The organism is Allosphingosinicella sp., assembly GCF_046295735.1.
Taxonomy (GTDB): Bacteria; Pseudomonadota; Alphaproteobacteria; order Sphingomonadales; family Sphingomonadaceae; genus Allosphingosinicella.
Genome location: NZ_JBKBMQ010000017.1, coordinates 1 through 57,671, shown reverse-complemented (window position 1 = coordinate 57,671; position 57,671 = coordinate 1). Strand labels below are relative to the sequence as shown.

Genomic DNA, 57,671 nt, shown 5'->3' with positions numbered 1-57,671 from the left:
CGTCATAGAGGTTGAGATTGACCTCGACCGGTATGTCCGCGTCCTTCAGCGTCAGGTGGACCGGCTGGTCCTCCTCGTGATTGGTGTTGGACAGGAAGACGGAGGAGAGCCGGTCGAAGCTGATCACCCCGTCCGGCTTGGGATAGGCGATCGGCTGGACGAGGTCCTTGCGCCACATCTGCCGGTGGTCCGGGTGATGCTTCATCGTGAAGGGCAGGCCGATGCCGATCTGGCGCATCCACATGTCGGCGCCGGCGAGCAGCGTGCCGATCGTGCCGCCCCATTTGGCGACCAAAGGCTCGACGTTGCGGACCTTCTTGAGCTCGTCCGCCACCCAGCTCGAATGCAGCGCGTCGGCATAAGCCGACAGCTCGTCCCCCGCCCGGTCGGCGGCGACCGCCTCGAACGCGGCTTCGGCGGCCAGCATGCCGGATTTAATCGCGGTGTGGCTGCCCTTGATGCGCGGCACGTTCACGAAGCCGGCCGAACATCCGATCAGCACGCCGCCCGGGAAAGCGAGCTTCGGGATCGCCTGATAGCCGCCCTCGTTGATCGCCCGCGCGCCGTAGGAGACGCGGCGCCCGCCCTCCAGCACCTCGCGGATCGCCGGATGCTGCTTCCAGCGCTGGAACTCCTCGAACGGCGAGAGATAGGGGTTGCGGTAGTTCAGTGCGACGACGAAGCCGAGCGCCACCTGGTTGTTTTCCTGATGGTAGAGGAAGCCGCCGCCCCAGCTGTCCTCGTCCAGCGGCCAGCCCTGGGTATGGATCACCCGGCCCGGCACATGCTTGTCCGGATCCACGTCCCACAATTCCTTGAGGCCGATGCCGTAGACCTGCGGCTCGCTGTCGCGGTCGAGGTCGAAGATGCGCTTCAGCTCCTTGGTGAGGTGCCCGCGCGCGCCTTCGGCGATGAAGGTATATTTGGCGTGGAGCTCCATCCCGGGCTGGTAGTCCGGCTTGCGCGTGCCGTCGCGGGCGACGCCCAGGTCGCCGGTGGCGACCCCTTTCACCGAACCGTCCTCGTTGAACAGGATCTCAGCCGCCGCGAAGCCGGGGAAGATCTCGACGCCCAGCGCCTCCGCCTGCCCCGCCAGCCAGCGGCACAGATTGCCGAGGCTCAGCGTGTAGGTGCCCTTGTTGTTCATGAAGGGCGGCATCAGCAGGTGCGGGAATTCGAACTTCTTCGTCGCGGTCAGCACCCAGTGGCGGTTCTCCGTCACCGGCACGGTCAGCGGGCTGTCGAGGTCGCGCCAGTTGGGGATCAGTTCGTCGAGTCCGCGCGGATCGACCACCGCGCCCGACAGGATGTGCGCGCCGACTTCTGAGCCCTTTTCCAGGACGCAGACCGAAAGCTCGCGGCCCCGTTCCTCGGCGAGCTGCTTCAGGCGGATGGCGGCCGAAAGACCCGCGGGACCGGCTCCGACGATCACCACGTCATAAGCCATCGACTCGCGTTCCGCCATTCCCACCTCCGTTTCGGCGCTGTTCTGACTCATGTCGTCGCAAACAGCCAACATCTGGCAGATAGGCGGCAATTTCGCCATTGACCAGACCGCGCCGCAGGGACCTTAGTCCATATCAGAGTGGAGCGGGGCGATCAGATCATGTCCCCTGCGGCGGCCGCGAGCGCGCTGCAGTGGTGGGCCGATGCGGGCGTGGACATCCTCGTCGACGAGGAACCGCGCGACTGGCTGAACCCGAAGGCCAAAGCGCCGCCGCCGCCGCCGGAGCCCCAGCCCGCGCCGGAAGACGCGCTTCCGGACCAGCTCGACCTGTTCCAGGCCTGGCTCGCCGGCAGCGACCGGCTCGCCTTCGCCTCGCCCTCGGCGCCGCGCGTCTGCCCGTCGGGCGATCCGTCGGCGGGGCTGATGATCCTCACCGACATGCCGACGCTGGAGGATTGCGGCGCGGGCACGCTGCTGTCCGGCGACGTCGGCCGGCTGTTCGATCGCATGCTGGCCGCGATCGGCCGCGACCGCGCCTCCATCTATCTGGCCGCCTTGTCCTGCCTGCGCTCGCCCGACGGGCAGCTCGGCGGAGAGGCCGCGCAGGCTTGCGCCACGCTGGCGCGCCACCATGTCGGCCTCGCCGCGCCCAAATCGCTGCTCCTGCTCGGCGACGCCTGCGCCAAGGCGCTGCTCGGCCTGCCGGTCGCGCGGGCGCGCGGGCGCTGGCACAGGATCGCCACCCATGCCGGCGAAATTGACGCTTTGGTAACCATAGCCCCCCGACAATTGCTCGAGAATCCGACTCAGAAGCGCCACGCCTGGGCGGATCTCCAGATGTTGATGGAAGGACCGGGACGATGATCCAGCTCCGTTCGCTCCTGCTTGCCGCGGCGGCCGCGCTGCCGGCCGTTCCCGCCGCCGCGGCGGAGGCGGCCGATGCCGAGGAGTCCCGGATCGGGCGCCCGGCCCATAGCGGCGACGCGCGCGAGGCCCGCATCCCGGCCCAGCTCGACAGCAACGAGCGGCTTTTGTACGCGCAGGTCTTCGCCGCCATCCGCGCGCAGGATTGGGCGGGCGCCACCGCCCTTCTCGACAATAGCCGCACCGGCCCGCTCCACGACGTCGCCCGCGCCCTCGTCTATGTCGACCGCAATTCGCCGCGCACCGACGTGTCGCTGCTGCTGTCGGTGCTGGAACGCTCGCCCGATCTGCCGCAGGCGCCGCAGCTCGCCCGCATGGCGCAGACCCGCGGCGCGACCGAGCTTCCGAACCTGCCCGAAATCCAGCGTCTCGTCGGCCAGGCGGGGCAGCCCCGCCGCGCCCGCGCCCGCCCGGTCCGCTCCGAACCCGGCTATGCCGAGCTCGACGGCCTCATCCAGCCGCTGATCGTCGCCGACCGCCCCTATGAGGCCGAGGCGATCCTGGCGGAGCGCGAGTTCAGCCTCTCGACCGACGCCCGCACCGAATTCCAGCAGCGCGTCGCCTGGTCCTATTATCTGACCGGCAACGACCGCTCCGCCCGCGCGATGGCCGACAAAGCGCGCCAGGGCAGCGGCGACTGGGCGATCCATGCTGATTGGGTGGCCGGCCTCGCCGCCTGGCGGATGGGCGATTGCAACGGCGCGGCGGAAGCCTTCCACAATGTGGGCTCGCGCGCCTCCGATCCGGAATTGATGGCGGCCGGCCAATATTGGGCGGCGCGGTCCGACATGAAGTGCGGCCGGCCCGAACGGGTCCAGGCCCGGCTGCGCACCGCGTCCCGGCTGACCGAGACCTTCTACGGCCTGCTCGCCGGCTCGGCGCTCGGGCTGCGGCAGCCGGCGGTTCCGAACGGCGGCACCTTCACCCGCGCCGACTGGCGGCTGCTCGCCGGGCGGCCTAACGTGCGCGCCGCCATCGCGCTCACCGAATTGGGCGAGACCGGCCTCGCCGACGAATTGCTGAAGCATCAGGCGCGGATCGGGCCGGCGCGCGAGCATGAGGCGCTGCTGCACCTCACCGAGCGGCTGAACATGCCGGCGACGCAGATGTGGCTCGCCCACAACACGCCGCGCGGCGTCGATATCGATCCGCTCGCCCGCTATCCCTCGCCCAGCTGGCAGCCCGGCCGCGGCTGGCGGGTCGATCCGGCGCTCGCCTTCGCGCACGCGCTGCAGGAATCGGGTTTCCGGCCCGCCGCGGTCAGCCATGCCGGCGCGCGCGGCCTGATGCAGGTGATGCCGGGCACCGCCGCCCAGATGGCGCGCCGCAGCGGCGAGCCGGCGCCGGAGCCGAGCCGCCTCAACGACCCGGTCGTGAACATGGAATATGGCCAGTCCTACCTGGAATTCCTGCGCGACTTCCACGGCACGCAGGGGCTGCTGCCCAAGGTGATCGCCGCCTACAATGCCGGCCCCGCGCCGATCGCGGAGTGGAACACGCGCGGCCGCGACCAGGGCGATCCCCTGCTCTACATCGAATCAATCCCCTATTGGGAAACGCGCGGCTACGTGCCGATCGTGCTGCGCAACTACTGGATCTACGAGCAGCGCGCCGGCCGCCAGTCCGCCAGCCGCTCCGCCCTCGCCCAGGGCATGTGGCCGCGCTTCCCCGGCGCCCAGGGCCCGTCCGCGGTCCGCATCGAACCCCAGCCCCGCGCGACAGCGATGGGATCGCAATAACGTTTCTCCCCTCCCCGCAAGGGAGGGGCGCGTGGGTCCGCGCCGCCAGGCGCGGCAACGTTCTTGATCTGTTCCGCCGCTTGGGCTAACCTCCCCTTATGCCCCGCCCCGACGCCCGTCATGGCCGCGGCGCGCCCGAGAACCGGACGCCGACCCGCTTCGGCCTCGCCATCCGCGAAGCGGACGGCGACTGGCTCGACGCGCGCACCGATCTGGACGGCGAGGCGGCGCCGCTCCGCACCACGGTGACGGTGGAGAAGCCGAAGACGATCATCGCCCGCAACAGTTCGCCCGACATCGGCTTCGACCGCTCGATCAACCCGTATCGGGGCTGCGAGCATGGCTGCATCTATTGCTTCGCCCGCCCCACCCACGCCTTTCACGATCTGTCGCCCGGCCTCGACTTCGAATCGCGGCTGTTCGCCAAGCCGGACGCGGCCGATCTGCTGCGCAAGGAACTGGCGCGGCCGGGCTATGACGTGCGGCCGATGGCGCTCGGCACCAACACCGATCCCTATCAGCCGATCGAGGGACGCTGGCGCATCACCCGCTCCATCCTCGAAGTTCTGGCCGAGACCCGCCACCCCGTCACCATCACCACCAAATCCGACCGGGTAACCCGCGACATCGACATCCTGGCTCCGATGGCGGCCGAGGGGCTCGCCAACGTCGCGCTGTCGGTCACCTCGCTTACCTCGGCGATCTCGCGCACGCTGGAGCCGCGCGCGCCCTCCGCCCGCAAGCGGCTCGCCGCCGTCAAGGCGCTGGCCGAGGCCGGCATTCCGACCATCGTCGCGATCGCGCCGGTCGTGCCCGGCATCACCGACCACGAGCTCGACCATATCGTGGAGGCGGCGGCGGAAGCGGGCGCGTGCGGCGCCTTCTTCCTTCCTGTCCGCCTGCCGCACGAAGTGGCGCCGCTGTTCCGCGCCTGGCTGGACGAGCATTTCCCCGACCGCGCCGACAAGGTTATGAACACCATCCGCGCGATGCGCGGCGGCAAGGACAACGATCCCAACTGGTTCACCCGCATGCGCGGCTTAGGCCCCTGGGCCGAACTGCTGCGCGTCCGCTTCGAGGTGGCCGCCCGCAAACACGGCCTCGACCGCAAACGCCGCCCCCTCCGCACCGACCTGTTCCAGCCCCCACAGGGCCCGCAACTGCGCCTGCTCTAAAGACGCGCGCGCTAAAGGCGCGGCCCCCGTCATTCCAGCGAAAGCTGGAATCTCCCTTCCCCGCTCCGGAAGAAGAAGTGAGATCCCGGCTTTCGCCGGGATGACGAACCCTTGGCCAAGGTCGGCGGCGCAAAGCCTCTCTCCCCTTGCGGGAGAGAGGTTGGAGAGAGAGGTGCGCCCGGCGCGGCTCGATGCCGCGGCGGGCGCCCGGAGCCTCCGCCGTCATTCCAGCGACAGCTGGAATCTCCGTTCTAAGGCGCGGAAGGAAAAAACGAGATCCTGGCTCGTCGGGATGACGTGAGCGCCTAAGCCGCCGTCTTCAGCCGGTAATCCTTATATTCCTCCCGGAGCGCCGTCTTGAGGAGCTTGCCGGTGGCGGTGTGCGGCAGGCTGTCGACGAACAAGATCTCGTCCGGCAGCCACCATTTGGCGACATGGTTCGTAAGATGATCCAGGATCTGGTCCGGCGTCACGTCCGACCCCTCCTTGCGCACCACCAGCAGCAGCGGCCGCTCGTCCCACTTGGGATGATAGACGCCCACCGCCGCCGCCTCGGCGACGCCGGGGCAGCCCATCGCGGCATTTTCGAGTTCGATCGAGCTGATCCATTCTCCGCCCGATTTGATCACGTCCTTGGCGCGGTCGGTGATCTGCATCGTGCCGTCGGGGTGGATGACGGCGACGTCGCCGGTGTCGAACCAGTTCTCGGCGTCGACCGCCGGCCGCTCCTCCTTGAAATATTGCTGGATCACCCAGGGGCCGCGCACCTGCAGCCGGCCCGAACTCTGCCCGTCGCGCGGCTGGATCGCGCCCTCGTCGGTCACGATCCGCATCTCGACTCCGAACGGCACCCGGCCCTGTTTGGCGATGAGGTCGATCTTCTCCTCGAAGCTCAGATCGTCCCAGTCGTGCGGGCGGCCGCCGGTGGTTCCGATCGGCGACATCTCGGTCATGCCCCAGGCATGGCCGACCTCGACTCCGCGGCTCTGGAAGAATTCGATCATCGCCCGCGGCGCCGCCGAGCCGCCGATGGTGACGAGCTTGAGCTGGCCGAGGTCGCTGCCGGTCTGATCGACATATTGCATGAGGCCGAGCCAAACGGTCGGCACCGCCGCCGTATGGGTAACGCCTTCCTCGTGCAGCACGTCGCACACGGTCTTCGGCGTGTAATCGGCGGTGAACACGATCTTGCAGCCGGCGATCGGCGCCGCGAAGGGCAGCCCCCAGGCGGCGGCGTGGAACATCGGCACGATCGGCAGCGCCACCGCGCGGCGCGACAGATCGAACACGTCGGGCTGCACTTCGGCCATGGCGTGGATCACGGTCGAGCGGTGTTCGTAGAGCACGCCCTTGGGATTGCCCGTCGTCCCCGAGGTGTAGCAGAGCATGCACGGCTCGCGCTCATCGCCTTCCACCCAGCGATAGTCGCCGCTTTCGCCGGCGATCAGGCTTTCGAACGAGTCTCCTTCGGGCGGGTCGAAGCAGACATAATGTTCCACCGTCTTCAGATGCGGCTTCAGCGCATCGACCAGCGGCGTCATCGCATGGTCGTAGAAGAGGACTTTGTCCTCGGCATGGTTGAAGATGTAGATGAGCTGTTCCGGGAACAGCCGCGGATTGACGGTGTGGAGCACCCCGCCCATGCCGATCGTGCCGTACCAGGAGACGAGGTGACGGCTGTGGTTCATCGCCAAAGTCGCCACCCGGTCGCCCTTGCGCACGCCCAGCCGTTCCAGCGCCTGCGCGAGCTTGCGGCTGTCGCGCGCGACGCCGGCATAATCGGTGCGGGTGGTCGATCCGTCGGCCCAGCGCGAGACGATCTCGCGGTGCCCATGCTCGCGCTCGGCATGGTCGATGAGCCGCATGACTCTGAGCGGCCAGTCCTGCATTCCTCCAAGCATGAATCCCTCCGGTACTTTCTCTTATGTAAGCACCTTAAGGGCGCTCAGGATACGAGCGCAAGCCGGGGCGGTTCGGCGACGGAGAGGCGCACCGAGCGGATGCCGTCCAGCCGTTCCACCCGCGCCGCCATGTCCGCGTCCAGCCGGAAGTCGCGGCCGAGCACCAGCTCCGCCTCCCCGCCGTCGATCGCGACGGTGAGGCGCAGCTGGCCGTTGCCGCCGCGCTCGCCCGCCACCGCGCCGGCGAGGCGGCGGATCGCGTCCCCGTCCTCCACCTCCACCTCGAGCTGCAGCCGGGCGCGGCGGGACAGGTTCTCGAACGACTGGACCGACTTGATGGTGACGCGCGGCGCCTCCTCGCCCGGCCGCCGGTCGAGCTCGACGTTGAACAGCGCGCAGCCGCCTTCCCGCGCCGCCTCCTCGACCTGGCCGGCGGCCATGTCGTCGAACACGGTCGCGGCATATTGGCCGGAGCTGTCCGACACCGTCGCCATCAGATAGCGCCGGCCGCGCGCCGAGGTGCGCCAGCGCGCCTCCTCGACCAGCCCAGCCATCACCGCCGGCGATCGGCCGCCGTCTGCCGGCGCGGGCAGCGAGGACAGCTCGGCGAAATTCTTCGCGCCGTGCGCGATGGCGAGGTGGCGGTAGCGGTCGACCGGATGAGCGGAGAAATAGAAGCCGAAGCTTTCCTTCTCCTGCGCCATGCGCTCCGCCAGCGACCAGGCGGCGCCCGCCGGCATGCGGATCGGAACGACATTGGCCGCGCCCTCGCCGAACAGGCCGCCCTGCCCGCTCGTCCGCTGGTCGGCGGCGCTGGAGGCTACGGCGAGGATGGTCTCGGCCGCCGCGAACACCGCCGCCCGGTCGGGGGCGATGTCGTCGAACGCCCCGGCGCCCGCCAGGCTTTCGAGCTGGCGGCGGTTGAGGAGCTTGGGATCGACCCGGGCGGCGAAATCGTCGAGGTCGCGGAACCGCCCGTTGGCCGCGCGCTCCGCGACGAGCTGCTCCATCGCCTTCTCGCCGACCCCCTTCAGCGCGCCCAGCGCATAGCGTACGACGAATTCCTCCCCCAGCTCCTCCACCGCGAACTCCGCCTCGCTGGCGTTGACCGACGGCGGCAGGCATTCGAGGCCCATCCGCCGCATGTCCTCGACGAAGATGGCGAGCTTGTCGGTCTGGTGCATGTCGAAGCACATCGACGCGGCGTAGAATTCCACCGGATGATGCGCCTTCACCCAGGCGGTCTGATAGGCGACCAGAGCATAAGCCGCCGCGTGGCTCTTGTTGAAGCCGTAGCCGGCGAACTTGTCGATCAAGTCGAACAGCTCGTTCGCCTTGGCCCGATCGATCGCGTTGGCGGCGCAGCCGGTGACGAAGCGCTCGCGCTGCGCGTCCATCTCCGCCTGGATCTTCTTGCCCATGGCGCGGCGCAGCAGGTCGGCCTCGCCGAGGCTGTAGCCGGCGAGCACCTGCGCCGCCTGCATCACCTGCTCCTGATAGACGAAGATGCCGTAGGTCTCCTTCAGCACCTCCTCCAGCATCGGGTGCGGATAGGCGATCTCCTCGCGCCCGTTCTTGCGGGCGCCGAAGGTCGGGATATTGTCCATCGGGCCGGGCCGGTAGAGCGACACGAGCGCGATGATGTCCTCGAAATTGGTCGGCTTCACCGCCGCCAGCGTGCGCCGCATGCCTTCGGATTCGAGCTGGAACACGCCCACCGTGTCGCCGCGCTTCAACAGCTCGTAGACCTTGGGATCGTCCCAGGCGAGCCGGTCGAGATCGACGGCGATGCCGCGCTTCGCTAGCATCTGCACCGCCTTCTGCAGCACCGACAGCGTCTTGAGACCCAGGAAGTCGAACTTCACCAGCCCCGCGCCTTCGACGAACTTCATGTCGAACTGCGTCACCGGCATGTCGGAGCGCGGGTCGCGGTAGAGCGGGACGAGCTGGTCGAGCGGCCGGTCGCCGATCACCACGCCAGCCGCGTGGGTGGAGCTGTGGCGCGGCAGGCCTTCGAGCTTCATCGCGAGGTCGAACAGCCGCCGCACGTCGGCGTCGTTCTTATATTCGGCGGCGAGCTCCGGCACGCCGTTCAGCGCCCGCTCCAGCGTCCAGGGGTCGGCGGGCAAGTTGGGCACCAGCTTGGCGAGCCGGTCGACCTGGCCGTAGGGCATCTGCAGCACGCGGCCGGTGTCCTTCAGCACGGCCCGCGCCTTCAGCTTTCCGAAGGTGATGATCTGCGCAACCTTGTCCGCGCCGTAGCGCTGCTGGACGTAGCGGATTACCTCGCCGCGCCGCGTTTCGCAGAAGTCGATGTCGAAGTCCGGCATCGACACGCGTTCCGGGTTGAGGAAGCGCTCGAACAGCAGGTTGAGCCGCAACGGGTCGAGATCGGTGATGGTGAGCGCCCAGGCGACTACCGAGCCCGCGCCCGATCCGCGGCCCGGCCCGACCGGGATGTCGTTCTCCTTCGCCCATTTGATGAAATCGGCGACGATCAGGAAATAGCCCGGGAAACCCATCCGGATGATGACGTCGAGCTCGAAGTCCAGCCGCTCGAAATAGGGCTTCCACCCCTCCGGCATCTCCTCGCCATCGCTCGGCACGGTCCCATCGGAGAGGCCCTTGTCCCCAACACCGTTCGGCCTGAGCTTGTCGAAGGCCGCCCCTTCTTCATCATCCCCGGAGTGGGGTGCGGAGGCTCGCAGGCGCTGGATCAAACCCGCCCGCGCGTCGCGCCGCAACTGCTCCGCCTCCGCATCCGTGTCGCCGGCGATGCTGGGGAGGATGGGCTTGCGCTGGGGCGCGCCATAGGCGCAGCGCCGCGCCACCACGGACGTGTTGTCGATCGCCTCGGGCAGGTCGGCGAACAGCCGCCGCATGTCCTCGGCCGGCTTGATCCAGGCCTCAGGCGAGGATTTGCGCCGGTCGTCGCGGTCCACCTGGCTCGACTGGGCGATGCACAGCATCGCGTCGTGCGCGGTGTGGAAATGGGCGTCGGCGAAGCAGGCCGGATTGGTCGCGACCAGCGGCAGGTCGAGACCATAGGCCAGGTCGATGAGCTTCGCCTCCGCCCGCTGCTCGATCTCCTCGCCGCGCCGGCAGAGCTCGATATAGAGCCGGTTCGGAAACAGCGCCTTGAGCCGCCCGAGATAGGCGCCCGCCGCCTCCTCCTGCTCCTCCGCGATCAGCCGCGCCAGCGCCCCTTCCGCGCCCGCCGTCAGCGCGATCAGGCCGTCGCTGGCCCCATCGATCCAGTCGAGCGTGACGTGCGGGTCTTCCTCCAGCGGGCGGTCGAGATGGGCGGCGGAAACCAGCGCGCACAGATTTTGGTAGCCCGCCTCGTTCTGCGCGTAGAGCGCGATCCAGTCGACCTCGCTCCGCCCGCCCGGCCGCTTCACGCCCAGCATGGTGCCGATCACCGGCTGCACGCCTTCCTTTCGGCAGGCGTCGGTGAACGCCATCGCGGCATAGAGGCCGTTGCGGTCGGTCAGCGCCGCGGCCGGGAAGTCGAGCTTCTTCGCCTGCTTGGCGATCGCCTTCGGGTCGATCGCGCCGTCGAGCATCGTGTAGGAACTGAAGATGCGGAGCGGAACGTAAGGCGCGGCCATGCCGGCACTATGGCCGCCCCACCCCCGCAGGAAAAGCGCCCCCGCCCCCTTTTCCACAACTTATCGCGCCTGCCACCCCGTCATCCCGGCGAAAGCCGGGATCTCACCCCCCACCCCTCCGCAGCTCAGGCAACGAGATTCCGGCCTGCGCCGGAATGACGGAATGACCCGGAACCACGCCACCTCCGTCATCCCGGCGAAGGCCGGGTTCTCGCCCCCCCCGCCTTCGAACCCCCTCAAGCCCCACTCACCGCCCCGCCATGATGTCCCGGATTTCCCGCATCCGCCCCTCATAGGCCTGGGCGACGCAGGCCTCGCTCGCGCAGCGCTCGCGATAGGCCAGGAAGGCGTCGCGGGTGCTCCGGAGCTCGCGCCGGGTCGCGCCGTCGGCGTCGGCCAGCGCGCGGTAGAAGAGCGAGGACATCTCGCGGTCGCGCGCGGCGAGCGCGCCGCTGCCGCACACCATCCGCTCCGATCGCGTGCGGGCATGGTTGCAGTTGAAGCTCGGCCGCGCCGCCTGCCGCTCCGGCTGCGGCGCCTTCGCCTCCGCCTGCGGCGCCGGCGTGGGCCGCGGCGCGGGTTGCGGCCGCGCCTCGGCCGGCGGCGGCGGCGGCGCGGCGGCCGGGGTCGGCGCGGGCACGGGCGCCGCCGCGGTCCGGACCGGCAGCCCGCCGGCAGTGGCCAGCCGGTAGATCAGCGGCTCGGCGCCGTCCATGTGATAGACGAGGCCGCTGCCGTCGACGGCTGCCTGGGCCGAATATTCGATGTCGGCGCTCAGCCGCCTCTCCCCGTCGAACGCATTCTCCGCGCCCGGCGGAAGCTCGAGGATGAAGCGCCCCGTGCAGACGGTGACGTTCAGCGCCTCATCGCGCGACTTCACCACCGGCTTTTCCATCCGCACCACCGACGCCGTAGCGAGCGCGTCCAGGTCGCGCGGGTCCTGGTTGCGGATGCGGGCGGCCTGGTCGAAGGCGAGCTCCTTCAAGCGGTCGTAGGTCGCCTCCGACGCGCAGGCGCGGCGGAGCCGCGCGTCGCGCTCCGCGGCCAGCTCCTTCTCGCTCTTGGCGCCGGGCGGGTCCTTCTTGTTCATCCAGTCGCAGCCGGCGACCATCGTCCCCGCCGCCGCCAGCATCGCCGCCCGCTTTGCCCAACCAAGCCATATCTTCATCGACGCGCCTTTCGCTGCACAGGCGCGCCGGCGGCTCAGCCGCTAATCCAGCACGCCCTCGTGCAAACGCAGCACCCGGTCCATCTTTCCGGCCAGCCGTTCATTGTGGGTGGCGACCAGGGCCGCGCTGCCCTCCTCCCGCACCAGCCGGAGGAATTCGCCGAGCACGATGTCGGCCGTCGCCTCGTCGAGATTGCCGGTCGGCTCGTCCGCCAGCACCAGCGCCGGACGGTTGGCGAGGGCGCGGGCGACCGCCACGCGCTGCTGCTCGCCGCCCGACAGCTGGCTCGGCCGGTGGGTGAGGCGGTGGCCGAGGCCGAGCGAGGACAGCAGCGATTCCGCCCGCGCCCGCGCCTCGCCTGGTCCGGCGCCGGCGATCAGCTGCGGGATCACCACATTCTCGACCGCGGTAAAATCGGGCAGCAGATGGTGGAACTGGTAGACGAAACCGATCGCGTCGCGGCGGAGCGTCGTGCGCTCGTCGGTGCCGAGCCGCGCCGCCTCGACGCCGGAGATGCGGATCGATCCCTCGAACCCGCCCTCCAACAGGCCGACCGCCTGCAGCAAGGTCGATTTGCCCGAACCCGAGGGCCCGAGCAGCGCGACGATCTCGCCGTCGCCGACGCTGAGATTGACGCCGCGCAGCACGTCGATCCGCACCCCGCCCTGTTCGAAGCTCCGCCGGAGGTCGGAGACGCCCAGGATCTCGCCGGCGGCCGCCGGCCCCATGCGCCGCTCACTCATAGCGCAGCACCTGCACCGGATCGGTGCTCGCCGCCTTCCAGGCGGGGTAGAGCGTGGCGAGGAAGCTGAAGGTGAGCGCCATGATCACGATCGCCGCCACTTCCAGCGGATCGGTCTTGGCCGGAAGCTCGGTCAGGAAGCGGATCGACGGGTCCCACAGATTCTGGCCGGTGACGAGCTGGACGAAATTCACCACCGATTGGCGGAAGAACAGGAACACGGCGCCCAGCACCAGCCCGGCGATGATGCCGAGCGCGCCGATCGTCACTCCCACCGTCATGAACACCTTCATCAGCCCGGCCCGCGTCGCGCCCATCGTCCTCAGGATCGCGATGTCGCGGGTCTTGGCGCGCACCAGCATGATCAGCGACGACAATATGTTGAACACGGCGACGAGGATGATGATCGACAGGACGACGAACATCGCCACCCGCTCCACCTGCAGCGCCTCGAACAGCGCCGAATTCATCGTCCGCCAGTCCGCCACCACCGCCTGGCCGGCGGTCGCCTGGGCGAGCGGCGCGAGGATCTCGGCCACGCGGTCGGGATTGTTGGTCTGGACCTCCACCATGCCGACGGCGTCGCCCAGCATCAGCAAGGCCTGCGCCTCCTCGATCGGCATGACGACGAACGCCTTGTCGAAATCGTACAGGCCGACCTCGAAGATCGCCGCGACATTGTAGGAGACGATGCGCGGCACCGTTCCGAACGGCGTCGTGCGCCCCTGCGGGCTGATCAGGCTGATCTGGCCGCCGACGCTGGCGCCGAGCGCCTCGGCGAGCCGGGCGCCGATCGCTATATTCTCGCTGCCCGGCCGCAGCGCCTCCATCGATCCGGACAGCACATTGCCCTGGATGGTGGGGTTTTCCATCAGGTCCCGGCGTTCCATGCCGCGGACCAGCACGCCTTCCACCCGTCCCTCGAAGCTCGCCATCAGCGGCTGTTCGATCAGCGGCGACGCGCTCACCACGCCCGGCGTGCGGCGCGCCTGGTCGGCAATGTCGCGCCAATTCTCCAGCCGCCCGCCATAGCCCTGGATGACGGCATGGCCGTTGAGGCCCACCACCTTGTCGAACAGCTCGGCGCGGAAGCCGTTCATGACGCTCATCACGATGATCAGCGCCGCGACGCCGAGCATGACGGCGACCAGGCTGATCGAGGCGACGAGGAAGATGAACCCCTCCCCCTTGCCCGGCAGCAGATAGCGCCGCGCGATCATCCGTTCGTAACGGGAAAGGATCATGCCGCCCCCACCCGGACGGTTCGAGCAGCGAAGCGCCGCGGCAATCCCCGCGTCCACCCCCCGTCATCCCGGCGAAGGCCGGGATCTCCCTCCGCTTCGAGCCCGAGCGGACCCGACGAGATTCCGGCTTTCGCCGGAATGACGAGGAACGCCGCGATTCCGGCCTTCGCCGGAATGACGGGGTGGGCCGGGACGGCGATACCGGCCGTCATTCCGCCAGCCTCGCCAGCGCGCTTTCGACGCTCAGTTCCTCGCGCTCGCCGGTGGCGCGGCGCTTCAGTTCCACCACGCCCTTGTCCAGCCCCTTGGGGCCGACGATCAGCTGCCAGGGCAGGCCGATCAGGTCCATGGTCGCGAACTTGGCGCCGCCGCGCTCGTCGCGGTCGTCGTAGAGCGTCTCGACCCCGGCCGCCGCGAGCCGGCCGTAAAGATCGTCCGCCGCGCCGGTCACCCGGGCGTCGTCGGCGCGCATGTTGACGAGACCGACCTGGAACGGCGCCACGCTTTCGGGCCAGACGATGCCGCGATCGTCGTGGCTCGCCTCGATGATCGCGCCCATCAGCCGCGACACGCCGATGCCGTAGCTGCCCATCTGCGGATGGACCTGACCGCCGTCGCCGGTCTGGACGGCAAGGCCCATGGCGGCGCTGTATTTGGTGCCGAAGGCGAAGATGTGCCCCACCTCGATGCCGCGGCGCTTGCGCAGCCGCTCCTCGGGCACCGGGCATTCGGCCACCTTCGCATGCTCCTCCTCCTCCATCGCGTAGAGGGCGGTGAGGCGGGCGATGGTGGAGGCGTCGGCCGACAGCAATTCCTCGCGCGACACCTCCTCCAGCGCCGCGTCGTAGAAGACGGCGCTTTCGCCGGTGTCGGCCAGGATGTGGAATTCGTGGCTGAGATCGCCGCCGATCGGCCCGGTCGGCGCCTTCACCGGCACCGCCTGCAGCCCGAGCCGCGCGAAGGTGCGCAGATAAGCGACGAACATCGCCTCGTAGCTCGCCTTCAGCCCCGCCTCGTCGAGATCGAAGCTGTAGGCGTCCTTCATCAGGAATTCGCGCCCGCGCATCACCCCGAAGCGCGGCCGCACCTCGTCGCGGAACTTCCACTGGATGTGGTAGAGCGTGCGCGGCAGGTCGCGATAGGAACGGACGGCGTCGCGGAAGATGGCGGTGATCATCTCCTCGTTGGTCGGGCCGTAGAGCATCTCGCGGTCGTGGCGGTCGCGGAAGCGCAGCATTTCCGGGCCATAAGCGTCGTAGCGGCCCGACTGGCGCCACAGTTCGGCCGACTGGACGGTCGGCATCAGAAGCTCGATCGCGCCGGCCCGGTCCTGCTCCTCGCGCACGATCCGCTCGATGTTGCGCAGCACCCGGTGGCCGAGCGGCAGCCAGGCATAGATGCCGGCGGCGGTCTGGCGCACGAGGCCGGCGCGCAGCATCAGCTTGTGGCTGACGATCTGGGCGTCGGCGGGCGTTTCCTTGGCGACGGGCAGGAAATAGCGGGAAAGGCGCATAGGCTGAAAGTGCGTCCGATGGAGAGGGAATGGCCCGGATCATCTAGGGGCGAGGCGCAGCCAAGGCAATCGAAAGCGGCGGCACGAGGCTCCTCCCCGGAACGGGGAGGGGGACCGCGCCGCAAAGCGGCGTGGTGGAGGGGTCCCTGCCCCGGCGCCACCCCACCCCCCGCCAACTGTGTCCCCGCCGCCACAGGGCAGCGCCAAATTGGCAACGAGGCAAGATAAGGCCATGACAAAGCATGTCTTTAGTCTCTAGCGTCAGCGGCACGACACCAGGGTCGAAACGGCCACGGTTCGGGGAGGCTTCACGCCCCGCAACGCCGAGCGAGGCGGCGCTGCGCGCGGGCGGAAGCTTTTCTAAAAGGGGGTTGGCGACCGGCAACGGCCGCCACGGGGTGCCCGGGCAGCAATGCCCGGGCACTTGTCGTTTGGGGTGTGCCGGACAAGCCGAGGCGAGGGCGGAGAACGTCCGGGAACGGCGCCAAAGGTCCCAATGTTCGCGCTCGTGCGCGGGAGAGAGCCGGACCAGCGATCGCGGCGGAGCGACGCGGCGGCAGGCGGGCCGTGTCCGGCGTGGCCCGGGGCCGCGGCGGCGGGAGCTGGGCGGGGGCGCCGCAGGGCGCGGCAAAGTTGACGAAGGTCAGGCGATCGAAGCCCTTTTTCCCTTTCTTTTCAGGACCCGCGGCGGCGGGGCGGCGAAGGTCCGGTGAGCCGGCGGCGGCGACTCGAAGGGCAAGCGAAGCGGCCATCCGCGGAGGGGATCATGGGAAAGGGGGTGTAGGAGCGCCGCAATCAACGCGATCGATAAGGGAACCCGGGCCCACAGAATGGAACGGTAGCGAGCCTGCTCCATCGCAAGCTCGTTTATGCAAGCCGTAGTGTTTGGCGGCAGCTCCTATGAAGGTCTCGACGCGGGTTCCCCCGTCTGGACCACTCGTGTCTTGAGCTCCGCTCGCGATTAGCGGGTTTCATCGGAGTTCCAGCCCCATCGCCGGCTTTGCCGGCGGCCCCTCCACCACCCGTCGGGTGGTCCCCCTCCCCCAGCGAGCTGGGGGAGGATTCTTAGACGAGCCTGCTCTGCTTCACCGCCGCCTCGATGAAGCTGGCGAACAGCGGATGCGGGTCGAAGGGTTTGCTCTTCAGCTCCGGGTGGAACTGGACGCCCACGAACCAGGGATGGTCCGGGCGCTCCACGATCTCCGGCAGCGCCCCGTCGGGGCTCATGCCGCTGAAGACGAGGCCGCCGGCTTCGAGCGCATCCTTGTAGTGAATGTTGACTTCGTAGCGGTGGCGGTGGCGTTCGCTGATGCGTTCGGACTGGTAGATGCTGCGCACGACGCTGTTGCCGGCGAGCTTCGCCTCATAGGCGCCGAGCCGCATCGTGCCGCCGAGCTCGCCTTCGGCGTCGCGCTTTTGCCGCAGCCCCTCGGGGTCCATCCATTCGGTGATGAGGCCGACGACCGGCTCGGCCTGCTCGCCGAACTCGCTGGAGCCGGCGCCGGCGATCCCGGACGTGTTGCGCGCCGCCTCGATGCAGGCCATCTGCATGCCGAGGCAGATGCCGAAGAAGGGGACGCCGCGCTCGCGGGCGAACTGGACGGAGGCGATCTTGCCCTCGCTGCCGCGCTCGCCGAAGCCGCCGGGGACGAGGATGGCGTGCATCGGCTCCAGCCGGGCGGCGATGTCGGCGTCCTCCGCCTCGAACAGTTCGGCGTCGAGCCACTTGATGTGGACCTTCACCCGGTTCGCCATGCCGCCGTGGATCAGCGCCTCGGTGAGGCTCTTATAGGCGTCCTGCAGGCCGACATATTTGCCGACGACGCCGATCGTCACTTCGCCTTCCGGATTGAACAGCCGGTCGACCACATCGTCCCAGCGGCGCATGTCGGGCATGGGCGCCACGTCGTGCAGGCCGAAGGCGCGCAGCACTTCGGCGTCGAGCCCGGCGGCGCTGTACTGGGCGGGGACGGCGTAGATGGACGGCGCGTCGAGCGCCGGGATCACCGCTTCCTTGCGGACGTTGCAGAACAGCGCGATCTTCGCCCGTTCGTTCTCCGGCAGCGGATGCTCGGTGCGGCACACGATGATCTCGGGCTGGATGCCGAGGCTGGTCAGCTCGCGCACCGAATGCTGGGTGGGCTTGGTCTTCAGCTCGCCCGCGGCCGCGATATAGGGGACGAGCGTGGTGTGGACCGACAAAGTGTGGCCGCGCGGCTCCTCGTTGCGGAACTGGCGGATCGCCTCGATGAAAGGGAGCGATTCGATGTCGCCGACGGTGCCGCCGATCTCGCAGATCATGAAATCGAGCTCGGGCTCGATGTCGGCGCGGATGAAGTCCTTGATCGCCTCGGTGACGTGGGGGACGACCTGGACGGTGGCGCCGAGATAGTCGCCGCGCCGCTCCTTGGCGATGATGCCCTGGTAGATGCGGCCGGACGTGACGTTGTCGCTCTGGCGCGCGGGAACGCCGGTGAAGCGTTCGTAATGGCCGAGGTCGAGGTCGGTCTCCGCGCCGTCGTCGGTGACGTAGACCTCGCCATGCTGATAGGGCGACATCGTGCCCGGATCGACGTTGAGATAGGGGTCGAGTTTCCGGATGCGGACCTTGTAGCCGCGCGCCTGCAGGAGAGCGGCGAGCGATGCCGCCATGAGACCCTTGCCGAGGCTGGAAACCACGCCGCCGGTGATGAAAATGAACCGCGCCATGGGAGGATGGGCTTAAGCGGGTGGACGGCGGCAGGGCAAGCCGCCGAATCGCGCCGCCGTCGCTTTTTCTTACTGGCCGGGGACGGGCTGCGCCGGCTGCGGCGCGGCGCCGCCGGGCGCGGGCGCGCCGGGCGCGGGCTCTCCAGGCGCGGAAGGTGCGGCGCCGGGGACGGTGCTTCCCGGCTGCTGCGGCGGGGCGCCGGGGACGATGTCGAACGGCGTCTGCTGCCGCTCGGCCGGAGCGCCGGCGGGCGGCGCCTGCATCAGCGTGGGATCGATCGTGCGCGGCCGCCCGGCGCCGGCGGCGAGGCCGGCGAGCGCGATCGACAAAGCGACGAAGATCACCGCCAGGATGGAGGTGGAGCGGGTCAGGAAATCGGCCGCGCCGCGCGCCGTCATCAGGGTCGAGGAGGACGAGCCGACGCCGAGGCCGCCGCCTTCGGAACGCTGCATCAGGATGACCGTGATCATCGCGACGGCGACGAGCGTCTGGACGATGAGGAGGAACTCGAACATGGACGGCGGCTCTTTCGGGAATTGGATCGCGGCGATCTAGTGGATGCGGGGGCGGAGCGCAACCGGGCGAGCCATCCTCCCTGTGGAGCGAAGCTCCAACACAGCCGAAGGCTGGTGGAGGGGCAACGGAGGTGGTGAGCTCGCTCCGCTCGCGCCCCTCCACCGCACTTCGTGCGGTCCCCCCTCCCCATCGCCTGCGGCGACAGGGAGGATGGGGTGGGCGCGAACGCGTTTTTGGGGCTCCCATCCTCCTCCGGACGCGCTACCCTTCGGCGCCACTGGGGAGGAATTCGATGCGTCTGTTGCCACTGCTTCTCGCCGCCGCCGCCGCCGCGCCCGCGCTGGCTGCGCCCGATTTCCGACCGGCGGTGAAGGCCGATTATGACGGCCATCTCGAAGCCCTGTTCATCGATTTCCACCGCAATCCCGAACTGTCGTTCATGGAAACCCGCACCGCCGCGATCATGGCGCGCGAGCTGCGCGCCGCAGGGGCAGAGGTGACGGAGAATGTCGGCGGCACCGGCGTCGTCGGCATCCTCCGCAACGGGCCCGGCCCGGTGGTGCTGGTGCGCGCCGACATGGACGGCCTGCCGGTCGAGGAGAAAAGCGGCCTGCCTTACGCCTCGGCGGCGCGGCAGGTCGGCGTCGACGGGGTCGAATCGCCGGTGATGCACGCCTGCGGCCACGACGTGCACATCACCTCGCTGATCGGCACGGCGCGGCAGCTGCAGCGGATGCGCGACCGCTGGTCCGGCACGGTCGTCCTCATCGCCCAGCCGGCCGAGGAACGGGTCGGCGGCGCGGCGGCGATGCTGGCCGACGGCCTCTACACCCGCTTTCCCAAGCCCGATTACGCGCTCGCCTTCCACGTCAGCTCCGCGCTCGCCACCGGCCAGGTGAGCGCGTCCGAAGGCATCCAATATTCGTCGGCCGACAGCGTCGACATCACGGTCCACGGCGTCGGCGCGCACGGCGCGGCGCCGCACACCGGCCGGGATCCGGTCTACATCGCCTCGCAGATCGTCGTCGCGCTGCAATCGATCGTCAGCCGCGAGGTGATGCCGCTGTCGCCCGCGGTGATCACGGTCGGCGCCTTCCATGCCGGCACCAAGCACAACATCATCTCCGACCGCGCCGACCTGCAGGTGACGGTGCGCGCCAATGACGAGCAGACTCGCGCCCAGCTGCTCGCCGCGATCGAGCGGGTGGCAAAGGGCGTAGCCCGCACCCACGGCATGGCCGAGGACCGGCTGCCGGAGGTGCGCGTCTCCGAAGGCACGCCGACGACGATCAACGACGCCGCCCTCGCCCGCCGCCTGAACGGCGCGATCGCCGCGGCGCTCGGCGCCGACGCGGTCGTCCCGTTCCAGCAGCTCAGCATGGGCGCGGAGGATTTCGCCTATTTCGTGCAGCCCGAACATGGCGTCCCGGGCTATTATTTCGCGGTCGGCGGCACGTCGCAGGCGGTGCTGGACGCCGCCCGGGCCGGCGGCCCCCCGGTCCCGTCCCACCATTCGCCTCTGTTCCGGATCGAGCCGGAGCCGTCGGTCCGGATCGGCACCGAAGCGATGACCGCCGCGGTGCTCGACCTGCTGCGGCCGGCGGGGCGCTGACATGCGCTGGGCGCCGCTCGGGCTGCTGGCGCTGTCCGCCTGCCAGCCGGCGCAGACTCCGCCGGCGGCGGCGGTGATGACCGAGGAGGAAGTGGCGGAGGAGCTCGCCGCGATCCGCATCGAGCCCGGCCTTTGGGAACGGTCGATCGAGGTCCTCTCGGCCGAGGGCGGCAGCGCCGGCACGGCCGAGGAGCTGCGCGGGCAGAGGACGGTGCAGCGCGACTGCACGACTCCCGAGCAGGCGCGGCGGCCCGACACCAACTTCCTCGCCGCCCAGCAGCAGGGGGCGTGCAGCTATCGCGACTTCCTGCTGGAGAACGGCCGGCTGCGCGCGACCAGCGTCTGCACCACCGCCGAGGAAGGCGAGGTCGGCATCGTGACCGAGGGCAGCTACGGCCCGCGCGCCTATGACCTTACGTCCCAGTTCGAAGGAAGCGCGGGGCCGGGCCAGCCGGCGCGGGTCCGCATCCGCACCGCCGGCCGCCATGTCGGCCCCTGTCCATGAAGGAGCAGCGCGAAGATGATCGGCTACGTCACCATCGGCACCAACGATCCGGAGCGCGCCGGCGCCTTCTGGGACGCCCTCCTCGCCGAAATCGGCGCGCGGCGGGTGCCGGCCTTCTCCACCGACAGCTTCCTCTACTACAGCGCCGGCAAGGGCACGCCCGGCCTGGTGGTGACCCGCCCCTATGACGGCGAGGCCGCGACTCCCGGCAACGGCAACATGATCGCGCTGGCGATGGAGAGCCGGGCCAGGGTCGACGCGCTCCACGCGAAAGCGCTGGAACTGGGCGGCAGCGACGAGGGCGCGCCGGGCGTGAGGGGGCCGGACGCCGCCGGCTTCTACGGCGCCTATTTCCGCGATCTTGAAGGCAACAAGATCTGCGCCTTCCGCATGGGGCCGGCCTGACCGCGATCCGCAAGGTCCGGGCGATCGTCAATCCCGGCGGCGGGAGCCTCGCCGGCGCCTCCGGCGATCCCGCCGACCGGATCGCGCGCGCCTTCGCCGATCAGGGCGTGGAGGCGGACGTGCGGACGACCTCCGACCTCGCGGCCGCCTTTGCGGAAGCGGCGACGGCGGAGGGCATCGACGCGGTCGTCGCCGGCGGCGGCGACGGGACGGTCAGCGCCGCGGCCGGCGCGCTTGCCGGCACCCGCCGGCCGCTCGGCGTGCTTCCGCTCGGAACGCTCAACCATCTCGCCCGCGACGCCGGCATCCCGCTCGACCTCGACCGGGCGGCGGCCACCATCGCGGCCGGCCATGTCCGCGCGATCGACGCGGCGGAGGTGAACGGGCGCCTGTTCGTCAACAACAGCGCGGTCGGCCTCTATCCCCGGCTGGTGCGCGACCGCGAGGCGCAGCAGGAGGAACTGGGGCGGGGCAAGCGGCTGGCGATGCTGGCCGCGAGCCTGCGGGCGCTGCGCCATTTCGGCCGCCACCGCCTCACCATCCGCATCGGCGGCCGGGCGGCGCCGGTGAAGACGCCCCTGCTGTTCGTCGGCAACAACAGCTACGAGACCGGGCTGATCCGGCTCGGGCGGCGCGCGGCGCTGGACGAAGGCGGGCTGTGCCTGTTCGCGCCGCTGGTCCGCTCCCGCCTCCATTTCCTCGGCCTGGGCCTGCGCAGCGTGATCGGGCTCAGCAAGCAGCGCGATTTCATCGGCCTGTTCGGCATCGGCGAGCTCGTGGTGGAAAGCCCCCGCCCGCTCCTGTCGGTCGCCCTCGACGGCGAGGTGGCGCGGATGGAAACCCCGCTCCGCTACCGCATCCGCCCGGCCGCGCTGAAGCTGATCGTGCCGGACCCGGGCTCTGACGCCGGCTGACCGCCCGGTCGGAAAGGATCAGCCGGCGGCGAGGGTGAGGCCGGCGGGGGCGCGGGTTTCGACATGGCCGTCATGGTACATGTCGAACACGACGTCGACGGCGCCCGGCGCGCGGGGGCCGCAATCGAGGCGGTAGCGGTTGGCGAGGCTGCCGAAGGCGCCGATGCCCGCCGCGGTGGACGGGCCGATCGCGGGCGCCGATCCGTCGGCGCAGCGCAGCCGGGCGAGATAGGCCCGCTCCCCGGCCGGCCCGCCGACCCGGACCGGATTGGCGAGCGTGCCGAGCGGATGGGCTTCGGCGGCGGCGACGTCGCGGGCGATCGCCTCGTCGGTGAGGCCGCTGCCGAGCTGGGACAGGACCTGGTCGGGCGTGGCGGTGCGCGCGCCGAGCTTCTGCGCGGCGGCGGGGGCCGCGGCGAGCGCGGCGGCCAGAAAAGTCAGGCGGATAAGGCTGCGCATGTTCGTCTCCCCGGCGCGTTTCCAGAGCCTTAGCCGCTAGCCGGGCGGAGGTGAAGGACGGTTGAACCCGTGAGCGGGATCAGTGGAAATCGCGGCTGCGGACGCGGATCCCCTCCTCCTCTTCCGCCGGCGCCGGCACCGCGTCCCCTGGGCGGAAGGGCAAGCGGGTGCGCGGCCGCTCGCGCGCGTCGGGGCCGCCGCTGCGGAGATGGTCGGCGGGGCTCGGGCGGTGCGGGAAATCCATCCGGCCGACTTGCGCCAGGAGGTCGGACTGGTCCTCCAGCTCCTCGGCGATGAGGTGGATGACCTCCCCTTCCCGCTGCACCTGGCCCTTCACGCCCAGCATCGGCGCCCCCATCACCACCCGGCGGTAGCGGTCGAACAGCCGCTGCCAGACGACGAGATTGGCGACGCCCGTCTCATCCTCGATGGTGATGAAGGTGACGTTCTTGGCCGATCCCGGTCGCTGGCGGATGAGGACGATGCCGGACAGGCGCACCCGCCGCCCGTCCTTGATCCGGGCGAGGTCGGCGCAGGGCACGGCGCCGCGGCGGGCGAGCTCGGCCCGGAGGAATTGGAGCGGATGGGCGCGCAGGCTGAGCTGCACGGCGCGATAATCCTCCACCACCTCCCGCCCCTCGCCCAGCGGCGCGAGCGCGACCTCCGGCTCGCGACCCTCGGCGGCGGCGAACAGGGGCAGCGGCGCCTCGCCGAGCCCGCGCAGCCGCCACAGCGCCTGGCGCCGGTCGAGCCCGAAGCCGGCGAAGGCGTCGGCGTCGGCGAGCCTTTCGAGCGCGGCGAGCGGCACGCCCGAGCGGCGCCACAGATCCTCGATCGAGGCGAACGGCGCCTCCATCCGCGCCGCGAGAATGCGCGCGGCGTCGAGGTTGGAGAGGCCCTTCACCATGCGCAGGCCGAGGCGGAGAGGGAGGACATAGCCTCTCTCCCCTTGCGGGAGAGAGGTTGGAGAGAGGGGCGGGGAAGGAGGCTCGATGCTTCCTTCCTCGCCCATCGAAGCCTCTCCCTTACCCCTCCCCCGCAAGGGGGGAGGGAGGTTCTCCTCCAAAGTACAATCCCAGCGGCTGGTCAGCACGCAGACGGGCCTGACCTCCACGCCATGCTCCCTGGCGTCGCGGACGATCTGGGCGGGGGCATAGAAGCCCATCGGCTGGGCGTTGAGAAGCGCGGCGCAGAAGACGTCCGGATGGTGGCACTTCATCCAGGACGAGGCATAAGCGATCTTTGCGAAGCTCGCGGCATGGCTTTCGGGAAAGCCGTAGCTGCCGAAGCCCTCGATCTGCTTGAAGGTGCGCTCGGCGAACTCCTCGCCATAGCCGTTGGCCGTCATGCCCTTCACCAGCTTGTCGCGGAAATGGCTGACCCCGCCGGTATATTTGAAGGTCGCCATGGCGCGGCGCAGCTGGTCCGCCTCGGCCGCGGTGAAGCCGGCGCCGACGATCGCGACCTTCATCGCCTGCTCCTGGAACAGGGGCACGCCGAGGGTCTTGCCGAGCACCTGACGCAAGGCTTCGGACGGATAGTCGACCTTCTCCTTGCCCTCGCGCCGGCGCAGATAGGGATGGACCATGTCGCCCTGGATCGGCCCCGGCCGCACGATCGCGACCTCGATGACGAGATCGTAGAATTCCTTGGGCTTCATCCGCGGCAGCATCGCCATCTGGGCGCGGCTTTCGATCTGGAACACGCCCAGAGTGTCGGCGCGGCGGATCATGGCGAAGGTGGCGGGATCGTCCTGCTGCAGGTCGGCGAGGCCGATGTCGATGCCCTTGTGACCGCGCAGCAGATCGAAGGCGCGGCGCATGCAGCCGAGCATGCCGAGGCCGAGCACGTCGACCTTCATGAAGCGCAGCGCCTCGATATCGTCCTTGTCCCATTCGATCACCCGCCGGTCCTCCATCGCGGCGGGGGCGATGGGGACGAGATCGTCGAGCCGGTCCTGGGTGAGGACGAAGCCGCCCGGATGCTGCGACAGATGGCGGGGCGTGCCGATCAGCTGGCGGGAGAGATCGAGCGTCAGGTTGAGGCGCGGGTCGGAGCGGTCGAGGCCCAATTCGTCGACATGGCGTTCGGCCACGCCCTCTTCCGACCAGCCCCAGACCTGGCCGGCCAGCGCGCCGGTCAAATCCTCGGGCAGGCCCAGCGCCTTGCCGACGTCGCGCACCGCCCCGCGCGCGCGGTAGCGGGTGACGACGGCGGTGAGCGCCGCCCGCTCACGCCCGTAATGGCGGTAGATCCACTGGATCACCTCCTCGCGCCGCTCATGCTCGAAATCGACGTCGATGTCGGGCGGCTCGTTGCGCTCCGGCGAGATGAAGCGTTCGAACAGCAGCTCGTGCCGGATCGGATCGATCGAGGTGATGCCGAGCAGGTAGCAGACCACCGAATTGGCGGCCGATCCGCGCCCCTGGCAGAGGATGTTCTCGCCGCGCGCGAAGTTCACGATCGCATGGACGGTGAGGAAATAAGGCGCATAGTTCATCTGCGCGATGAGGCGCATTTCGTGGGCGAGCTGGCGTTGGTAGGCGGGCGGCAGGCCGTCCGGGAAACGCTCCGCCGCCGCCCGCCGCACCTGATCGGCGAGCGCCTGCTGCGGCGTCTCCCCTTCCCCGACCTCGCTGGGATATTGATAAGCGAGCTGCGCCAGATCGAAGCGGCAGCGGGCGGCGATCGCCGCCCCGGCCGCGATCATGCGCGGCCAGCGCGCGAACAGCCGCTCCATCTCCGCCGCGCTTTTCAGGTGGCGGTCGGCATGGCGCTCGCGGCGGAAGCCCAGAGCGTCGATGGTCGTCTTCTCGCGGATGGCGGTGACGACGTCCTGCAGCATCCGCCGGTCGGGCGAATGGTAGAGTATGTCGCCGGTGGCGAGCGGCGCCACCCGCGCGGCGCGCGCGCGCCGGTCGAGCGCGTCGATGCGGGCGATGTCGCCGGGGCGGCGGCGATAGGAGATGGCGGCATAAGCCCGGTCGCCGAACATCTCCCGCATGCGGCCGAGCGGCGCGCCTTCCGGATCGTCGACCAGGAAGGCGGCGACCATCCCCTCGGCCGCGTCGGCGACCATGTCCCAGCCGATCCTGGGCTCGCTCTTGCCCTGCCAGCGCTCTCCCACCCGCTCCAGCGGCCGGCTCGCCGACAGCAATCGGGTGAGCCGCGACCAGGCGGCGCGGTCCTCCGGCCAGACGAGCAGGCTCTCGCCGGTGTCGAGATCGAGCCGGCAGCCGGGGATGAGCCGCACGCCCGTCGCCTTCGCCGCCTCCCAGGCGCGCACCATGCCCGCCACCGAATTGCGGTCCGTCACCCCCAGCGCCGGAATGCCCAGATTGGCGGCGGCCGCGAACAATTCCTCGCAGGACGATGCTCCGCGCAGGAAGCTGAAATGGGTGGTGACCTGAAGCTCGTGATACATTCACGACGCCCCGCCGACGGGGAGGGAGACCGGGGAGGATGTTCTCATCCGAACACTCCCTGGAGGTACCAGTTGAGGTCGCCGGTGCGGGGATCGACGCCGTCGCCGCGGCGGTAGATCCAGAAGCGGGTGCCGTCTTCGTCCTCCACCTGGAAATAATCGCGCACCGCCTCCGCCTCGCCGGAGCGGCGCCACCATTCGCCATGGATGCGCTCCGGCCCGTCGGCGCGGGCGACGCGGAAGGCGCGGCCGCGCCAGGTGAAGCGGCGCGGCGGAAGATCGGGGAGCAAGGCGACGACATTCTCCACCCGCTCCGGCCGGGGCAGCAGGCGCACGGGCCGCGGCCAGCGCGGCCAGGCGGCGGGCCGGTCGAGCGGGGAAAGGCGCGCGTAGCTGCGTTCGGGAACGTCGCTTTCGACCGCGCCGATCCGGTAGAGGCGGCCCGCGCCGAGCCGGCCGGCGAGAAGATCGACGAGCGGCACGAGATCGGGCGGCGGCGTGTCGCCCGCCAGCGCGCCGGCGACCGGCCGGGGGCCGAGCGGCTCCGACCGGAGCGCGACGAAGCGCATGGCCTCGATCCCGAAGCCGGGCTCGATCGCCTCCAGCTTGCGGGCGAAGAGCCGCGCCAGATGGCCGGCATCGCGGGTGGCGCGGGCGGTGCCGATCCACACATGCTGGGCGGCGCCGTCCACCCGGTGGCAGGTCCACAGGATCCGGCGGGCGGCGCAGCCCGCCGTCTCCATCGCCGCGGCGAGGCGGCGCAGCCCCTCGCCCATCGCCTCCGCGATCGCCTCCGGCGTGGCGATCGGCTCCAGGAAGCGCAGGTCGGCGGCGGGCGGGTCCCGGGGAACGACCGGATCGACCGGTTCGCCGGCGCGACCGAGCGCCTGGTCGAGCCGGAGCAGGAGATCGCGGCCGAAGCGGCGCTGGAGCGGGGCGCGCGGCAGGGCGAACAGCGCGCCGACGGTGGCGATGCCGAGCCGGCGCGCGGCGGCGAGCGCGCGCGCCTCCACCCGCAAGGCGGCGAGCGGCAGCGGAGCGAGCGCCTCCGCCTCGGCGCCGCCCGGCAGCAGGGTGACCGGCCCCGGCGCGAAGCGGGCGAGCGCATGGGCCGCGCCGAAGCTGCCCGCCACCGCGATCCGCGCGTCGAGGCCCAAACGGGCGCAGAAGCCGAGGATGCGGCGGCACATCTCCGCCTCTCCGCCGAACAGATGGGCGGTGCCGGTCAGGTCGAGCCGGAGGCCGTCCGGCCCGTCGACGGCGGCGCCCGGCGTCCAGTAGCGCGCCGCATGGAGCGCGAGCCGGGCGAGCAAGGCGGCATCGCCCTGTGCATCCTGGTCCCGCACGTCGAGGCCGGGGACGAGGATCCGCGCCTGCGTCAGCGGCATGCCCGGCGACAGACCGGCCGCCCGGGCGGCGGCGTTTACCGCGGCGACCAGGAGGCGGTTGCCGGTGCGGGCGGCGGTGACGAGCGGCGCGGCGTCCGGCGGCGGCTGCGGCGACGGCGGAAGGGGCGCGCGCTCCGGCAGCGGCTTGCGAAAAGCGGGCTCGGCCGCCTCGGTCCGCCGGCCGAGCTCGCGCATCGACGGCCGCTGGTGCGCGGGCAGATCGGCCCATTTCGCGCCGGGCCGGAAGCCCGGCGTCCGCGGACAGGAGCAATCGAAATCCTCCTTTTCCTCCCCGCTTGCGGGGAGGGGGACCAGCCGAAGGCTGGTGGAGGGGGTTCCGGGACCAGCGCCGTGCCAGGTGGAGCCCCCCCTCCACCGCACTTCGTGCGGTCCCCCTCCCCGTTCCGGGGAGGAATGATCAGGCCGCTTGTGCGCGATCCGGTCGGTGGCGAGGGTCGGCAGCCAGAGCGAGGCGAGCCGTTTCATCGGGGGCCTCCATCAGCCATTCGCAAGGTTCGCCGCCGCGCTGGCGGGCAAGGACGAGGCGCCAGCGCGCGCGGCCGATGCCGGGCACGTCGAGCGGCGCCGAAGGGGCGCTGGCCAGCCGCCAGCGGGTGACGGCGGCGGAAGGAAGCGCCAGCGGATCGGCCCCGTTCCTGCGCCAGCGCTTCAGCATCAAGGCGGCGGTGCCGCTTTCCTCGGCGGCGAGCTGCAGACGGCGGGTGGCGGCCATGGCGGCGCGGCCCGCCTCCCCCACCACCGCCGCGAGGCCGCCATGGCGCAGCCCTTCCTCCATCACCGCCAGCACTTCCTCGTCGCCGCGGCATTCGGCATAGAGCACGCGATCGGGCGGGAGGCCGGCGGCGGCGAGGCCGGGCGCGAACAGATCGCGGCGCGACAGCGCCCAGAGCACCGTCCCTTCCCCCGCGCGGGCGGCGAGAACGGCGGCGAACAAGGTGGCGGCGGCATCGTCGCCGAGATCGGGCCGGTCGGGCGCGATCTCGTGAAGCGCCCCGGCCGCGAGGCCGCCGCCGGCGAGGCGCGCGTCCACTTCAGCCACGCCGAGCCGCAGGCAGGGGCGCGCGGCCGCGCGGCCGGCGGTTTCGATGGCCCGCACCTCGGCCCGCAATGCGGCGAGGCGCCCGGCCCGGGACGGGGACAAAGCGGACATACGACTCGGGACTCTCTTGTTCGCCTTATGTTCCGCCGACGTTCAGCCAGAGTCAAGCGCGGGTGCGGTGAAGGGAACATCCTCTCCGCCGCGCGGGGAGGCCCGACCTCGACAAACGCCCCGCCCGCCCCCACAGGAACCCGATGCCCCTCATCCGCACCTTCTGCCTCGCCTTCCTGCTGATCGTCTCCGCGCCCGCCGCCGCCCAGAGCGCCGCCCAGAGCGCCGGGACCGACTGGCTCTACCGCGGCAGCGACATCACGCCCGATCCCGCCTGGCGGCTGGGCACGCTCGCCAACGGCATGCGCTACGCGGTGCGGCAGAATCCCCGCCCCGCCGGCCAGGTGTCGATCCGGTTGCGCGTGGAGGTCGGCGCCCTCCACGAACAGGAAGGCGAACAGGGCTGGGCGCACCTCGTCGAGCATCTCGCCTTCCGCGGCACGGCGAGCTTCGCCGACCGCGAGGCGCGGCAATTCTGGCAGCAGCTCGGCGCGAGCTTCGGCTCCGACACCAATGCCACCACCAGCTACACCCAGACCGTCTACCAGCTCGACCTGCCGCGCAACGACCGCGCCAGCCTGGACCGCAGCCTCCACGTCCTGTCCGAAATGGCCTCCAGCGCCCTCTTCGACCCCGCCGCCGTCGAGGCGGAACGGCGGATCGTTCTGGAGGAAAAGGGCCGGATGCCCGAATTGTCGGTGCGGATGGGCGATCTCAGCCGCGGCCTCTTCTATGCCGGCACCAAGGTCGCCGAACGCAACATCATCGGCACCGAGGCCACGCTGCGCGCCGCCACCGCCGAGGGACTGCGCGATTTCTACCGCCGCTGGTACCGGCCGGAGCGGACCACCATCGTCATGATCGGCGATGCCGATCCCGAGATGATGGCCGCCCTCATCGAGGCGCGCTTCGGCGGCTGGCGGGGCGAAGGCCCGGCGCCCGCCGATCCCGACACCGGCACCCCCGCCGCCGCGGAACAGCGCGTGGCGGCGCTCGTCTATCCCGGCGCGCCCGTCACCGCCCAGGCGATGTGGATCCGCCCCGGCGAGGACCGCCCCCACACCCGCGAACGCGAGCGCATCGCGCTGGAGGAAGGGCTCGCCGCCCGGATCATCAACCGCCGGCTGGAGGCCCATGCCCGCGGCGACGGCGCCGCCTTCGTCACCGCCGCGGTGGGCTCGTCCCGCTGGAACCGGCTGGTGGACACGAGCAGCCTCGCCATCACCGCGCGCGACGGGCGCTGGCAGGAGGCGCTGTCCGAAAGCTTCGCCATCCTGCGCGACGCGCTGCAGGCGCCGCCGAGCGAGGCGGAGATCGAGCGCGAGCTCCAGAACCTGCGCACCGGCGCCACCGCTGCCGTCGAGGGCGATCCCACCGTCCTGTCGCAGCAGCGCGCCCAGCAGCTGATCAACGCCATCGACGCCGGCGGCGTGGTCGCGGCGCCTGCGGTGGTGCTCGCCAATTTCGAGGAGAATGCGCTGCTGATGACGCCGGACCGGATCGCGGCCGCGATGGAGGGGCTGTTCGCCGGCATGGGCCCGCGCCTGCTGCTGCTGACGCCGGAGCCGGTGGACGGCGGCACCGCCGCGATCGACGCGGCGCTCGCCGCGGCCGAGCGCGTCGCCCCCGCCGTTCGCGCCGCCGACCGCCGCGTCAGCATGGACGCGCTGCCGCCGCTCGGCCCGCCGGGCGAGGAGGTGTCGCGCGAGCATATCGAGGACATGGACGTCCACATCGTGCGCTTCGCCAACGGTTCCAGCCTCACCTTCAAGCAGACCGCGTTCGAAAAGGGCTCCGTCCAGGTCCAGCTCCGCTTCGGCGAGGGCATGGCGGCGCTGGCGCCGGACCAGCCGTCGCTCGCCTGGCTGGGCGGCCTCGTCGGCCCGTCGGGCCTCGCCGATCTCGACCAGGACGGGGTGGAGCGGCTGCTGACCGGCCGCCGCATGGCGCTGGCCTTCGGCGTCGGCGAGGACGCCTTCGTGCTGCGCGGACAGACCAATGGCGGCGATCTTGCCGACCAGCTTCGGCTGCTCGCCACCAAGCTCGCCCATCCGCGCTGGGACGCGGCGCTGTTCGGCCGCTTCCGCGCCAATGCGCTGCAGGCCTATCGCCTGTCCTATTCCTCCGCCTCGGCGCGCGCCGGCCGGGAGTTCGGCAGCCTCGCCCGCCCCGGCGACCGGCGCTGGCAGCCGGTGGAGCGGGAGACGATCGCCGAGACGACGGTGGAGCAGTTCCGCGACTTCTTCACCCCGCTGCTGGCGGAGGGGCCGGTCAACGCCGTGATCGTCGGCGACGTCGATCTCGAGACCGCGGTCGAGGCGATGCGCCGCACGATCGCCGCTCTCCCCGCCCGCGGCGACACCGCGCCCGACGCTCCGGGCCTTGCCGTCCGCCCGCCCGCCGCGTCTCCCGAGCCGGTACGCTTCACCCATGAGGGCGACCCGGAACAGGCCTATGCGCTGATCGGCTGGTCGACGATGGGCGGGGCGGAGCGGATCCGCGAGCGGCGCGCGCTGGGCGTCGCCGCCAACATCCTGCAGGTGCGGCTGTTCGACCGGCTGCGCGAGGCGGAGGGCGCGACCTATTCGCCGACCGCCAGCCACAGCAGTTCCGACACGTTCGACGAATGGGGCATCTTCTACGCGGCCGCCGAGATCCGTCCCGAAAATGCCGACACCTTCTTCCGCATCGCTCGGGAGGAAGTGGCGAAGCTTGCCGCCGACGCGGTCGCGCGCGACGAGTTCGAACGGGCGCAGAATCCGATCCTGTCGGGCCTCGAGAGGTCGATGAGCACCAACGCTTATTGGATGAGCGCGCTCGAAAACTGGCACCGCAGGCCGGAGCTGATCGAAAACCGGCGCCGGCAGCTCGAGGATTATCGCGACCTCACCCCCGAGGAGGTGCGCCGCGCCGTCGCCCGCTACGTGACCGAAGAGGGCGACTGGTCGATGCTGGTGGTGCCGGAGCGGTGAGCCCCCATTGCACGGCGCGCGGGAGAAGCTAGAGACTGGAGCCCGTGGCGAACGGAGCGACTGACATAGCAAGGCCGCACCTCGGCGAGGGCGATCGCGGCTGGAGCCCGTTGCGGCTTCAGCAGCAGCCCTTCTTCGAGGACAAGAACCGCGCCTTCTGGATCCTGCAATCGGCCGGCTGGGCGGGCTATTTCATCTTGCGCACCCTGTCCGGCATCGCCAACGCGATGGGGTGGAGCTTCGTGGTCCATACCGCGCTCCTCACCGCCACCGGCTATTCGCTGACCCTGTTGATGGCGGCGGCCTTCCGGCGGCTGATCCGGATGCGGCCGCTCGTCACCTGGCTGGTGTCGATCGTCATCGTGTTCGTCGCCGCCGCCTCCTTCTCGGCGATCGAGACCTGGAGCCACGCCACCTTCGTCCGCCCCGGCGCGCGCCCCGAGGGGCTGCAGTTCCTGGGCGCGATCCTGCTCACCTTCTCGCTGCTCGTCGCCTGGTCCGCCCTCTATTACAGCATCAATTATTATCTGCTGCTGGAAGAGCAGACCGACCAGCTGCTGCGGCTGGAGCATCAGGCGAGCTCGGCCCAGCTCGCCATGCTGCGCTACCAGCTCAATCCGCATTTCCTGTTCAACACGCTCAATTCCATCTCCACCCTCGTCCTCCTGAAGCAGACGGACCGGGCGAACGCGATGCTGTCGCGCCTGTCGTCCTTCCTGCGCTACACCTTGGTCAACGAGCCAACGGGGCAGGTGACGGTCTCGCAGGAAGTCGAGACGCTGAAACTCTATCTCGAGATCGAGAAGATGCGGTTCGAGAACCGCCTGCGTCCGCATTTCCTGATCGACCACACCGTCGCCCGCGCGCGCCTGCCCTCGCTCCTCCTCCAGCCGCTGGTGGAGAATGCGATCAAATATGCGGTGACGCCGCAGGAGGAAGGCGCCGACATCTCGATCGAGGCGCGCCGCAACGTGGACCGGGTGATCATCACCGTCTCCGACACGGGTCCCGGCCTTGACGCGACGGTGGAGAGACCCGAATCTACCGGCGTCGGTCTGGCGAACATCCGCGACCGCCTGGCGCAGGCCTATGGCACCAACCACCGTTTCGAGACACAGTCGGACATAAGGGGGGGCTTCCGCGTTATCATCGAAATTCCCTACCAGATAGAGATCGAGGAGCCGAAATGACCATTCGCACGATATTGGTCGACGACGAACCGCTTGCGATTCAGGGGCTGCAGCTCAGGCTCGACAAGCATGAGGATGTCGAGATCATCGAAACGTGCTCGAACGGCCGGGAGGCGATCCGCGCGATCAAGACCCACAAGCCGGACCTCGTCTTCCTCGACATCCAGATGCCCGGATTCGACGGCTTTTCCGTGATCCAGGGGCTGATGGAGGTCGAGCCGCCCTTGTTCGTCTTCGTCACCGCCTATAGCGACCATGCGATCCGCGCCTTCGAGGCCCAGGCGGTCGACTATCTGATGAAGCCGGTCGAGGAAGACCGCCTCGCCGACACGCTCGACCGCGTCCGCCAGCGCCTCACCGAGAAAAGGAGCGCCGAGGAAGCGGGCAAGCTGAAGGAAGTGCTGGCCGAAGTCGCGCCCGACGCGATGGAGAATGTCGAGGCCGTCGGCGGCGACGACGCCCATGCGTCCAGCCGCTACGAGAAGATGATCAACATCAAGGATCGCGGCCAGATCTTCCGCGTGGACGTGGATTCGATCGAGAAGATCGACGCGGCCGGCGATTATATGTGCATCTATACCGGCGATAACACCTTGATCCTGCGCGAGACGATGAAGGACCTGGAGAAGAGGCTCGATCCCCGCCGTTTCCAGCGCGTCCACCGCTCCACCATCGTCAATCTCGATCAGGTCCGCCAGGTGAAGCCGCACACCAATGGCGAATGCTTCCTGGTGCTCGGCTCCGGAAGCCAGGTGAAGGTGAGCCGCTCCTACCGGGACGTGGTGGCCCGCTTCGTCCACTGACGCGGGGGCTCAGCCGCCCCGGCGCGGCGGCAGCGGCTCGTGCGGCACGATCTCGGCCGGAGGCCCCGTGCCGCCGATCACGCCGAGCTCGCCGCGCGCCCGCGCCTCCCGCCCGTAGACCGCCTCGAACAGCGGCGCCGCCATCAAGGTGGTGACCACCGCCATCAGCACCATGATCGAGAACAGGCCGGTGCCGATGATCCCCTGCTGCAGGCCGATATTGATGATGATGAGCTCCATCAGGCCGCGCGCGTTCATCAGCGCGCCGATGCCGAGCGCGGTGCGGTTGTCCTGCCCGGTGAGCCGCGCCGCCGCCCAGCAGGCGCCGCCCTTGGCGAGGATGGAGGCGGCGAGGATGGCGACGGTGACCAGCGCCAGCTCCGCGCTCGCCACCATCGTCAGCTGGGTGTGCAGCCCGGAATAGGTGAAGAACATCGGCAGCAGCAGCACGACGGTGAACGGCTCGAGCTGCTTGCGAAGCTCGTCGGCGAAGAAGCCGCGCGGCATGACGGCGCCGAGGATGAAGCCGCCGAACACGGCGTGGATGCCGACCGCGTCCATGGTGAAGGCCGCGAGCATGAACAGCATCAGCGTGACGGCGAGCAGGGTGGGCGTGATCCGCCCTTCCCGCTCCGCCCAGCGCCCGAGCGGGGCGAGCAGCCGCGGCCCAAGCAGCAGCATGAAGGCGGCGAAGGCGGCGCCGCCGACGATCGCCTTCACCGCGATTTCCGGACCGCCGCCGAAACTGGCGAGGACGATGGCGAGCACCGTCCAGGCGCCGGCATCGTCGATCGCGCCGGCCGACAGCGACAGCGTGCCGAGCGGCGAATTGCTGAGCCCGCGTTCGTGGATGATCCGCGCCAGCATCGGAAAGGCGGTGATCGAGATCGCCGCGCCCATGAACAGAGTCGCCTGGAAGAGCGTGACGTTCTCCGTGAACAGGCCGGGCGTGGCGAGCAGCCAGGGCGTGATCAGCACCGCCACCAGGAACGGCGCGGCCATGCCCGAAATCGAGACGGCGGCCGCGCTCTTGCGGTTGGCGCGGAAATGGCTGCTCTGGAAGCCGAGGCCCACCAGGAACATGTAGAGGCCGACGCCGAGCTGCGCCCCGACGAACAGGATCGGCCGCGAATCGGGCGGGAACAGCGCCTGCTGCACCTCCGGCAGGAACAGGCCGAGCAATGAGGGGCCCAGGATCACGCCGGCGATCATCTCGCCCACCACCTGCGGCTGGCCGAGCCACCGGCGCGCCGCCCAGCCGACCAGACGGCACACGCCGATGATGACGAACATCTGCAGGAAGAAGACGATGCTCAGTTCGGCCGGCGTCACATGTCGTCCCCCGGATCTGGGCCGCCCGAATCGGGTCCCCCGCCCTCGTTATGGCGCGGCCGGGCGCCGGATCAACAGCTCTGCCGCCCGTATCGCGCTGAAACGCCCGGCGAAAACTGATCCTTGCCGGACGGGCGCCGCTCGCGGCAAGCTGCGCCGATGAAGCTGAAGCCGATCCAGGTCGAAAAGCCGTGGGGCCGCACCCGCCTGCCGCCCCCCTTCGCGACCGAAGGGGAGCGGCGGATCGGCGAGATCTGGTTCGAAGGGCCGGCGGCGCTGCCGCTGCTCGTCAAATATATCTTCACCAGCGAGAAGCTGTCCGTCCAGGTCCATCCGGACGACGATCAGGCGCGGGCGCGCGGCCATGCCGGCGGCAAGAACGAATGCTGGTACATCCTCGACGCCGATCCGGGCGCCAGGCTGGGACTGGGGGTCCGGGAGGAAATGGACGCGGCGACGCTGCGCGCCGCGGCGCTCGACGGATCGATCGAGCGGCGGATGGATTGGAAGGAGGTCAAGCCGGGCGACGTCTTCTACGTGCCGGCCGGGACCATCCACGCGATCGGCGGCGGCATCTCGCTGATCGAGGTTCAACAAAGCAACGACATCACCTACCGCCTCTACGATTATGGCCGTGCGCGCGAGCTGCACCTCGATGACGCGGTCGCGGTGGCGCGGGCGCGGCCCTATGCGCCGGCCGGACCGCCTTCGGGCGGGGCGTCGGGCGGCAGGGTGCTGGTGAATGGCTCCGATTTCAGCCTGGTCCAGGTCGACGATCCGCGCTCCGATCCGATGGCGGATCGGCGGCGCTGGGTGGTGCCGCTGCGCGGCACGGCCGCCGGCGGCGGCGCGGGCGAATGCCTGCTGATCGAGGCGGGAGCGAAACTGACGCTCGGCACGGGCGCGGCGGCGCTGGTGGCGGCGGAGGGGCCGCTCGACTGAGCCGCGCCGTTTGGGCGCGGTCATGATGACGGGGAGTGGGAGGGGACATGATGACGCAGGCGAGCCCGGAGCGGGCCAATATGGGTTTCATCATCCTCATCGTCGCGGTGGCGACGATCGGGGGCTTTCTGTTCGGGTTCGACAGCGGCGTGATCAACGGCACCGTGCCGGGGCTGCAGCGCGCGTTCGAGTCCACCGCGGTGGGGACCGGGTTCAACGTCGCCTCGATGCTGCTCGGCTGCGCCTTCGGCGCGTTCGCCGCCGGTCGATTGTCGGACCTGATCGGCAGACGCAACGTGCTGCTGATCTCCGCCGTCTTCTTCATCGTCAGCGCCTGGGGCTCGGGAATCGCCGGCGGATCGGCGGAATTCGTCTTCTACCGCTTTCTCGGCGGCCTCGCCGTCGGCGCGGCGAGCGTGCTGGCGCCGGCCTATATCAGCGAGGTGACTCCCGCCGCGATCCGCGGGCGAATGTCGGGAATCCAGCAAATCATGATCATCATCGGCCTGACCGCGGCCTTCCTGTCCAACTATCTGCTCGCCGACGCCGCGGGCGCTTCGGTCAGCGCCTTCTGGTGGGGCTACGAAGCGTGGCGCTGGATGTTCTGGATGGAGCTCATCCCCGCAGGCCTGTTCCTGGTCGCCTTGCTCTTCATCCCCGAAAGCCCGCGCTATCTGGTGCTGAAAGGACGCGAGGCGCAGGCCGAGCAGGTGCTGACGCGCCTGTTCGACCGCGATGTCGCGGCGCGCAAGGTCGAGGAGATCCGCGAGTCCCTCGCCCGCGACCTGCACCGGCCGAAATTGTCCGACCTCGTCGACCAGACCAGCGGCCGGGTGCGCACCATCGTCTGGGTCGGGATCGGGCTGGCCGTGTTCCAGCAGCTCGTCGGCATCAACGTCGTCTTCTATTACGGTGCCGTGCTCTGGCAGGCGGTGGGCTTCACCGAGAATGACGCGCTGTTCATCAACATCGTGTCAGGGGCGCTTTCGATCCTCGCCTGCACCGCGGCGCTGATGCTGATCGACCGCATCGGCCGCCGGCCGCTGCTCCTCATCGGTTCGGCGGGCATGGCGGTGACGCTGACGCTGATGGCGGCCGCCTTTGCGACCGGAGCGCTGGTGAACGGAACCCTGCAGCTGTCGGACGAGATGGGCACGCTCGCGCTCGTCAGCGCGAACATCTACGTCGTCTTCTTCAACTTCAGCTGGGGTCCGGTGATGTGGGTGATGCTGGGCGAGATGTTCCCCAACCAGATTCGCGGCTCCGGCCTGGCGGTGAGCGGGTTCGCCCAATGGTTCTCGAACTTCGGGATCACCATGACCTTCCCGATCCTGCTCGCGTCGATCGGGCTGATGGGCGCCTATGGCCTCTATGCCCTCGGCGCGGTCGTCTCGTTCATCTTCGTGCGGGCGATGGTGCACGAAACCCGCGGCCGCGAGCTGGAGGAGATGGCGGGATAGCGGCTCAGGCGGCGCGGGCGCTGCGCTTGCTGGCGACGGTTCGGAGGAAGGCGCTGAAGCTCGCCGGCTTGCCGATATGATAGCCCTGGACGATGTCGCAGTTCATCTTCTTCAGCATCTCGAGCACTTCGTCATTCTCCACCCCTTCGGCGACGACCTTGAGGCCGAGGGCGTGGGCGAGCTTGACGGTGGAATCGACCACGGTCGCGTCGCTGCGGCTGGTGAGGATCAGCTGGACGAAGCTGCGGTCGATCTTGAGCTCGGTGGCGGGGAGCGTCTTCAGATAGCTCAGCGTCGATTGTCCGGTGCCGTAATCGTCGATCGAGATGTTGACGCCGAGCGCGCGCAGCCGGCGCAGCTCCTCGATGCCGGCCGGCCCCGTCATCGCCGCGGATTCGGTGATTTCGAGCGTCAGCCGGTGAGGCGCGAAGCGATATTCGCGCAGCAGGTCGCGGACCGGTTCGACGAGGTGGTTGCGCCCGATCATCCGCATCGAGATGTTGACGGCGACGCTGAGGCTGTCGTCCTCCAGCGCGGCGAAGTCGGCCAGCGCGGAACGCAGGACGTGGAAGGTGAGCTTGTCGATCCGGCCGCTCTGCTCGACCAGCGGAATGAACTGTTCCGGACGGATGTCGCCCCGGCTCGGATGCGACCAGCGCACCAGCGCCTCGGCGCCGGTGATCCGGCGGCTGTGGAGATCATATTTGGGCTGGTAGGCGATCCAGACGTCGCCCTGGTCGATCGCGCGATCGAGCTCGCCCAGCAGCGACAACCGCCAGTCGGCGTCGGCACCGCCGTCGGCGACATAGCGTTCCCAGGCGAGGCCGCGCTGCACCGCCCGGTCGGCGGCCACGGTGGCGGCGGCGACGGCGGCTTCGGTGGACAGCGCCGGATCGTCGCAGAGGCCCACCGTTATGGTCACGTCAACCGCCCTCTCCCCGAGCGGAAGGCCGCTCGTGAACAGAGCGTGGAGGCCTTCGATCGCGTCCGCCAGCTCTTCGGTCGAACGGTCGCTGCGCCAGCCGAAACTGTGATCGTCCACCTGGAACAGGGTCGCGCCCGAAGCGGCGAGCGACAGGCGCGAATAGACCCGGCGCAGCAGCTCCCCCTGTCCTTCCCGGCCGAGCAGCGCGGTGATCTCGGCATGGTTGCGCAGGCGCACCACGACGGTCGTGCGCGCCTCCCCGTCGAGAAGGCACATGGCGGTGAGATTGGGCAGCTGGCTGACCGGCGCCAGCGTGATGCGATCGACGACGGCCTTTGTGATGGCGGCGCCGGCGATGAGGATGGTCGCGGTGAACAAGGCGAGCGAGGCGGATCCGACGGTCGCGACGATCGCCGCCTGCTCGCGCGCCACCAGCGCCACGGCCAGCATGGCGAGGCTGCCCGCGGCGAGGAGGCCAAGCCGGACGGCGATGCGCTTCGACACCAGCGCGGCCGCGATCACCAGCCAGGCGACGACCAGGGCAGGCCAATCCCCGACCGGCCGCGGCGTCGCGATCCTGAGCGTTTCCGCCCCGATCGCCTGGATGTAGAGGCCGGGAATGCGCCCGTGGACGGGCACGCTGAAGCGGTCGCCGAGGCTGATCGACGTGCCTCCGACGAGCACGTTCTTGTTCCGGAAGAAACCCGCCGGATATCGGCCCTTCAGGACATCGGCGTAGCTGACGGTGGGGATCGTCTTCGGATCGATCGACCAGTCGAGCGGATAGAAGGCTTCGCTGTAGCTCGGCTTTTCCGCAAGCAGGGTCGCGAGCGTCGGCCAGCGTGCGTTCTTCATTTCCATACTGTAGGGGATCTGGCGGGCCGTGAGGTCCTTTTCCAGCCAGATCCAGATCGCCGCCACCTGGGCATGGGCGCGAAGCACGGGGATGGGAAGCATCTCGATCCGCTCAACGTTCGGATCGCGCACGCCTTCGAGTAGCGCCGGCAGGATCACGCGGCCGCTCATGCGCTCGATCGCGGCCGCGAACACCTCGTCCTGGATGGGATCGGCGGCGGGGTCGACGAAATGGACGTCGAAGGCGACCTGCTTGACGCCTTCGGCGTTCAGGCGGTCCAGCAGTTGGCCGTGAAGCCCGCGCGGCCAAGGCCAGGTCTGAATCTCGGATAGGCTGCGCGTGTCGATTTGCACAACCACCGTCTCGCCGGAGGCGGTCTTGGGAAAGTGCTGGATACGCGCGGTTTCGAGCCGGTTGTCGAGCGACGTCATCCACTCGCCCATCGCTGACGCGATGCCGATCAGAAGGACGCAGGCCAGGATCGGCCACCGCGCGCGCCTTGCGATCAGATCGGCAATCCGAATGAGCACTACGGTCAATCCCGCGCTCGGCGCCGCCGGGAACAATGCTTCCCCGCGGCATCCCCACTACCCCACGAGTTCCCAGCTAAAGAAAAAGGGTTACCGATTTGCTTAGGCGGCCCTGCGGCCCCCGGCGCTCAGACGTCGACGCGGCCGCCCTGAAGCACCACCACCCGGTCCGCGGCGGCGAGTGTCTCGCGCCGGTGCGCGATGACGATGCGGGTGATGCCCATCGCGGAGATGGCGGCGTTGACCTGCCGCTCATGCTCGGCGTCGAGATGGGCCGTGCCTTCGTCCATCACGAGCAGCTTCGGCCGGCGGTAAAGGGCGCGAGCGAGAAGGATGCGCTGGCGCTGCCCGCCCGACAGCGTCGAGCCCATGTCGCCGACCAGTGTCAGGTGGCGCATCGGCATGTCCTCGACATCGTCGTAGACCGAGGCGGCCTTCAGGGCCTCGACCATGCGATCGGGATCAACCGGCTCGAAATCCGCGACGTTGTCCGCGATGGTGCCGGCGAACAGCAGATCGTCCTGGAGCACGGCGGCGACATGTTCGCGGAAGGCGCGACGGCCGTAGCGGGCGAGCGGAACGCCATCGATCAGCACCTCGCCCGACGTGGGTTCGGAAAGCCCCAGCAGGATCTTGCTGAGCGTCGTCTTTCCACCGCCCGAGGGTCCGGTGATCGCGACATGCTCGCCGGGACGAATGTGGAGATCGACGCCGTTCAGGACCTGCGGCTCGTGGATGCCGTAGGCGAAGGTGACGCCGCGCAGCTCGATCTCGCCCCGGAACGGCTTCGCCTGCGCCATCGGCTCGGCAAAGCCCGGATCATCCTCGGTCAGCGCGATGTCGGACAGCCGCTCCAGATGCAGCGACAGCATCCTGAACTCCATCGCCTTGTCGATCAGGGACCGGGTCGCCGTCGCGAACTGCATGCGATAGGCGAGGAAGGCGAAGATCATGCCGACCGTGAAGCCGCCCTCGATCGCCATATGGACCGCGAGCCAGGTGACGATCACGATCTCCAGCGCGCCGAGCAGGGTGGCGGCGGACTGCTGGACGACGTGGATGCGTTCGTTGGCGAAGGCGGCGCCGAGCGCCTCCGACAGGCGGTTCTGCCACACCGCGTGGCGCGTCGTCTCCCGGCCGGCGAGGCGGAGGGTGACGATGCCGCGCAAAGTCTCGATCATCGCCGATTGCTCGCGTCCGAGCGCGGCGATGCGGTCATGCTCGGTGCGCCGCTCCGCCGAAAGGGTGAGCGCCCGGACCGTCGCGTAGAGGATAAGTGCGCCCACCGGCACCAGCGTCAGCATCGGCGAATAGGCCAGCATCAGCGCCAGCGTAAGGACGGCGAGCACCCCGTCGATGATCGCGGCGGCGGCGCTTTCCGTCAGAAGCTTCTGGATCGGGAGCACCGACTGGAAGCGCGACAGCACGTCGCCGACGCTTCGCTTTTCGAACCACTGGACCGGGAGCCGCATCAGCTTGCGCGCGACGTTGGAGGCGATGCCGAACGACAAAGCGGTGCCGGAAGCCAGCAGGACGAACGACCGGAGCAAGGCGGCGCCGGCATTGACCAGCGCGAACAGGCCGAAGCCAATGGCGAGCACCGTTATCAGGTCCGCGTCGAGCGCGGGAAGCGCCTGGTCCACGGCGAGCTGCAGCAGATAGGGCGAGGCGAGAACATGCGCCTGGAGGACGAGGCTGAGCACGGCCGCCTGGGCGATCGTGCGCTTCACGCCGCTCGCGCCGCTCCACAGCTGGAACAGGCGCAGCCTCTTCTTCTCCGCCTCGGGCGTGAAGTCCCGCGCCGGCCGCAGTTCCAGCGCGACGCCGGTGAAGTGGCGCGACAGCGAGGCTTCGTCGTGCCAACGCCCGTCCAGAGCCGGATCGACGATATAGGCCTTGCCGTTGCGGACCCGCTCCACCACCACGAAATGGTTCATGTCCCAGTGGAGGATGGCGGGAAGCTGGATCGCCTCGAGCGCGTCGAGGCTGATCTTCAGGGGGCGGGATGTGAGGCCGAGCGCGTCCGCCGTCTGCATCAGCTCACGAAGGCCGATGCCGCGCGAGGAGACGCCGAAGCGGCGGCGCAGCGCGCCGAGATCGAGATCGTGCCCCCACCAATTGGCGATCATCGCCAGCGAAGCGAGACCGCATTCGGCCGCCTCCGCCTGGCGGATGTGACGGATGCGGCGACGGGGGATGATCGACGTGTCGATGGCGGCGGGCGCGTTCATCGCCGGCCCACCGCGAATAGGGGATCGAACAGCCATTCCATCAGGCTGCGGGACCGGGTGGTGATCCGCGCGCTCACCGTCATGCCGGGGCGGAGCGGCTGCGGAAGCGCATAGGCGTCGATGGTGGCGGCGCGCATGTCGGCGTGGACGATGAAGACTTCGGCGCTGCTGCCGTCGGCGCGGGCCACGGGGACCGTCGCTTCCGAAACCGATCGGATGCGGGCGTCGATCGTCCCGTAAGTGTGGTAGGGGAAGGCATCCACCGCGATGCGCAGATCCTGCCCCGGTTCCAGGAACCCGGCGGCGGCGGCGGGGACCTCGATCCGCGCCTGCAGCCGAGATCCGGCGGGTATGATCGACAAGATCGGCCGGTCCGGACCGACGGCATCGCCGCGATGGGCGGTGATGCCGGTGACGGTCCCTCCTTCCGCCGCGGTGACGACCAGCACGGTCGCATTCTCGTCCGCGGCGGCGAGACCCGCCAGTTCGGCCCGGGCGCCGGCCACATCGGCCAGCTGCAGCTCCAGCTCGCTCCGGGCGCGGGCCAGATCGGCCTCCGCCGCCGCGATACGGGCACGGCGGCTGGCCAGTTCCTGCTCCAGGCGCGACAGTCCCTGGCGGCGGGTGGCGAGCAATTCCTCGCGCTGGAGCACGTCGCGGCGCGACACGAAGCCGCGTTCGGCGACGTTGCGGGCACGCTCCAACTCCTCGGCGGCGGAACGTACCAGCTCGCGCTGCTGGCCGATCTGCGCCGACAGTCCGGCGGCCTCGGCGCGGTCGCCGCCGATCTGCGAGGACAGCGCATCGACCCGCGCCCTCGCGACCCGGGCGAGTTCGGGCATGCTGCCGCGCAGTGCCTCTTCGCGACGGGCGATGGCGGCGGCGCGGCGGTCCTGGAGCGTTTCGGCGCCGTCGCCGGAGGCGATCGAGATGCGGGCGAGCGGGGTTCCGGCCTCGACCCTCTGACCCTCCGCAACGAGGACTTGCTCGACGATGCCGGGGCGGACCGCGACCGCGCGGACGATGCCGCGGTCGCCGGTCAGAACGCCGTCGGCGACGGTAACCTTGCCGTAGCGGGCGCTGGCGAGAAAGGCGGCGGCGATCAGCACGGCCGCGAACAGGAAGCCGCTCAGCAGCTGCCAGGAAACGGGCGGAACGAGCACGACTTCGCCATGTAGGCGATCCTGCCCGCGCATCGCTTCGGTTCGGAACAACTGCACGAAAAAAGCCCCTCCGAGGGGGCTTATATCAGACATTTGGCGCCAGGCGACACCCGATGTGGATGGACCGACGGCCGGATTCCGGCCGCCGGCCCGATTGGCCTCAGCCGCGGATCGCGGTGTTGCCTTCGCGGGTGCCGCCGGCAACCGCCTTGATTTCCTTCTGGGTCAGTTCGACCACCTTGATCTGCTTCTTCATGTTTCATTCCTCCCTTTCCGGAAACGGGTCCGGTAATCAGGAAGATACTGCCGCGTTAACGGCTCGTAAACCAGTTTCTGGAACGCTTAAGTAACGTATTCAGAATCCTTGCTTTTGAAGTAGCGTCCGAGAGGCGCTCGAATAGAGAATCGGGCGGGCGGGCGGGCGCCTGTCCCAAATCTGGATGCGGGACCGACTCAGGCCGCTTGTCCGGACAGCGCCTCGACCAGCGAAGCGACCCGTGCGAAGCGGTCCCCCGGTGCCTCGATCGCCTCACGCAGCAGCAGCCGGCCGTCTTTCTCCTCCAGCCCCGCCGCCTTCGCGTCGCCGGCGAAATCGGGTCGCGGCGTGAAGGCGATCGCCGCGGGGCCCGCGTCGATGCGGGCGATCCGCGCCTCGCGCGCCAGCCGTCGGAGCTCCGCGGCGGCGAGAAGCGTCTCCGCTTCGGCGGGCAAGGTGCCGAACCGGTCTTCGAGCTCGTCGCGCAGCGCGTCGTGCGCCGCCGCCGAATCGAGGCGCGCGATGCGGGCGTAGAGGTTGATCCGCACCTCCTCCTCCGGGATCCAGTCCTCCGGCAGCCGTCCGGCCGCGCCGAGATTGAGTTCGGGCAGCCAATGTTCGGCGGGATCGCCGCGCGCCGCGCGGATCGCCTGTTCCAGCAGGTGCTGGTAGAGGCCGATCCCGATCAGCTTCATATGGCCGGCCTGCTCCTCGCCGAGCAGTTCGCCGGCGCCGCGCAGGTCGAGATCGCGGGCGCTGATCGCGAAGCCGGCGCCGAGCTGGTCCAGCGCCTCCATCGTGCGGAGGCGTTTCAGGGTGGCGGGCGCGATCTCCGCACCCTCCTCGGTCAGCAGCAGGAAATGGCCGCGGCTGCGCCCCCGCCCCACCCGCCCGCGCAGCTGGTGGAGCTGGGCGAGCCCGAACCGGTCCGCCTGCGCGACCAGCATCGTGTTTGCCCGGGGGATGTCGAGCCCGGCCTCGATGATGTTGGTGGCGAGCAGCACGTCGCCGTCGCCCGCGGAAAAGCGGATCATCTCCTCGTCGATCTCGGCCGGCGCCATCTTGCCGTGCGCCTGGCGCAGCCGCAACGACGGGACGAGCCGGGTCAGCTGCTCGGCCATCGGCGCCATCTGCTCGATGCGGGGAACGACGACGAAGCTCTGCCCGCCGCGCCGCCGCTCGCGCAGCAGCGCGCCCTTGACGAGATCGGGCGCGAAGCCGGCGAGCTGCGTCCGGCTCGGCAGCCGCCGGGCGGGCGGCGTGGTGATCAGCGACAGGTCCTGCAGGCCCACCAGCGCGCTCTGCAGCGTCCTCGGGATCGGCGTCGCGGTGAGGGTGAGAACGTGCCCGTCTCCGGCGAGCGCGCGCAGCTTCGCCTTGTCGGCGACGCCGAACCTTTGCTCCTCGTCCACGATGACGAGGCCGAGATCGGCGAAGGCGACCGTCTTGCCGGCGAGCATCTTCGTGCCGACGACGATTCTGACGCTGCCGTCGGCCAGCCCCTTCTTCACCTCCCGCGCCTCGGCGGCGGAGGACAGGCGCGACAAGGCGGCGACCTTGACGCCGAGACGGCGGAAGCGGCGGCGGAAGACTTCCAGATGCTGGCGCACCAGCACGGTCGTCGGCGCCACCAAAGCGACCTGCCGCCCGGCGAGGGCCGCGATGGCGGCGGCGCGGAGCGCGACTTCCGTCTTCCCGTAGCCGACGTCGCCAACCACCAGGCGGTCCATCGGCCGTCCGGACGCCAGGTCGGCGCGCACCGCCTCGATCGCGCGCGCCTGATCCGCCGTTTCCGAGAAGAGGAAGCCGGCGACGAACCGCTCATAGTCGGCGGGCGGCGGCTCCAGCACCGGCGCGGTCCGCTCGGCACGTTCGGCGGCGAGGCGGATCAGCTGGCGGGCGGTCTCCGCGATCGCTTCGTCCAGTTCGGCCCGCCTCTTCTCCCAGCTCGCGCCGTCGAGCCGGTCTAGCGTCACCGCCTCCGGATCCGCGCCATAGCGCCACAGCCGGTCGGCCTCCTCGACCGGCACCAGCCGGCGCGAGCCGCCGGCATGTTCGAGGCGAACGGCGTCGCTCTCGCCGTCGCCCGACGGTACCCGTTCGAGCCCGCGCAGCACGGCGAGCCCATGGTCCTCGTGGATGACGGCGTCGCCGATCCGGAAGTCGGTCGCCTCCTCCGTCAGCGGATCGACGCGGGCGCCGGAGGCGATTTCGGCCGCGCGGCTGCCGAGCACGTCGGCGGTGGCGAAGACGGTGAGCCCCTCCTCGCTCCAGCCGCGCTCCAGATCGACGGCGGCGGCGAGCAGCGCGCCCGGCTCCGCTTCGCGCACTTCGGCCCAGCCGGAGACGGAGCGCGGCGCCTCGCCGATCCGCTGTTCCAGTCGGCGCGAGAAGAAGCGGACATCGCGCGGCGATCCGGCGATCAGCACCCGCCGCCCCTCCGCCCGCGCCTGCTTCAGCGCGGCGAGAAAGGCGCGGTCGGGACGCCTGGCCTCGGCGAAGCGGGGGCCTGCTTGCTCGCCGTTCACCGCGAGATCGACCCGGCCTCGGCCGGCAAGCGCCGACCGCCACTCCCCCGGCCGGACGAGCAGCGCCCTGGCCCTGTCGCCGCCGGCTTCCTCGGCAAGGTCGAGGAAGCTGTCGCGGCGCTCGATCGTCTCCGGATCGATCGCGACCGCCGCATCGGGCAAATGGTCGAACAGGGTGACCGCCTCTCCTCCGGGCGGCGGCTCCATGGCCGGACCGATGACGAGGTCTTCCAGTTCCTCGTCATGGCCGAGCTGGGTGAGCGGATCGTAGCCGGTGATCTCCGCGATCCGTCCGTCCTCCAGATGGATGCGGAACGGCTCCTCCGCGGCGGCGGGGAAGATGTCGATCGTCTGGGCGCGAACCGCCATCTCGCCGGGCTCGTCCACCCGATCGTCGCGAAAATAGCCGAGCGCTTCCAGATCGGCCGCCAGCGCTTCGCCGTCGAGCGGATCGCCCCGCCGCAGCAGGCGCGGCGGGTCGGCGAACGCGGCGGACGGCGCGACCTTCTGCGTCGCCGCTGTCGCTTCGGTGACGAGCAGGACCGGCCGCCCGTCGCGCCGATGGATCGCCCCCAGAGCGGCGGCCCGGCGGCCGGCGACCGCAGGCGAGGACGGCGCGGCTTCGCCCGGCAGCGAATCGGGCGGAGGGCACCACAGGACCTGGGCATCGCACAGCTTCTCCATCGCCCGCGCGATCGCCTCGGCGCGGCCTTCGCCGCAAGCGACGGCGATCACGTCCCCATCCTGAAGGGCGACGCAGAGCCGCGCGACGGTCGGACCGAGCGGCGCGTGGCGCGTGCCCCCGGCCGCGCCTCCTTCCTGTTCATCCATTGGGAAACCTTGGGAAATGGAAGCAGTCAAACGTCGCCGCGCGGGCGGCGTTCCGCCTGCACGGCTTCTGCACGCCGCTCCTTCGAAACTCGACCGGCGGCTCCGCCGCCGCTGGACCGCGGCGGGAGATGAGCGACCCGAACATCGGAGACCCGCATGCCACGCCTGCCCCTCAAGCTCCTCGCGGCCGTCGGCCTTGTCGCCGCCGCCGACATCTTCTTCGTCGATCTGAAGATCGGATCGACGCTGGGCCTGTTCGCGCTGCTCTGGGCGCTGGTCCTGATTCTCACCGTGCCCGCCGTCCGGCACGGCCGCGCGGCGCGGACGGCGGCGGTCGCCGCGATCGGCTTCGCGCTGATCCTGACCGACGATCCGAGCCTGCTCGGCTGGGTTCTGTTCTGGACCGCCTTGTCGCTGGCCGCCCTGCTGCCGCGCCGCCGCTTCGACGACGCGCTGAACTGGGCGGCCCGCCTGGTCCTCCACGGCCCCACCATGCTCGTTGCGTTGCCGGACGAAGTGAGAAGCATGCGGCGCGCCGGAAGCCGCGGCAGCCGCTTCAGCTTGAGCGCCGCGCTGCGCCTGCTGCTGCCGCCGGTGGTCGGGACGATCATCTTCTTGTGGCTGTTCGCCGCAGCCAATCCGGTGATCGATCAGGCGCTGGACGCGGTTCGGCTGCCCTGGCTTCACCCGGTCCGTATCGCCTTCTGGGCATTCGTGTTCGGCGCCGTCTGGATGAGCCTGCGGCCGCGGCCGTTCGTTACCCGGATGCTCCGGGCAGCGGATGAGGAGGGTCCCGAGACTCCGCCGAGCCGCTTCCTGCCGCGCTTCACGCCGCAAAGCATCGTCCTGTCGCTCGTCGTCTTCAATCTCGTCTTCGCGGTCCAGAACCTGCTCGACATCCTGTTCCTGTGGAGCGGAGCGCGGCTGCCGCAGGGCATGACGCTGGCGGACTATGCGCATCGCGGCGCCTATCCGCTGATCGTCACCGCCTTGCTCGCAGGGCTGTTCGTGCTGGTCGCGCTCCGCCCCGGCAGCGATACCGCGGCGCGTCCGCTGGTGCGATGGCTGGTCGTTGCCTGGGTCGGGCAGAACATCTTCCTGGTCGCGTCCAGCATCCTGCGCACGATCGACTATATCGACGCGTATTCGCTCACCGTCCTTCGCATCTCCGCGCTGCTGTGGATGGCGCTGGTCGCGACCGGGCTGGCGCTCATCTGCTGGCGCCTGCTGCGGGGCCGGAGCGCGCGCTGGCTCATCAACGCCAACGCCCTCGCCGCCGCTCTGGTGCTCGCCACGGCCTCGGCGGTCGATCTCGGGTCGGTCGCCGCCGCCTGGAACACTCGCCATGCCCGCGAGGTGGACGGCAGCGGCGCGGAGCTCGACCTGTGCTATCTCCGCGGGCTCGGCCCGTCGGCTTTGGTGTCGCTCGCGCGGCTCGAAGTGGCGACCGCCGACCCCCGGCTGCGCGACCGCATCGCATCCGTCCGGTACGAGCATATGGACCGGCTCGCCTATTGGCAGTCCGATTGGCGCAACTGGACGTGGCGGGGCCAGCGCCGTCTCGCCGCCGCGCAAGCCGTGCTCGGTCCGAACCCCCGGGGACCCGTTGACGCGAAATACGGGCGGGACTGCGAAGGTTTTCCCTACGAACCGCCGCCTCCGCCGCCGCCAGACCCGTTGACGCAGGCGCCGCAACAATGATCCAATGCCCCATGCCCCGCACCATCCTGATCGTCGACGACGATCCCCACATCCGCCAGCTTCTCGTCTTCGCGCTGGGCAAGGCCGGGCTCGACACGATCGAGGCCGCCGACGGCGAGGCGGCGCTGACCCAGGTGGACGCGCACGGCCCCGATCTCGTCATCCTCGACATCAACATGCCGCAGATGGACGGGCTGGAGGTGTGCCGGCGGCTCCGGGCGGCGGGCGACCTTCCGATCCTCTTCCTCTCCTCGCGCGACGACGAGATCGACCGGGTGCTCGGCATCGAGCTCGGCGCCGACGATTATGTCGTGAAACCCTTCAGCCCGCGGGAGGTCGTGGCGCGGGCGATGGCGATCCTGCGGCGCACCGCCGCCCGCCCGCCCGCGGCGGAGGAGAACCGCCCCGCCATCCGGCACGGCCTGCTCAGCCTCGATCCCGACGGCTGGCGGGCGGAATGGGCGGGCAGCGAAGTGCCGTTGACCGTGACCGAATTCACCATCCTCAGAACGCTGGCGTCGATGCCGGGCAAGATCTTCACCCGCGACGCGATCATCGACCGGGTGCGCGGACCGGGCTTCGCTCTGACCGACCGGACGGTGGACAGCCATGTCCGGAACCTGCGCGCCAAATTCGCGCAGGCCGGCGGCAGCGACATCGTCGAGACGCGCGCCGGCGTCGGCTATCGGATCGGCGCCTGCGCGGGCGGGGCCGGGTGATCGAGCGGCTGAAGGCGCTGGTCAGGCGCCGCTGGCCGAGGCTTCGGCTGCGCACCATCCTGCTCGCGACCCTGCTGTTCGTCGCGGCCCTGCCGGGCGTGGGCGCGGTGTTCCTGCGCGTCTACGAGAACACGCTCGTCCGCCAGACCGAGGCGGAGCTGATCGCGCAGAGCGCGGCGCTGGCGGCGACCGCGTCCGCCTTGTGGCCGGACGCCCCCCCGCTCGGCGCCGTCGCCGCGGAGGATGTGGCGCCGGAGCCGCCGAGCATCGACCTCAACGCCACGCCGATCCTCCCCGAACGGCCGGCGCCGTCCCGCGCCGCCGCCCCGCCGCCGCCGCGAGCGGCGGAAGCGGCCACGCGGCTGGCGCCGATCCTGGCGCATACGCGGCAGACGACCGCCGCCTCGATCATCCTCCTCGACGGGCGGGGGGACATCCTGATCCCCGCGGGCACGGGCGGCAGCTTCGCCGCCCTTCCCGAGGTGCGGGCGGCACTGGCCGGCGGCACCGAAACCGTGCTCCGCCGCAACGGCGCCTACCGCCAGGTCTACTGGTTCGAATGGCTGAGCCGCGCCGCCGCGATCCGCGTCCATCACGCGCGGCCGGTGACGGTGGACGGCGAGGTGGTGGGCGTGCTCCTCCTCTCCCGCTCCGCCCGCGCGCTGTTCCGCGGCATGTACGAGGACAGGGGCAAGATCGCGATCGGCATCCTCGCCATCTTCGCCACGCTCGTCCTGCTGAGCGGCCTCCTGTCGCGGGGCATCGCCCGGCCGATCGAGGCGCTGAGCGGCGCGACGCGCGAAGTGGCGCGCGGCCGCGGCCGGGTCCCCGATCCGCCGCCGACCGCCGCGATCGAGATCCAGGCGCTCTACGCCGACTTTCGCGACATGGCGGCGGCGATCGAGCGGCGTTCCCGCTATCTTCGCGACTTCGCCCATTCGGTGAGCCACGAATTCAAGACGCCGCTGGCCGGCATCCGCGGCGCGATCGAGCTCATCCAGGACCATCATGCCACGATGGACGAGCGAGAGCGGCAGACCTTCCTCGCCAATGCGATGGCCGATGCGGAGCGGCTGTCGCACCTTCTCACCCGGCTGCTCGACCTCGCCCGGGCCGACATGGCGCGGCCGGAGGCGGGCACGGCGGTCGACGTCGCGCTGCCGATCCGCCGGGTCGCCGACGCGCAGCGGACGCCGGCCTTCGACATCGATATCGATCTGCCGCCCGAGCTCCCCCGCGCCGCCTGCCCTGAAGCGGCGCTGGAGGCGGTGCTGTCGAGCCTCGTCGAGAACAGCCGCCATGCCGGCGCCCGCCGCGTCCGCATCGCCGCGCGGGCCGAGGACGGCGCCATCCTGGTGGAGACGCAGGACGACGGACCCGGCATCGCCCCCGCGGACCGGGAGCGGATCTTCGAGCCCTTCTTCACCAGCCGCCGCGCGGCGGGCGGAACCGGTCTCGGCCTCGCCATCGCCCGCTCGCTGCTCGACGCCAGCGGCGGCGACATCGCGCTGCTGGCCTCGGAACGCGGCGCGCGCTTCCGGCTGACCCTCCCGGCCGCCTGACGCGGCTCAGAAGCGGAGCGGCTTCACCCGGCGCACGCCCGCGATGGCGCGGATCGTCTCCACCACCGCCGGCTCGACATGGTTGTCCACCGACACCAGAGCGACCGCCTCGTCCCCGGCGGCGCGTCGGCCGAGATGGAAGGTGCCGATATTCACCCCGGCCTCGCCCAAAGTGGTGCCGAGCCGGCCGATGAAGCCGGGCGCGTCCTCGTTGACGATGTAGATCATCTCGCCGCGCAGTTCCGCCTCCACCTTTATGCCGAACATGTCGACGAGGCGCGGCGCCGAATTGCCGAACAGGGTCCCGGCGACGGATTGCTCTCCTTCCTCGGTGGTGACGGTGACCCGCACCAGGGTGTGATAGTCGCCCTCGCGGTCGTGGCGGATCTCGCGCACGTCGAGGCCGCGCTCCTTCGCGAGGAAGGGCGCGTTCACCATGTTCACCGTGTCCGAATAGACGCGCATCAGCCCGGCCAGCACCGCGCCAGTGATCGGCTTCTGGTTCAGGGCCGCCGCCGCGCCTTCGACTTCGACCGCGACGCCCAGAGCGCGCTTGCCCTCCAGCTGGCCGACCAGCGAACCGAGCTTCTCGGCAAGCTCCATATAGGGCCGGAGCTTCGGCGCCTCCTCGGCCGACAGGCTGGGCATGTTGAGCGCGTTGGTGACGCCGCCGCGCATCAGATAGTCCGACATCTGCTCGGCCACCTGGATCGCGACATTGACCTGCGCCTCGGTGGTGGAGGCGCCGAGATGGGGGGTGGCGATGAAGCCGGCCGTGCCGAACAGCGGGCTCTGCTTGGCCGGCTCCTCGACGAACACGTCGAGCGCGGCGCCGGCGACATGGCCCGCCTCCAGCATCTCCTTCAGCGCCGCCTCGTCGATCAGCCCGCCGCGCGCGCAGTTGATGATGCGCACGCCCTTCTTCGTCTTCGCCAGATTTTCGCGGGACAGGATGTTGCGGGTCTGGTCGGTGAGCGGCGTGTGGAGCGTGATGAAATCGGCGCGGGCGAGAAGCTCGTCCAGCTCCACCTTCTCGACGCCGAGGTCGAGCGCCCGCTCCTCGGTCAGGAAGGGGTCGAAGGCGACCACCTTCATCCTGAGGCCCAGCGCGCGCTCGGCGACGATCGAGCCGATATTGCCGCAGCCGATCAGGCCGAGCGTCTTGGAGGTGAGCTCGACCCCCATGAAGCGGTTCTTCTCCCATTTGCCCGCCTGGGTCGAGGCATCGGCCTGCGGCAGTTCGCGGGCGAGGGCGAACATCAGGGCGATGGCGTGCTCCGCGGTGGTGATCGAGTTGCCGAACGGCGTGTTCATCACGACCACGCCCTTGGCGGAGGCGGCGGGGATGTCGACATTGTCGACGCCGATGCCGGCCCGCCCGACGACCTTGAGATTGGTCGCCGCCTCCAGCAGGTCGCGCGTCACCTTGGTGGCCGAGCGGATGGCGAGGCCGTCATAGTCGCCGATGATGGCCTTGAGCTCGTCCTTCGACAGGCCGGGCCGCTCGTCCACCTCCACGCCGTTCTGGCGGAAGATCTCGGCCGCCTTGGGGTCCATCTTGTCGGAAATCAGCACTTTGGGCATTTGGGGAACTCCGTCGTCCCGGCGAAGGCCGGAACCTCAACATCTGAAAGAAACCGGCCGCGTTCGGAGCGGCGCTAGCGGCTGCGCGCTTCGTGGAAAGCCCAGTCGAGCCAGGGGCCGAGCCGCTCGACATCCTCGGTCTCGACGGTGGCGCCGCACCAGACGCGCAGGCCCGGCGGCGCGTCGCGGTAGGAGGCGACGTCGAACGCCGCTCCTTCGATCTCGAGCAGTCCCGCCATCTCCTTGACGAGCGCGGCCTGTCCCGCCTCGTCCAGACCCGCCACCACGTCGTCCGCGAATTTGAGGCAGACGCTGGTGTTGGAGCGGGTGGCCGGATCGGCGGCGAGGTGCGCGACCCAGGGCGTGCGCGCCACCCATTCGTCGAGCGCGGCGGCGTTGGCGTCGGCGCGGGCGATCAGCGCGGGCAGGCCGCCGAGGCCCTGCGCCCATTCCAGCGCCCACACATAATCCTCCACCGCCAGCATCGAGGGCGTGTTGATCGTCTCGCCCTTGAAGATGCCTTCGATGAGCTTGCCGCTTTTCGTCATCCGGAAAATCTTGGGCAGCGGCCAGGGCGGGCTGTAGCTTTCGAGCCGCTCGACCGCGCGCGGCGAGAGGATGAGGACGCCGTGGCCGCCCTCCCCGCCCAGCACCTTCTGCCAGCTGAAGGTCGCGACATCGACCTTGTCCCAGTCGACCGGCTGGGCGAAGACGGCCGAGGTCGCGTCGGCGAAGGTGAGGCCGGCGCGGTCCGCCGCGATCCAATCGCCGTCCGGCACCCGCACGCCCGACGTGGTGCCGTTCCAGGTGAACACGACGTCGGTCGCGAAATCGACGGCGGAGAGATCGACGATCTCGCCATAAGGCGCCTTCAGCACGGTCGCGTCGAGCTTCAGCTGCTTGACCACGTCGGTCACCCAGCCTTCGCCGAAGCTTTCCCAGGCGAGCATCGTCACCGGCCGGGCGCCGAGCATCGACCACATCGCCATTTCCATGGCGCCGGTGTCGGAGGCGGGCACGATGCCGATGCGGTGCGTCGCCGGCACCTCCAGTATCTTGCGCGTGAGTTCGATGGCGTAGCCGAGCCTGGCCTTGCCCTGCTTCGACCGGTGCGAGCGGCCGAGCGAGCCGAGCGCGAGATGCTCCGGCGACCAGCCGGGCGGCTTGGCGCAGGGGCCCGATGAGAAATGCGGTCGTTTTGGGCGGATTCCCGGCTTTTGGGGATGCGCGGTGGCACCGGCCGCGCCGGCAATGTCGTTCGTCAATGTCTCTCTCCTTCCAGAGAGCACGCGCCGCGTTGGGACGGCGTGGCCCGCCGACGGGGATAAAGGATGGGGATGCGGTGTCAACGGCGGCGCGTCGATGCAGGTCCCCGAGCTTTCCGCTTTGCCTGCGGACCGCGCCGGATGTAGGATGGGGCGATGAAGATCGAACCCGGGCTTTTCGACACGTCCGACCCGCGCTCCGAGGCCGAAGCCGACGCGCGCGCGGAGGAGGACGTGCGTGCCGGGCGGCTGGTGGGCCATAGCGCGGTGAAGCGCTGGCTGGGGTCTTGGGCCGGCGACAAGAAGCTGCCGCGACCCCGCGCCGGGGACTGATTTGCGGCGGATCGTCTGGACCGAGGAAGCGGTCGCGAACCTCGAGGCGATCCGCGATTATGTCTCCGCCTTCAATCCCGCCGCAGCCTCGCGGCTCGCGCAGCGTCTGATCGAGTTGGCCGACCGCCTCTCTTATTTCTCTGATCGGGGCCGCGACGCGGGCGGCGGACGGCGGGAGATGACGATCGTGTGGCCCTATATTCTGCGCTACCGCGTGGAGCGCGATGAGGTCATCATCCTGCGCATCCGCCACGGCGCGCAGGAGCAGGAGGATTAGGCCGCGCGGCAGCCGCTCCGCCCTTCCCCTCTCTCGGCAAGCAGCGAGGAGAAGGGGCGCGACCTGCCGAAGCGCTTGACCGGGCGAGTCGGAGCGCGGCAGGATGAGGCGTGCGTTGGCTTATCTCCCTGACCTTGCTGCTGTTGCTTGCCGCCTGCATCCCGCGGGTGACCCCGCCCCGGATCCCCGGCGCCGTCCAGCCGCCGGCGGGGCGCCAGGCGTCCGAGGATCCGGCGACGCGCCAGTGCATCGCCGATCTACGGCGCGAGGAGGTCGAGTTCCGCCAGCTTCCCGACCGCACCTTCGAGGGCGGCTGCATGGCGATCGGCGCGGTGCAGCTGACCGACATCGGCACGCCGGTGACCAATCTCGGCGCGATGACCTGCCCGCTCGCCCGCCAGTTCGCGCGCTGGACGCGTGAATCGCTCCAGCCGGCCGCCCAGCAATGGCTCGGAAGTCCGGTGCGGCGGATCGAGAGCTTCGGCACCTATGCCTGCCGGCCCGTAAACAATCGCGAGGGCGCGCGCCTGAGCGAACATGCCTTCGCCAACGCGGTCGACGTCGCCGCCTTCACCACCGCCGACGGGCGGCGCATCACGGTGCTCGACGGGTGGAACTCGCCCGACGAGCGGGTGCGGCAATTCCTGCGCGCCGCCTTCCAGGGCGGGTGCCGCCGCTTCAACGTCGGGATCGGACCGGACGGCGACGCCGCCCACCGCGATCATTTTCATTTCGACATGGGACGCGGCCCATATTGCCGCTAAAGGGGCCGCCATGGACAAACCCGTACCACCGAAGCGCGTCTTCCACCCGGCCCGCGAAGAGGCCGAAATCGCCGCCCACGCTACCTCTTCTCCGCAGACGGAGCATGAGGCCTATCGCCTTGCCTTCCAGGACATGGACTTCCTGCTGCGGCCGGACCTGCGCCCCGTGCGCTTCCAGCTCGAGCTGCTGAAGCCGGAGCTGCTGCTGGACGAGGCGAACATCGCGTCGACCTTCGTCTTCTACGGATCGGCCCGCATACCGGAGCCCGACAAGGCAGACGCGCTGATCGCCGCCGCCTCCACCGATCATCAGCGGCGCATCGCCGAGAGCCTGAAGGCGAAATCCAAATATTATGACGAGGCGCGCAAGCTCGCGCGCATGTGCAGCCGCGTGCCGGAGGACGAGGACGGAAAGAAGCAGTTCGTGGTCTGCTCCGGCGGCGGCCCGTCGATCATGGAAGCGGCCAATCGCGGCGCCTGCGACGAAGGGCGGGAATCGATCGGGCTCAACATCGTGCTGCCGCACGAGCAGCTGCCCAATCCCTTTGTCACCCCGTCGCTGAGCTTCCAATTCCACTATTTCGCGCTCAGGAAGATGCACTTCCTGCTGCGCGCCCGCGCCGTCGCGGTGTTCCCGGGCGGGTTCGGGACGTTCGACGAATGCTTCGAACTCCTCACCCTCATCCAGACCGGCAAGGTGAAGCCGATCCCGATCCTGTTCTTCGGACACGATTTCTGGAACCGGGTGGTGAATTTCGAGGCTTTGGTCGAGGAAGGCACCGTGTCGCCCAACGACCTCAACCTGTTCCAGACCGTGGAGACGGCGGAAGAGGCCTGGGACCTCATCTGCGCCCATTACGGCGCCGAGCACGAAGACCTGCACTGCGCCAAATGAGCGAAAGGCGGAGGCGCATCGCGCCCCCGCCTTCCGTTATTCTAAAGCCCGCCCGAAACGGCGGCTGAAGCGCGCTCAGGCGGCGGGAGCGATCTCTTCGCCGTCTTCGGCGCGCGGGCGGCGGGTGCGGCGGCGCGGCTTGGGAGCCTCTTCCTCGGCCGTTTCCACCGGCGCGATGGCGGGCGGCAGCGCCTCGAGCGAAATCCGCTCCTCGCCGCCGCTGTCCTCGTCGCGCTCGCGGCGGGCGCGGGGACGACGCGGACGCGCCTCGCGGGCTTCGCCGTTGCGCTCCTCGCGCTCGTCGCGCTCCGGCTGCTCTTCACGGGCCGGGCGATCCTCGCGGGCCTGACGGTCCTCACGGGCCGGGCGGGCGGCGCGGTCGTCGCGGTTGCCGCGTCCACGCTCCTGCCGGTCGTTCCGCTCGTAGCGCTCCTGCCGATCGTCGCGATCGTCCCGGTCGGAGGCGTTCGCCTCCTCCTGATCGTCGTCGTCGTCATTGTCGAAGTCGTCGCGCGAACGGCGGTGCTCTTCGTAGCGCGCCCGGCTTTCATTGAGCACGCGGTGATAATGGTCGGCGAACTGCAGATAATATTCGGTGAGGACGCGGTCGCCCTGCATCTGCGCGTCGCGCGCCATGGATTTGTATTTTTCGAGAAGCTGGGCGGCATTGCCCCGCTGCCGATTGTCCTGGCGGTTGCCCTGGTTGGGCGAACTGCTGGGCGGACGGGAGCCGCCGCCGCGACCGCGCCTGCGGCCGCCCTGACGATTGTTGATCAAACGAAAATCCTCGCCAACCGTGGTCCTATTGGTGCCACTCCATGCGGCCGGGCCCGTCCCGGCCGTTACTTAGCGCGGTCCCGAGGGAGGATGCCGCTGGGCATCCGCCACCTCACGCTGACATCGCTTTGGAAGCGATAAGCAATCGGGGGTCCGCGATGGGAGCCTCACGCCTTCTATGCTGTGCCTGGCCCCATCCCTGCCCCCTATGTAACTAGCCCCGCTGCCAAATCCAAGAGGAAAAGAATTATCTCTGATCAAATACGGAGCATCAATGCGCGGACGATGCCCGCCAGGTCCCGCCGCGCGGCCACCGCGAAGCCCTGCGCGGCGAACAGGGCCGCGACCGCAGCCTCCTGTCCGGCGCCGATCTCGACGCAGGCGATGCCGCCCGGCACCAGCAGCCGGCCGAGGCCCGGCGCGATGCGACGATAGGCGTCGAGCCCGTCCGGCCCGGCGAACAGCGCTCCCGCCGGCTCCCAGTCGCGCACCTGCGGATCGAGCGCGGCCTCCTCCTCCACGTAAGGCGGGTTGCACAGGACGAGGTCGAACCGCTCGTCCACCCCTTCCCCCCAGTCGCCGAGCCGGAAGCGGGCGCGGCCGGAGAGGCCGAGCCGCTCCGCATTCGCCTCCGCGATGGCGAGCGCTTCCACGGAGGCGTCGATGCCGAGGGCGGTCGCCTCTGGCCACTCGTCGAGCGCGGCGAGCAGCAACGTGCCCGGCCCGGTGCCGAGATCGAGGATCCGCGTCGGCCTCGTACCCCCGAAATGCGCGACCGCCGCCTCGATCAGCGTCTCGCTGTCGGCGCGCGGGATGAGGACGCCGGGCGCGACGTCCAGGTCGATCGTCCAGAAGGCGCGGCGGCCGGTGATATAGGCGACCGGCTCATGCGCCAGCCGCCGGTCGAGGAGCGGGCCGAAGGCGTCCGGGGCCGGATCGTCCAGACGCGACAACAGCAGCGCCTCGCGCTCCGTGCCGAGGGCGCGCGCCATCAGCAGCTCGGCATCGAGCCGCGGCGTGTCGCTGACGCCGGCAAGACGCGCCGCGGCGGCGCCGAGAGCTTCGCGGACCTTGATCGGGCGCTACTCCGCGTGGCGGGCGGCGATCGCCTCGGGCTCGGCCTCGAGGCGGCTCGCCGGCAGCCAATAGCCGGCCAACCCCCCACCCGCCGTACGGCGCGCATTGGTGATGTCGGCCAGAGGATCG

The 57,671-nt window shown here is 70.1% G+C and carries 41 protein-coding genes (1 of these 41 running past the window's edge); 19 read left to right on the top strand and 22 right to left on the bottom strand.

Annotation, left to right across the window (positions count from 1 at the left end; translation table 11 throughout):
• Nucleotides 1-1,465, bottom strand: the 5' portion of a protein-coding gene (locus ACK4K7_RS14685; protein WP_431867181.1) for an electron transfer flavoprotein-ubiquinone oxidoreductase. Its footprint begins 185 nt before the window's first position; only the first 1,465 of its 1,650 coding nucleotides appear in the window; the start codon lies at nucleotides 1,463-1,465; the stop codon falls past the left edge of the window.
• Nucleotides 1,466-1,606: 141 nt separating this feature from the next.
• Between ACK4K7_RS14685 and ACK4K7_RS14680 the strand changes: the two genes are divergently transcribed.
• The 3 genes from ACK4K7_RS14680 (at nucleotide 1,607) to ACK4K7_RS14670 (ending at nucleotide 5,285) form a co-directional block, all read left to right on the top strand.
• Complete coding sequence (locus ACK4K7_RS14680; RefSeq protein ID WP_431867129.1) at nucleotides 1,607-2,311, top strand: uracil-DNA glycosylase; 705 nt, start codon at nucleotides 1,607-1,609, stop codon at nucleotides 2,309-2,311.
• Nucleotides 2,308-4,110 carry a lytic transglycosylase domain-containing protein gene (locus ACK4K7_RS14675; protein WP_431867127.1) on the top strand — a complete coding sequence of 601 codons (1,803 nt, stop codon included), beginning with the start codon at nucleotides 2,308-2,310 and terminating at the stop codon, nucleotides 4,108-4,110. The genes ACK4K7_RS14680 and ACK4K7_RS14675 overlap by 4 nt, the downstream gene beginning before the upstream one ends.
• A gap of 98 nt (nucleotides 4,111-4,208) precedes the next feature.
• Nucleotides 4,209-5,285, top strand: coding sequence for a PA0069 family radical SAM protein (locus ACK4K7_RS14670; RefSeq protein ID WP_431867126.1), 1,077 nt, complete (start codon nucleotides 4,209-4,211; stop codon nucleotides 5,283-5,285).
• 305 nt (nucleotides 5,286-5,590) lie between these two features.
• On the opposite strand, the gene ACK4K7_RS14665 is transcribed toward ACK4K7_RS14670, so the two are convergent.
• From ACK4K7_RS14665 to secG, 8 genes are all read right to left on the bottom strand, one after another.
• Nucleotides 5,591-7,186, bottom strand: coding sequence for a long-chain fatty acid--CoA ligase (locus tag ACK4K7_RS14665; protein ID WP_431867124.1), 1,596 nt, complete (start codon nucleotides 7,184-7,186; stop codon nucleotides 5,591-5,593).
• 44 nt (nucleotides 7,187-7,230) lie between these two features.
• A complete protein-coding gene (dnaE, locus tag ACK4K7_RS14660; protein ID WP_431867122.1) occupies nucleotides 7,231-10,797 on the bottom strand; it encodes a DNA polymerase III subunit alpha in 3,567 nt (1,188 codons plus the stop codon).
• Nucleotides 10,798-11,044: 247 nt separating this feature from the next.
• Nucleotides 11,045-11,965, bottom strand: a complete 921-nt coding sequence (locus ACK4K7_RS14655) for a lysozyme inhibitor LprI family protein (protein WP_431867121.1) — start codon at nucleotides 11,963-11,965, stop codon at nucleotides 11,045-11,047.
• Between the two features lie 42 nt (nucleotides 11,966-12,007).
• A complete protein-coding gene (locus ACK4K7_RS14650) occupies nucleotides 12,008-12,709 on the bottom strand; it encodes an ABC transporter ATP-binding protein (RefSeq protein WP_431867119.1) in 702 nt (233 codons plus the stop codon).
• Nucleotides 12,702-13,952, bottom strand: a complete 1,251-nt coding sequence (locus ACK4K7_RS14645) for a lipoprotein-releasing ABC transporter permease subunit (RefSeq protein ID WP_431867117.1) — start codon at nucleotides 13,950-13,952, stop codon at nucleotides 12,702-12,704. The genes ACK4K7_RS14650 and ACK4K7_RS14645 overlap by 8 nt, the downstream gene beginning before the upstream one ends.
• A gap of 208 nt (nucleotides 13,953-14,160) precedes the next feature.
• Nucleotides 14,161-15,465: a proline--tRNA ligase gene (gene proS / locus ACK4K7_RS14640; RefSeq protein ID WP_431867115.1), complete on the bottom strand. Its 1,305-nt coding sequence runs from the start codon at nucleotides 15,463-15,465 to the stop codon at nucleotides 14,161-14,163.
• 1,065 nt (nucleotides 15,466-16,530) lie between these two features.
• Nucleotides 16,531-18,174, bottom strand: coding sequence for a CTP synthase (locus tag ACK4K7_RS14635; protein WP_431867113.1), 1,644 nt, complete (start codon nucleotides 18,172-18,174; stop codon nucleotides 16,531-16,533).
• 69 nt (nucleotides 18,175-18,243) lie between these two features.
• Nucleotides 18,244-18,690: a preprotein translocase subunit SecG gene (gene secG, locus ACK4K7_RS14630; protein ID WP_431867112.1), complete on the bottom strand. Its 447-nt coding sequence runs from the start codon at nucleotides 18,688-18,690 to the stop codon at nucleotides 18,244-18,246.
• A 293-nt stretch (nucleotides 18,691-18,983) separates the two neighbouring features.
• Between secG and ACK4K7_RS14625 the strand changes: the two genes are divergently transcribed.
• The 4 genes from ACK4K7_RS14625 to ACK4K7_RS14610 are packed head-to-tail and all read left to right on the top strand — an operon-like array spanning nucleotide 18,984 to nucleotide 22,127.
• Complete coding sequence (locus tag ACK4K7_RS14625; protein ID WP_431867110.1) at nucleotides 18,984-20,303, top strand: amidohydrolase; 1,320 nt, start codon at nucleotides 18,984-18,986, stop codon at nucleotides 20,301-20,303.
• 1 nt (nucleotide 20,304) lies between these two features.
• The gene (locus ACK4K7_RS14620; RefSeq protein ID WP_431867108.1) at nucleotides 20,305-20,808 is read left to right on the top strand and encodes a DUF3617 domain-containing protein; all 504 of its coding nucleotides are present in this window, start codon (nucleotides 20,305-20,307) and stop codon (nucleotides 20,806-20,808) included.
• Between the two features lie 15 nt (nucleotides 20,809-20,823).
• Nucleotides 20,824-21,213, top strand: a complete 390-nt coding sequence (locus ACK4K7_RS14615) for a VOC family protein (RefSeq protein WP_431867106.1) — start codon at nucleotides 20,824-20,826, stop codon at nucleotides 21,211-21,213.
• Nucleotides 21,186-22,127, top strand: coding sequence for a diacylglycerol/lipid kinase family protein (locus ACK4K7_RS14610; RefSeq protein WP_431867180.1), 942 nt, complete (start codon nucleotides 21,186-21,188; stop codon nucleotides 22,125-22,127). Before ACK4K7_RS14615 ends, ACK4K7_RS14610 begins: the two co-directional genes overlap by 28 nt.
• A gap of 18 nt (nucleotides 22,128-22,145) precedes the next feature.
• Here the strand turns inward: ACK4K7_RS14610 and ACK4K7_RS14605 are convergent, their stop codons facing one another.
• The 4 genes from ACK4K7_RS14605 to ACK4K7_RS14590 form a co-directional block, all read right to left on the bottom strand.
• Complete coding sequence (locus ACK4K7_RS14605) at nucleotides 22,146-22,586, bottom strand: hypothetical protein (protein ID WP_431867105.1); 441 nt, start codon at nucleotides 22,584-22,586, stop codon at nucleotides 22,146-22,148.
• A 79-nt stretch (nucleotides 22,587-22,665) separates the two neighbouring features.
• Nucleotides 22,666-26,010 carry an error-prone DNA polymerase gene (locus ACK4K7_RS14600; RefSeq protein WP_431867104.1) on the bottom strand — a complete coding sequence of 1,115 codons (3,345 nt, stop codon included), beginning with the start codon at nucleotides 26,008-26,010 and terminating at the stop codon, nucleotides 22,666-22,668.
• A gap of 44 nt (nucleotides 26,011-26,054) precedes the next feature.
• The gene (locus ACK4K7_RS14595; protein ID WP_431867102.1) at nucleotides 26,055-27,884 is read right to left on the bottom strand and encodes a DUF6504 family protein; all 1,830 of its coding nucleotides are present in this window, start codon (nucleotides 27,882-27,884) and stop codon (nucleotides 26,055-26,057) included.
• Entirely contained in the window at nucleotides 27,817-28,515 is a 699-nt protein-coding gene (locus ACK4K7_RS14590) for an ImuA family protein (RefSeq protein WP_431867101.1), read from the bottom strand. Before ACK4K7_RS14590 ends, ACK4K7_RS14595 begins: the two co-directional genes overlap by 68 nt.
• Nucleotides 28,516-28,712: 197 nt before the next feature.
• Here ACK4K7_RS14590 and ACK4K7_RS14585 point away from each other — a divergent pair, with 197 nt between their 5' ends.
• The 3 genes from ACK4K7_RS14585 (at nucleotide 28,713) to ACK4K7_RS14575 (ending at nucleotide 33,534) form a co-directional block, all read left to right on the top strand.
• Entirely contained in the window at nucleotides 28,713-31,541 is a 2,829-nt protein-coding gene (locus tag ACK4K7_RS14585; protein WP_431867100.1) for a M16 family metallopeptidase, read from the top strand.
• Between the two features lie 110 nt (nucleotides 31,542-31,651).
• The gene (locus tag ACK4K7_RS14580) at nucleotides 31,652-32,731 is read left to right on the top strand and encodes a sensor histidine kinase (RefSeq protein WP_431867179.1); all 1,080 of its coding nucleotides are present in this window, start codon (nucleotides 31,652-31,654) and stop codon (nucleotides 32,729-32,731) included.
• Nucleotides 32,728-33,534 carry a LytR/AlgR family response regulator transcription factor gene (locus ACK4K7_RS14575; RefSeq protein ID WP_431867098.1) on the top strand — a complete coding sequence of 269 codons (807 nt, stop codon included), beginning with the start codon at nucleotides 32,728-32,730 and terminating at the stop codon, nucleotides 33,532-33,534. The genes ACK4K7_RS14580 and ACK4K7_RS14575 overlap by 4 nt, the downstream gene beginning before the upstream one ends.
• Before the next feature lie 9 nt (nucleotides 33,535-33,543).
• Here the strand turns inward: ACK4K7_RS14575 and ACK4K7_RS14570 are convergent, their stop codons facing one another.
• Nucleotides 33,544-34,866 (bottom strand): cation:proton antiporter, encoded by a 1,323-nt coding sequence (locus ACK4K7_RS14570; protein WP_431867097.1) that lies wholly within the window; start codon nucleotides 34,864-34,866, stop codon nucleotides 33,544-33,546.
• Between the two features lie 159 nt (nucleotides 34,867-35,025).
• Between ACK4K7_RS14570 and ACK4K7_RS14565 the strand changes: the two genes are divergently transcribed.
• Both ACK4K7_RS14565 and ACK4K7_RS14560 read left to right on the top strand, forming a co-directional pair.
• Nucleotides 35,026-35,808, top strand: coding sequence for a class I mannose-6-phosphate isomerase (locus tag ACK4K7_RS14565; RefSeq protein WP_431867096.1), 783 nt, complete (start codon nucleotides 35,026-35,028; stop codon nucleotides 35,806-35,808).
• A gap of 50 nt (nucleotides 35,809-35,858) precedes the next feature.
• Nucleotides 35,859-37,268: a sugar porter family MFS transporter gene (locus tag ACK4K7_RS14560; protein WP_431867178.1), complete on the top strand. Its 1,410-nt coding sequence runs from the start codon at nucleotides 35,859-35,861 to the stop codon at nucleotides 37,266-37,268.
• Nucleotides 37,269-37,272: 4 nt separating this feature from the next.
• Here ACK4K7_RS14560 and ACK4K7_RS14555 read toward each other — a convergent pair whose 3' ends face one another.
• From ACK4K7_RS14555 to ACK4K7_RS14540, 4 genes are all read right to left on the bottom strand, one after another.
• Nucleotides 37,273-39,579, bottom strand: a complete 2,307-nt coding sequence (locus tag ACK4K7_RS14555) for an EAL domain-containing protein (protein WP_431867094.1) — start codon at nucleotides 39,577-39,579, stop codon at nucleotides 37,273-37,275.
• 128 nt (nucleotides 39,580-39,707) lie between these two features.
• Nucleotides 39,708-41,810, bottom strand: coding sequence for a peptidase domain-containing ABC transporter (locus tag ACK4K7_RS14550; protein ID WP_431867092.1), 2,103 nt, complete (start codon nucleotides 41,808-41,810; stop codon nucleotides 39,708-39,710).
• Complete coding sequence (locus tag ACK4K7_RS14545; RefSeq protein ID WP_431867091.1) at nucleotides 41,807-43,030, bottom strand: HlyD family secretion protein; 1,224 nt, start codon at nucleotides 43,028-43,030, stop codon at nucleotides 41,807-41,809. The genes ACK4K7_RS14550 and ACK4K7_RS14545 overlap by 4 nt, the downstream gene beginning before the upstream one ends.
• A gap of 396 nt (nucleotides 43,031-43,426) precedes the next feature.
• Nucleotides 43,427-46,588, bottom strand: coding sequence for a DEAD/DEAH box helicase (locus ACK4K7_RS14540; RefSeq protein WP_431867089.1), 3,162 nt, complete (start codon nucleotides 46,586-46,588; stop codon nucleotides 43,427-43,429).
• Between the two features lie 156 nt (nucleotides 46,589-46,744).
• Between ACK4K7_RS14540 and ACK4K7_RS14535 the strand changes: the two genes are divergently transcribed.
• Genes ACK4K7_RS14535 through ACK4K7_RS14525 form a run of 3 tightly spaced genes read left to right on the top strand, consistent with a single transcriptional unit; the run spans nucleotide 46,745 to nucleotide 50,570 of the window.
• Nucleotides 46,745-48,289 (top strand): DUF4153 domain-containing protein, encoded by a 1,545-nt coding sequence (locus ACK4K7_RS14535; RefSeq protein WP_431867088.1) that lies wholly within the window; start codon nucleotides 46,745-46,747, stop codon nucleotides 48,287-48,289.
• Between the two features lie 11 nt (nucleotides 48,290-48,300).
• Nucleotides 48,301-49,008, top strand: a complete 708-nt coding sequence (locus ACK4K7_RS14530; protein ID WP_431867086.1) for a response regulator transcription factor — start codon at nucleotides 48,301-48,303, stop codon at nucleotides 49,006-49,008.
• Complete coding sequence (locus ACK4K7_RS14525) at nucleotides 49,005-50,570, top strand: HAMP domain-containing sensor histidine kinase (protein ID WP_431867084.1); 1,566 nt, start codon at nucleotides 49,005-49,007, stop codon at nucleotides 50,568-50,570. Before ACK4K7_RS14530 ends, ACK4K7_RS14525 begins: the two co-directional genes overlap by 4 nt.
• A 6-nt stretch (nucleotides 50,571-50,576) precedes the next feature.
• Here ACK4K7_RS14525 and serA read toward each other — a convergent pair whose 3' ends face one another.
• Together serA and ACK4K7_RS14515 are read right to left on the bottom strand one after the other, a co-directional pair.
• Nucleotides 50,577-52,154 (bottom strand): phosphoglycerate dehydrogenase, encoded by a 1,578-nt coding sequence (serA, locus tag ACK4K7_RS14520; RefSeq protein WP_431867083.1) that lies wholly within the window; start codon nucleotides 52,152-52,154, stop codon nucleotides 50,577-50,579.
• A 74-nt stretch (nucleotides 52,155-52,228) separates the two neighbouring features.
• On the bottom strand, nucleotides 52,229-53,419 hold the full coding sequence (locus ACK4K7_RS14515; RefSeq protein ID WP_431867081.1) for a phosphoserine transaminase: 1,191 nt from the start codon (nucleotides 53,417-53,419) through the stop codon (nucleotides 52,229-52,231).
• A gap of 156 nt (nucleotides 53,420-53,575) precedes the next feature.
• On the opposite strand from ACK4K7_RS14515, the gene ACK4K7_RS14510 reads away from it, so the two are divergent.
• From ACK4K7_RS14510 to ACK4K7_RS14495, 4 genes are all read left to right on the top strand, one after another.
• Nucleotides 53,576-53,752, top strand: a complete 177-nt coding sequence (locus ACK4K7_RS14510) for an antitoxin (RefSeq protein WP_431867080.1) — start codon at nucleotides 53,576-53,578, stop codon at nucleotides 53,750-53,752.
• Nucleotide 53,753: 1 nt separating this feature from the next.
• Nucleotides 53,754-54,029, top strand: coding sequence for a type II toxin-antitoxin system RelE/ParE family toxin (locus ACK4K7_RS14505; RefSeq protein WP_431867078.1), 276 nt, complete (start codon nucleotides 53,754-53,756; stop codon nucleotides 54,027-54,029).
• Nucleotides 54,030-54,139: 110 nt separating this feature from the next.
• Nucleotides 54,140-54,793, top strand: coding sequence for an extensin family protein (locus ACK4K7_RS14500; RefSeq protein ID WP_431867076.1), 654 nt, complete (start codon nucleotides 54,140-54,142; stop codon nucleotides 54,791-54,793).
• A 10-nt stretch (nucleotides 54,794-54,803) separates the two neighbouring features.
• Nucleotides 54,804-55,688, top strand: a complete 885-nt coding sequence (locus ACK4K7_RS14495) for an LOG family protein (RefSeq protein WP_431867074.1) — start codon at nucleotides 54,804-54,806, stop codon at nucleotides 55,686-55,688.
• A gap of 75 nt (nucleotides 55,689-55,763) precedes the next feature.
• Here the strand turns inward: ACK4K7_RS14495 and ACK4K7_RS14490 are convergent, their stop codons facing one another.
• Together ACK4K7_RS14490 and prmC are read right to left on the bottom strand one after the other, a co-directional pair.
• Nucleotides 55,764-56,465, bottom strand: a complete 702-nt coding sequence (locus ACK4K7_RS14490; protein WP_431867072.1) for a DUF4167 domain-containing protein — start codon at nucleotides 56,463-56,465, stop codon at nucleotides 55,764-55,766.
• Nucleotides 56,466-56,722: 257 nt separating this feature from the next.
• The gene (gene prmC, locus ACK4K7_RS14485) at nucleotides 56,723-57,541 is read right to left on the bottom strand and encodes a peptide chain release factor N(5)-glutamine methyltransferase (protein ID WP_431867177.1); all 819 of its coding nucleotides are present in this window, start codon (nucleotides 57,539-57,541) and stop codon (nucleotides 56,723-56,725) included.
• Nucleotides 57,542-57,671: the final 130 nt, after the last annotated feature.

Bases quoted from the DNA above. Each gene is read 5' to 3' on its own strand.
- ACK4K7_RS14680 (WP_431867129.1), top strand. From the start codon at position 1,607: ATGTCCCCTGCGGCGGCCGCGAGCGCGCTGCAGTGGTGGGCCGATGCG.
- ACK4K7_RS14675 (WP_431867127.1), top strand. From the start codon at position 2,308: ATGATCCAGCTCCGTTCGCTCCTGCTTGCCGCGGCGGCCGCGCTGCCG.
- ACK4K7_RS14670 (WP_431867126.1), top strand. From the start codon at position 4,209: ATGCCCCGCCCCGACGCCCGTCATGGCCGCGGCGCGCCCGAGAACCGG.
- ACK4K7_RS14665 (WP_431867124.1), bottom strand. From the start codon at position 7,186: ATGCTTGGAGGAATGCAGGACTGGCCGCTCAGAGTCATGCGGCTCATC.
- dnaE (WP_431867122.1), bottom strand. From the start codon at position 10,797: ATGGCCGCGCCTTACGTTCCGCTCCGCATCTTCAGTTCCTACACGATG.
- ACK4K7_RS14655 (WP_431867121.1), bottom strand. From the start codon at position 11,965: ATGAAGATATGGCTTGGTTGGGCAAAGCGGGCGGCGATGCTGGCGGCG.
- ACK4K7_RS14650 (WP_431867119.1), bottom strand. From the start codon at position 12,709: ATGAGTGAGCGGCGCATGGGGCCGGCGGCCGCCGGCGAGATCCTGGGC.
- ACK4K7_RS14645 (WP_431867117.1), bottom strand. From the start codon at position 13,952: ATGATCCTTTCCCGTTACGAACGGATGATCGCGCGGCGCTATCTGCTG.
- proS (WP_431867115.1), bottom strand. From the start codon at position 15,465: ATGCGCCTTTCCCGCTATTTCCTGCCCGTCGCCAAGGAAACGCCCGCC.
- ACK4K7_RS14635 (WP_431867113.1), bottom strand. From the start codon at position 18,174: ATGGCGCGGTTCATTTTCATCACCGGCGGCGTGGTTTCCAGCCTCGGC.
- secG (WP_431867112.1), bottom strand. From the start codon at position 18,690: ATGTTCGAGTTCCTCCTCATCGTCCAGACGCTCGTCGCCGTCGCGATG.
- ACK4K7_RS14625 (WP_431867110.1), top strand. From the start codon at position 18,984: ATGCGTCTGTTGCCACTGCTTCTCGCCGCCGCCGCCGCCGCGCCCGCG.
- ACK4K7_RS14620 (WP_431867108.1), top strand. From the start codon at position 20,305: ATGCGCTGGGCGCCGCTCGGGCTGCTGGCGCTGTCCGCCTGCCAGCCG.
- ACK4K7_RS14615 (WP_431867106.1), top strand. From the start codon at position 20,824: ATGATCGGCTACGTCACCATCGGCACCAACGATCCGGAGCGCGCCGGC.
- ACK4K7_RS14605 (WP_431867105.1), bottom strand. From the start codon at position 22,586: ATGCGCAGCCTTATCCGCCTGACTTTTCTGGCCGCCGCGCTCGCCGCG.
- ACK4K7_RS14600 (WP_431867104.1), bottom strand. From the start codon at position 26,010: ATGTATCACGAGCTTCAGGTCACCACCCATTTCAGCTTCCTGCGCGGA.
- ACK4K7_RS14595 (WP_431867102.1), bottom strand. From the start codon at position 27,884: ATGAAACGGCTCGCCTCGCTCTGGCTGCCGACCCTCGCCACCGACCGG.
- ACK4K7_RS14585 (WP_431867100.1), top strand. From the start codon at position 28,713: ATGCCCCTCATCCGCACCTTCTGCCTCGCCTTCCTGCTGATCGTCTCC.
- ACK4K7_RS14575 (WP_431867098.1), top strand. From the start codon at position 32,728: ATGACCATTCGCACGATATTGGTCGACGACGAACCGCTTGCGATTCAG.
- ACK4K7_RS14565 (WP_431867096.1), top strand. From the start codon at position 35,026: ATGAAGCTGAAGCCGATCCAGGTCGAAAAGCCGTGGGGCCGCACCCGC.
- ACK4K7_RS14560 (WP_431867178.1), top strand. From the start codon at position 35,859: ATGACGCAGGCGAGCCCGGAGCGGGCCAATATGGGTTTCATCATCCTC.
- ACK4K7_RS14550 (WP_431867092.1), bottom strand. From the start codon at position 41,810: ATGAACGCGCCCGCCGCCATCGACACGTCGATCATCCCCCGTCGCCGC.
- ACK4K7_RS14540 (WP_431867089.1), bottom strand. From the start codon at position 46,588: ATGGATGAACAGGAAGGAGGCGCGGCCGGGGGCACGCGCCACGCGCCG.
- ACK4K7_RS14535 (WP_431867088.1), top strand. From the start codon at position 46,745: ATGCCACGCCTGCCCCTCAAGCTCCTCGCGGCCGTCGGCCTTGTCGCC.
- ACK4K7_RS14530 (WP_431867086.1), top strand. From the start codon at position 48,301: ATGCCCCGCACCATCCTGATCGTCGACGACGATCCCCACATCCGCCAG.
- serA (WP_431867083.1), bottom strand. From the start codon at position 52,154: ATGCCCAAAGTGCTGATTTCCGACAAGATGGACCCCAAGGCGGCCGAG.
- ACK4K7_RS14510 (WP_431867080.1), top strand. From the start codon at position 53,576: ATGAAGATCGAACCCGGGCTTTTCGACACGTCCGACCCGCGCTCCGAG.
- ACK4K7_RS14495 (WP_431867074.1), top strand. From the start codon at position 54,804: ATGGACAAACCCGTACCACCGAAGCGCGTCTTCCACCCGGCCCGCGAA.